The following is a 57671-nucleotide window of genomic DNA, read 5'->3' as shown; positions in this document are numbered from 1 at the left end:
TTCGCGGGCGGCGGCGTCCCACGGCTCCATCTCCCGCGCGGACACCTGCCGCTCGACCGTCGCCCGGGGGCCGTCGGTCGCCTGCGACGACTGCCGCTGCGGCAGGGTGATCTGCGGGAGACCGTCGAGTTCCCGGTTCCAGTACTCGATCTGCGCGTCCAGGTCGGCCGCCGCGCGCCGACGGCGGTAGGTGTCGGCGATCTCGGCGAGCGTCTCGGCCGGCTCGGCGAACACGGGAGCCTCACCGAGCAGCCTGGCCTGGTAGGCGATGGCCAGGTCGGTGGCCATGGGCTCCTGGGACGCGCCGTCGAACGCCACGTGGTGCGCGGTGAGCCCGAACGCCAGGCGCCCGGTGTCGGCGCTCCGGACCATGGCGCAGCGCCAGATCCTGCCCTCCGCGATGCACAGCGGTCGGTACAGCTCGGCGTGGAGCGCGGCCAGCGCGGCGTCCTCCGTCGGCTGGTCCGGCAGCAGCGCCAGCTCCGGGCCGGGCACGTCGTCGGACGGCATCGCGATCGGGCCGGGGTCCATCACGTACCGCGAGTGCAGGGCCTCGTGCCGGTGGTGCACGTCGAGGATCGCCTGGGAGAGCGCGTCGACATCCGGTGCGCCGTCGATCCACCAGGCCATCGTGCAGAGGTAGGCGAGGTCCGAAGCCTCGGACATGCCCTCCCACAGGGCCAGCGCGTAGTGCACCGGCAAGTCGACCGCGCCGGCAACGGCTTCCGCGGACGCGTCGGGCGCATCGACCGGAACGGCGCCGACCTCGTCCAGCCGCGGCTTCAGCGACGCCGCGAGTTCACGCACGCTCGGGGTCGCGAACACCTGCGAGACCGGCACGGCGACGCCGAACTCCGCCTCGACCTTCGCGCACAGGCGGGCCGCGTCGAGCGAGTTGGCGCCCAGTTCGAAGAAGGAGCCGTCCGCCGGGACGAAGCCGCGCCGGAGCACCTGCCCGAACACGGCCGCCAAGCGGGCCTCCACGGGGTCCAGCAAGGGCTGCGCTTCCGGCCGGTGGTCGTCCGCGTGGTCCTCTTCGGTGGCGATCTGCTCGAGGGCGCGCTGGTCGACCTTGCCGTTGGAGAACAACGGCATCTCGGCCAACCGGCGAATCCGGTCCGGCACGAGGTAGGCGGGCAGCAGGGTCGCCAGCTCGGCGCGCACGGCGCGTTCGTCCGGCACGTCGTCACCGCTGCCGGAGTAGCACAGGCACAGGCTGCGGCCTCGGCCCTCCGGGTCCGCGATCGGCACCACCACGGCCGCCGTGACACCGGCGAGGCGCTCGGCGACGAACTCGATCTCGGCCGGCTCGATCCGGTGGCCGCGGATCTTGACCTGACGGTCGAGGCGGCCGTCGAAGTACAGGACGTCGTCGTCCGAGTAGTGCCCGAGGTCGCCGGTCCGGTACACCCGGTGGGTCTGCCCGTCGACCACGACCTCGGGGAACTTCTTCGCGGTCAGCTCCGGGTCGCCGATGTACCCCGACGCGAGCCCGGACCCCGCGATGCACAGCTCACCGGTCTCACCCGGGCCGCAGGGGCGGTCACCGTCCAGCACGAAGATCCGCGTCCCGTTGAGCACCCGGCCCAGCGGAACGCCGCCGGGGTCGACGCAGTCCTCGGCGGTGACCCGGCGCGCGGTCACCACGGACGTCGACTCGACCGGCCCGTACATGTTGTTCAGCTCGATGTCCGGGAAGTGGCGCACCAGCCGGCCCATGTGGGCGGCCGACGCGCGCTCACCGCCGGTGAGCAGCCAGCGGACACCGGCGAACGCGTCGACGTCCTCGTCGATGATCATGTTGAGCAGCGTGGTCGTCAGGAAAACGCCGTTGACACCGTGCTCGGCCACCAGCCGGCGGAGCGTGCTCGGCACCAGCACCGGGTCGTCGAGGAACACCGACGTGCCGCCGTTGAGCAGGACGCCCCAGCCGTCGAGGCAGAACCCGTCCCAGGACACCGGCGCGAGCTGCGGCACGACCATGCCGGGACCGAACTCGGCGAAGTCGCAGTCGGCGAAGAGGCGGACCATGCCGCTGTGCGGGGTGACGGTCGCCTTCGGCGTGCCCGTCGAGCCCGACGTGAAGAACACGGCGCACGGCTCGTCACCGCGGACCTCGATCCGCTGCGGCTGACGTCCCGCGGCGTTCGCGGTGCTGGGTGGCGCCGCGACCGGCACCGGCCACGGGCCCTCGACGGCGGTCACGAGCACCTTCGCGTCCAACGCGCTGACCAGCGAGTTCAGCCGTTCGCGCGGCCAGCGGACGTCGAGGGCGGCGTAAGCGGCACCGCACTCCAGCACCGCGAGTAACGCCGCTATGAACTCGGGTGTCCGGGGCATGAGCACCGGTACCAGGTCACCCCTGCCGATACCCCTGTTCGCCAGTTCCACGGCGTAGTCGTCGGCGAGCAGCCGCAGTTCGCGGTAGGTCACCCGCCTCGGACCGGCCACGATCGCGACGTCGGACGGCCAGCGCTGCGCGCACCACCGGAACAACCCGTGCACCGTCTCGATGTCGAGACGCCCCAAGGTGCTGTCCTGGAGGAGGTTCTGGTTCTCGGTCACCATTGTCATCGGGACACACTGCGCTTTCTGATCATGAACGGACCATGCTTGCCACCCCATCGCACGGCTGTCCCAGCCCTCGCGTACCGGAGGGCTCCCCGCGCCGCTCCATCGCGTGTCGCGCGGGGTCCAGGACGGTTCGGGAAACCCCCGTGTGCGCCCGTCGTCCTGCCTTGCACCGATCTGCTGATTTCCTGCAACGCGCATGCCGGTGGGTCACACCGGCCGCGCCAACGCCCCCGAAGCTTACGCCGTAAGTCTCGGCGGTAAGTTACACTTACGCAGTAAGTGCTGTCAACAGGGAGGTGCGGTTAATTTTGAAGCGTATGCGGTTGACCCGGGACCGGGTGCTGACGACCGCGATTCAGCTCGCCGACGAATCAGGCTTGACGGCCCTGTCGATGCGCAAGCTCGCTGGTGAACTCGGTGTCGAGGCGATGTCACTGTACAACCACGTCAAGAGCAAGGAAGACCTTTTCGACGGAGTTGCGGATCTGGTTATCAGCGAGATAGATACACCCTCGGTAGGCGAACCGTGGCGTAACGCAATGCACCGCCGCGCGGTCTCCGCGCACCAGGTGTTCCGGCGGCACCGGTGGGCGGTCGGGCTGATCGCCTCACGGCAGACGGTGGGGCCGTTTCAGCTGGCGCACTACGACGCCACCCTCGGCTGCCTGCACGTAGCCGGGTTCCCCTACCTCCTCGCAGGTCACGCGTGCTCTTTGATCGACAGCCACATCTTCGGGTTCATCGTCCGGAGACTGGACCTTCCGTTCGATCCGGACAATTTGGCCGCGTGGGCGGAGCACAACATCCCGCAGATCTCCGTCGAACAGCACCCGCACGTCTACGCCATCACCCAGGGCATCCTGGCGGAGGAATACCGCGACGCCGACTTCGAGTTCGGCCTGGAACTGATCCTCGACGGACTGGAGAAGCTGCTGGCGACCACTGTCGAGAATGGAGCGGACACTGAGTGACACGAGATAGCGCGCAACCTTCACCGTGCGTGAGGCAGAGTGTGCGCTCCGCGAAGCGGAACGTCACCGACCATGAATGGGAACGGACCGCCGCGACATGTTCCAGCCAATCCGAAAGGCAAACCCATAGCGATCCCGAATGACATATCCGCATTTCCGGGTTCGAGTGGGCGGCCCGGACCGGGCCGCCTCGACGTTCACGACCGGACCGGTGGCGGGTGGGCGCCGTGCCGACGTGGGCACCGTCGGCCGGGCGGCCGGCACCGCGACGTCCACCAGGGCGACCACCGCGGGACCGGTCTGCCGACCACCGCCGCCTGTCACAGCGCCGGGATCGGCAGCCGGTCCGCCCGGTTCACCAGGTGATCGGGAGGGTGGCGACGTAGTCGGTGAGCAGCCCGGAGATGAGCCGGTGGTCGTTGAGGGAGAAGTGCCAGTCGCAGCCGAGGCGGTCCAGTCGCGGGTCGTCGTTGTTCCAGAACCGGACCCGATCGTCGCCGCGCGCGTTGCGGTCCCGGACGACCTGCTCGGCCGTCTGGGCGAACAGGTTCGTGGCGCTGACGACGATGACCGCGTCGGAGCCGTACCGGGTCCGGAGCTTGTCGATGAAGCCCTGGTAGGCGCTCTTGTAGGCGGTGACGAGGCTGTCGGACGTCCAGGGCTCGCCGGGGTTGATCGCGGTGGAGAAGTCGTTGGTGCCCAGGCCGACCACGACGAGCTGCGGTCGCCAGGTGCCGGGGTTGCGCCAGACGTCGCCGGGGACGTGCTGGAGGGCGCGGTCGTAGCCGGTGCGGAAGTCGATGCCCGGTTCGCCGCCGTTGTAGTTGCGGACCATGCCGCGGCCCGAGTGGGCGTTCACCTGGTAGTCGGCGTTCAGCCAGCGGGCGGTGAGGGCGCCGAAGCTCAGGTCGGTGTTGGTGTTGCGGTTGACCCCGCCGTTGGCCGAGCAGTCCCGGGTGGTGGACGTGTTGCCGTAGCCGGCGGTCAGTGAGTCGCCGATGAACTCGATCTGCCGGGTGCGCGCGGTCGGTTTGGCGAGGATCGCACCACCGGGAGCGGCGACGAAACCGCCGAACTGGCCCGCGGCCCAAGGGCTTTCGGTGCGCTTGACCAGCCGCACGGTGTGCTCGGCGTCGGTCAGGCCCTGGACCTGGTGGGTGATGCGGCCGGGGGTCACCAGGGTGGCGACCGTGGCGCCGTCGACCTGGACGTCGTAGTCGTTGTGGGCGTCGTCGAGCACGATCCCGACGCCGGTGCCGCGGAAACGCCCCTCGAAGTAGACGCCCGGCCACGTGTACTGCGCGGCAGTGCCGTCGACCTTCACCCGGCCCACGGTGTGCGCTTGCGCCAGGACGTCCGTGGGTGGGGTGGACGTGGTCGTTGTCGTTGTCGTTGTTGTCGTGGTCGTCGTCGTTGTTGTCGTGGTGGTGGTGCCGTTGCACGGGGTGCCGTTGAGCGCGAAGTCGGTGGGCACGGGGTTCGAGGAGTTCCACGAGCCGTTGAACCCGATCCCGGCGCTCGCCCCGGTCGCCAGGGAACCGTTCCAGCTCGCGTTGTCGACCGTGACCCGGGCGCCGGACTGCGCCGCCGTGCCGCCCCAGAGCTGGGTGACGGCCTGACCGGCGGCGAAGGACCACGTCAGCCGCCAGCTCGGGACCGGGTCGCCGAGGTTGGTGACGTTCACGTTCGCGCTGAAGCCGCCCGGCCACTGGCTGCCGACCTGGTAGCTCACCCGGCAGCCCGCCGCGGCCTGGGCGGGGATCGTGGCGAGCGTGACGGCGGCGGTTACCGCGGTGACGATGCCGATGGCGGCAGCCAACCGGCTTCCATGACGGGTGACGTGCATTCTGCGTCCTTCCGAGGTCAGAAGAGGATCACCGGGCTACGACCGGCCTGATCCGCGACAGCGGCTGATCAGTCAGGGGCTGGTGCACGAGAACACCGCCGCACCCGGTGTGCCGCCGGCGATGTAGCCGAACGTCGTCGAGGCGGAGGCTGCCAGCGCACCGTTCCAGTCGGCGTTGCGCACCGCCACCGACGACCCGCTGCCGGTGGACACACCACCCCACACCTGGTTGACCGCCTGCCCGGGAGGCGCGGTCCACCGCACCGTCCAACCGCTGATCGCGGACGTCCCCGCCGTCACCTTGACCTCGGCCTGGAAACCGCCTTGCCACGTGCCGACGATGCGGTGGGTGGCCACGCACGCCCCCGGCACGACCGTCGTGGTCGTCGTGGTGGTGGTTGTGGTTGTGGTGGTTGTGGTCGGGCCGCCGCCGATGCTGTCCGGCACCGACAGCAGGGCGTTGTGCCAGGCGGTCGCCATCTTGCTGTAGCCGCCGGTGTTGGGGTGGATCCCGTCGGCGAGGTCGGCGCCGGTCAACGCCCGGTACATGTCGACCAGGTGGACCTTCCTGCCCGCGTCGACCTTGCTCTGCACGATGCCGGGGACGGCCGCGTTGAACGTTCGCACCGCCTGGTCGGCGGAGGGCAGCGGGACGATGGTGGCCACGAACAGGTGGGCGCCGGGCGCCTGGGTGGTGATCTTGTCGATCAGCGCCGACAGCCGGGCCGGCGCGCCGGCGGGGTCGGTGTGCAGGATGTCGTTGGTGCCGATGTGCAGCAGGATCGTCTGCGGGGTGTAGGTGCGCAGCCAGTTGACGACGTTGCCGTCGACCTGGGCGATCGTCCACCCGGAGTGGCCTTCGTGGTCGCGGTCGCCCAGGCTGCTCGGGCCGTTGGCCATCGAGCCGACGAAGTCGACGGCGTGACCACCGGCGGTGAGCTTCTGCCACAGGTCGACGCGGTACCCGCCGGGCACGTTGAAGCCGTCGGTGATGGAGTCGCCCAGGGGCATCACCTTCACCACCGCCGGCGCGGCGTCGGGGGCGGCCTGTGCCGCGGTGATCGCTGATCCGACCAGCGCGCCGAGCGCCACGACGGCCGCGAAGGCGGGGAGCAGGTGCGGTTTTCCGGCCATGGTGCTTCCTCTCCGCTGGCGAACCCGTGCTGTCGCGACGCTACGGAAAGCACCAGGGGAATCAACGGCCATTCCGACGCAGAACCCCAAACAAGACATCGAATTGTCCGGTCGAATTCACTCGACGCATTCGACGCGGCACACGTGCGTGCGAGTGGCCGACACCCGCCACGCTCGCGCGGCCTGGTTCCACCCGGACGAAGACCCGGCCCGGCGACAGGGACTGCCTGCGCCGGACCGGGTCGTCGAACCGTTCGATCGGCCGGACTCCTAGCCGAAGTTCACGTCACTGCACCACATGTACGCCTGGTCGAGGTGCGAAGCCTGCCAGATCGTGAAGACGACGTGGTGTCCCCTGTACGTGCCGTTGGTCTGGACGTTGAAGGAGATGTTCTGGGCCGGCGCGAACCTGCCGGTCGTCGTGACGTGGTCGAGGTTGCCCCAACCGAGGCGCTGGGTGGTCGGGTCGAACCCGTTCTTGCTGACGTAGACCCGGAAGAAGTCGGCACCGTGACTCGCCTGGTCGTACAGGCGCATCGTGAAGCTGCTGCCGACGCTGGTGGTCCGCCACCGGCCCGGGTTGTTCAGGGCGTTGTTGCGCGAGAGGGCGTTGCTGCACAGCTGACCGTCGGGGGTCGCTCCTTGGAAGTTGCCCCCCAGCCCGTCCCGCAGCGCGCTCATCCAGTTCCACATGGTGTCGGCGTTGGCCTGGAAAGCCTGCCAGCACATGGGGTCCTGCTGCTGCATGGCGGGGTTCGTGTGCTGGCTGCCCCAACTCTGCCAGCACTGGTAGGCGCGGGTGGCGGGTCCGACGATGGTGCCGTGCGCCGATGCCGTCGGTGTCGCGACGAACGTGCACGCCAGCACGCCGATGACCAGGGCGATGATGCCACGCCGTCGGGCAACAGACCCGGAGGTACTGCGCATACGCATGGATGTGCCTCCATTCAATCCGGATGATTGAGCGGCGGTGTGATCAATATGGGAGCGCTCCCAGAGCACCCCTGAGCCTATACGTCACTCAGCGAAACTTCAACGAAACATTGAGTAGTTTTCGTAGCGCCGCCGCGCCTCCGGGGAGATCTCCCCGCGCCTCCCCGCGCTGACCTGCCGTTACGCGCCGAGCACCCGCACGGTCGACCACGGTGGTCCGGACATCTCCCCCGTGCCGCCCGGGTCCGTGTCGGCGGAGTGACCCACCGAACGGCCTACCCGGTGAATCCTTTCGCGGCGCCGGAGGCTCTTATAGGCGATGTTTCGTCACGAGGGACACGTGCGACGGGTTCGCCACGTGCCGTGGAGGTGGACGTGGTCGACCGTGGATGGGCGAGTGAGCAGCTCGTCAAGGCCGCGCAGGACGGCGACCCGGAGTCGCTCGCCGCGGTGGTGCACGGGGCGCACCCGCACGTGCGGCGCTTCGCCGAGCACCTGTGCGCGTCACCGCAGGACGCCGAGGACGCCGCGCAGGAGGCGTTGATCGTCCTCTACCGCAAGATCGGTTCCCTGCGGGCCACGGCGGCGCTCGCGTCCTGGATGTTCCGGATCGTGCGGCACGAGTGCCTGCGCAGGGCCCGGCGCCTGTTCGACCACGACGACGAAGTCGGCACCGGCAGTGCGGCGTCGGCCGAGGACGAAGTCCTCAAACGCCTGGAGGCCGAACGGGTCGCGGAGGCGATCCGGGCGCTGCCCGACGTCCAGCGCCGCGTGCTGATCATGCGGGACGTGCTGGGCCGGCCGGGATCGACGGTCGCCGACGCGCTCGGGCTGAGCACCCCGGCGATGAAGTCCCACCTGCACCGGGCCAGGACCGCGCTGCGCCTCAGCCTGCGCACCGGGGTCTAGGACGCACGAGGTCCCTCGACCTCACCGCCATCCGACCCGACCAGACCCGACCGACCCGATCGGACCCGACCGACCAGACCCGATCGACCTCGACCGACCAGACCCGATCGACCTCGACCGAACTTCTTGGGCAACCCGACCCGAAAGGGAGTACCACCATGCTCGAATCCGGTTCACCCGCACCGCAGATGGTGCTGGAAGACACCACGGGGCAGACCGTCCGCCTGTCCGACTACCAGGGTGGGCACGCGGTGCTGCTCTTCTTCGTGCGGTCGACGTCGTGCCCGGTCTGCAACAGGCACGTCCGGGACCTCGTCGAGCGCGCCGACGAGCTGGCGGCCGACGGTGTCCGCGTCCTCCTGGCGGTGCCGGAAGACCGCGAGAAAGCGGCCGGGTGGAAGGCGAAGCACCGGATTCCGTTCCCCGTGCTCACCGGCCGCCGCGAGAGCCCGCACGAGATGATCGGCCTGAGCCGGAAGGTCTTCGGTTCGATGCAGCAGTCCGGCAGCATCCTCGTCGACCGCCAGGGCGTCATCCGCCACGCCCACGGCGCCACCATGCCGACCGGCAGCTACGACAAGAAGGGGATCACCGCGGCCATCGCGTCCCTGCGCACCCCGGCCTGACCGCCCGGTTGTCGGCCGGCGCCCCGCAACGTGGGCGGTTCGCCGTGCTCTAGCCCGACAATCCGCCCACGAGGTCCGCACCGCGTTCAGCGCCCCCGCCGGCGTGGACGGCCGCACGCATCCGGTCGAGGTTGCGCCGGACGGCGCTGTCGGAGGTGACCCGCTCGACCACCGCCCGCAGGTCTCCGACGTCCTCCAGGCGCTCGCCGAGGCCGAGCTCCTGGATGCGGTCGGCGTTGGCCTCCTGTTCGGGCGTCCGCGGTGACGCGATGAGCGGGACGCCGTGGTACAGCGCCTCCATCGTGGAGTTCATCCCGGCGTGCGTCACGAACGCCTTGGCACGGCGCAGGACCGCGGGCTGCGGGAACCAGCTCCGGACGTCGACGGTGGCCGGCACCGGCCCCGTGTCGGGCGCGTTCACGGCCACCTGCCACGCCCCGTCGCCGAACGCCCCGACGCAGGCCCGGTAGAACTCCGGGTCGGTCATGATCGAGCCGAGCGACACGTAGAGCAGTGGCAGGTCGGGGTACTTGGGCGACCAGGGTTCGGCCGCACGACGTCCGAGCAGCGGGCCGATGAACTCAAACGTCTCGTCGAAGGTCTCACCGGCGGGCTGGAACTCCCTCGGCAGGAACACCAGGTTCAGCTCCTCCGGCGCGTCCAGCGTGCTCCGCACGTCGAGCTCGACCCCGCACTGGTCCGCGAACCTCGCGCAGTCGTCGGCGATCACGTGCGCCGCGTCGGGCACAGGCAGCGCATAGGACTCGTTGGTCGCCAGGTGCGGGATGCACCGCACGGCCGGGACGTCCAGCTCCCGGGCGACGATCCGGGCGGGCCAGTTGGTCGCGTCGTAGCAGATCACGTCGGGCCGGTGGGTCCGGCAGCGGTCGAGCAGGACCGGGTGGACCGCCCGCATCGCCGCGAAGTAGTGCCGGAACCAGCCCGCCATGACATCCCCACCGACCGGCGCGTACGGCCGGAGCGCCGGCAGCTCGACCCAGTCCGCCCCCGCCGCGGTGACCGCCTGGGCGTTCTCCGCTCCGGTCGCGTAGTCCACCCGGTGACCGCGCTTCGTCAGCTCCTCGACCAGGGCCAGCGTCGGCGTGATGTGGCCGTGCCCGGCCAGCGTGACGAACAGCAGCGCCACAAGACCCTCCTCAACCGGTCGAGACCTCGGGGCAGCCTTTCGGGCGGAGAGCCGAGCACGCAACCGAATTGCGACCGGCCTACGAAGCCCGCTCCGGCACGTCCTCCGCGATCCGGCGCGGCAAGCGGACGGTGGTGAGCAGCGGCAGGACCATGAGGGCGGCGGACGTCCACGCCAACGCGGCCGGCGCGTGGTCCAGGACCACACCGCCGAGTGCCGCGCCGCCCGCCACGGCCCCGTTCCACGACGCGATGGTGAGGGACTGCGCGGCGTCCGCGGTACGACCGGCGACCATCGCCGTCACGGCCTGGAACGCGGTCGGCGCGCCGCCGAAAGCCAGGCCCCACAACGCCATCGCGGGCAGCAGGCGGGACGGTTCGCCGTCCGCCACCACCAGCAGCAGCACCGCCGCCACGACCGACGCCGGGCACACCGCGAGCACACCGCGGGGGAACCGGTCCAGCGCGCCACCGACCACGAGTATGCCCACGACGGCCGCACCGCCGAACACCAGCAGCGCCGTGCTGAGCAACGACTCCCGACCGAAACGCGCCAGCTCCGGACCCAGGTACGTGTAGAGGACGTTGTGCGCCAACGAGAACGTCAGCACCATCACCAGCACCGAGCCCATGCCCGGCACGGCCAGGGCGGCCCGCACCCCGATCCGCACCGGCTCGGCGGCGACCGGCGGGACCACCGCCGCCACCCACGCCAGCAGCGGCAGGGCGATCGCACCCATGAGGGCGAAAGTCCAACGCCAGCCGAGCAGTTCGCCCAGCGCCGTGCCCGCGGGCACCCCCACGGCGAACCCTAGGGGCGTGCCCGCCATGGCCACGGCCAGGGCCCGGCCGGAGAGCCCCGGTGGCGCGATCCGCATGGCGTACACGGCGACCAGCGACCACATCACGCCGGTGATCGCGCCGGACACGATCCGCGTGGCCAGCACCACCGGGTACCACGGTGACACCGCGATCACGAGGTTGGTCACGACGAACCCCAGCACGAGCACGAGCAGCACCGGTTTGCGCGGCAGTCGGGAAACCAGTGCCGTGAACGGGATCGCGGTGACGGCGGTGGTGATCGCGTACCCGGTGACCAGGTGCCCGGCGGTGGACGGCGACACCCCGAAGTCCGCGGAGATGCCCAGCAGCAGCCCGGCCGGCAGCACCTCGGTGAGGCAGCCGAGCAGGACGATGACGGAGAGAGCGAGCAGCGCCCGCAACGGCAGCACGACGGGATTCCCTTCCCTCGCGGCGAACGGCCGGCGCCCCACGGGAGACGCCGGCCGGACGCATCAGGATCAGCCCTTGGCGAGCTGGGCGTCGATCCACGACCGCAGGGCGGCCTCACCGCGGTAGCCGACGGTGCGGCCACTGATCTCCACGCCGTTGCGGACCGGGACCAGGGTCGGGAGGTAGCGGATGCGGTACTGGGACGACAGGTCGCGGCTGACGTCCACGTCCACCTCGCCGAGCAGGAAGCGGCCGTTGTACTCGACCGCCAGCCGCTCGATGACCGGCTTCATCTGGCGGCACGGGCTGCACCACTCGGCGCCGAAGTCCAGGATCACGAGCTTGGTCTGCGAAACCTGCATGACCTGCGCGTGGTTGGCCGACGTGACCTGGACGATGTGCTCGCTGATGATGGTGGTGTCCGCCGGCGCGGCACTGGCCGGCGCGACCGCGGCGAGCGCGGCGGCGACGACCGCGACGGCGGTGACGCCGATCCGCGCAAGTCGTGTGAACAGGGACATGTGATCTCCTCGATGGCAGGGGAATTGGGGTGGCGGCGGAAGATCAGTGCAGCGCGGAGGTCGGCAGGCCGGCGGCGGCCCAGTCCTCGATGCCCTCGCGGTACTTGCGCACGTTCTCGTAACCGAGGTGGACGAGACAGGTGCCGACGAAATCGCTGTTGCGGCAAGGCGTGTTGGCGCAGTAGACGACGATGTCGGCCGATTTGTCGGGCAGCACGGTCGGCGCGTGCCGGGCGGTGGATTCCGCCGCTTCCTCGTAGGGGAAGCCCGGGATGTTCACGGCTCCGGGCAGGTGCTCCTTCTCGTAGTAGGCCACGGGCATGGTGTCGACCACGACAAGCGTTCCCGCGTCGATGCCTTTCCTGAGTTCGTCCCGCGTGATCAGCGGCAGCATGGCGGTTTCCCTTTCCAGCGGATCGCTTCCCGCGGCGGTACACCGAGTGTGTCCACGTCCGGGGCGTCCCGCCCACTGCCGACCGCTTATGCCGTGCTGTTATCCGCGGCCAGCCAGCGCCGGTAGATCTCGTTGCCACCGGCCAGTTCCCGGTACTCGCCCACCGCGGCGGCGTGCACCTCGCCGAAGCGCGCGGCCAGCGGGTGGTCGGTGCGCCACAACAGGATGTGCTGCACCGACATCGGCGTTCCGGTCAGCGGGCGGACCGCCATGCCGGGCGTGTCCGACGTCGTCGGCTGGACCAGGCAGACGCCGTGCCCGCCGGCGACGAGGCGGAACCGCAGGGTGTCGACGTCGTGCGCGATGTGCGGGGTGAAACCGTGCGCCAGGCACATCTCCCGGAACACGATCCGGCACCCGTCGCCGCAGCTGGACACGATCCACCTCTCCTCGGCCAGGTCGGCGAGGTTCACGGCGGTCTCGCCGGCGAGCCGGTGCCACGAGGGCAGCGCCACGAAGGCCGGCTCGGTGACCACGCGGGCGACGCGCACCTCACCGGGCACCGCGAGCGTCCGGGGACCGCAGATCAGGACCAGAGCCAGGTCCACGCAGCGGTTCACGACCTGCTGCACCAGCCGCGTGTGCGACATGTCCGCCCTGGTCGTGAGTTCGTGGTCCGGCAGGAGGTCCGACACGCACCGGAACACCTCCGGCGCCAGCGCGCTGTCGTTCCAGCCGACGCGGACGCCGCTGTCGGCCCGCTGGTGCCGGCGGAAGTCGCGGTCCAGCTCGTCGAACGCGGGGATGATCGCCTCCGCGCGGGCGAGCACGAGCGCGCCGATGCGCGTCGGCCGGACGCCGCGCGGGTCGCGGTCGAACAGCCGGTCGCCGACCACCTGCTCGATGCGCCGCAATTGGTGGCTGAGCGCGGGTTGTGGAATGCGCAGTGCACCCGCCGCTCGGTTGAGGCTGCCCGCCCGCGCGATCGCGAGCAGCACACGCAGGTGACGGACCTGGAGCTCCATCAGTCCATTTACGCGGGTTCGGCCGCGTGCTGTCACGCGGTTGCGCCGATCCCGCAGGGCGAAGTCACCCGGACGGCCTCGCCGAGCGGGCCGCGCAGCGGGCGGTGCAGGGACTATAAGGCCGCGGCATGGCGTTTCGGCACTACCACCGCCCCACAGGGGTCCGCATAGTGGTCGAACAAATCCCTGTTTTTCCGGGATATCCCTGCATCCCTGCACAATATAAATCTCGGAGTCGACGGTGTTGCTGACAACCCCGCTGACCGAGCACTGCGCCGGACCGCTGGAAAGCGGCCGGCACGTGTGCATCGGCGTGAGCCCTTTCAACAGCTACTTCTCGGTCGAACGCATCACCGCGCTGGCCCTCTGGGCCAGGAGCGGATTCGAGCGCTTCCACTTCTTCATCCCCGACCGCGCCGCCGTCTACACGTTGGAGGCGGTGGGTTACGACCCCGATCGCGCCCGCGCGAAAGCCCGTCGCCAAGGCCAGTACGTGGTCAACAAGGTGTGCCGGGCGTTGGGGGACCTCGGTGTGGCCGATCCCGAGCGGCACGTGCTCGACGGTGCGGCACTGGCCGAGAACGCGGCCTACCAACGGCTGCTGGCGCACGCGCACGACCTGTTCGCCACCGACGAGGCCTTCGCCGACCGGTGCCTGGACGCGACCCGGTGGGTGCTGGACCGCAGGCTGCCCGAAGGCGAAGTGCCGAGCGAGGACCAGCTGCGGTGCGCCGTCCGGTACTTCCTCGCCGAGCTGCCGCTGTTCGTGGACACGCCGGCCATCGCGGGGGTGGAGAGCTCGGTGTTCGCCTACCACCAGCGCGTGAAGTTCCTGGAGTCCCTGTACGCCCGCGAGCTGACCTGGTGCCCCCGCCCCGACCAGGGGTTCGTGCTGCTGTCCGACGACGACGGGAAGTGCTGACCGTGCACGACGACTACTCGCTGCGCCGCCTGCCCGACTCGGCCCGCTGCTCCTGGGTCTCGGTCGCGGTGCAGCGGTTCGGGCAGGTGTCCTCGTTCCACCAGTTCCTGCTCGGGGCGGTCCTCGGGTTCGGCATGACCTTCTGGGACGCCGTGCTGGCGATCACGCTCGGCTCGGTCATGCTGGAGATCGTCACCGTGCTGATGGGTGTGGCCGGGATGAGGGAGGGCGTCTCGACGTCCGTGCTCGCCCGGTGGGCCGGGTTCGGCGGACGCGGGTCGGCCCTGGTGGGCCTGCTGGTGACGCTGAGCCTGGCGGGGTGGTTCGGCGTCCAGAACGACGTGTTCGCGCACGGCCTGCACGCGTTGATGGGTGGTCCGCCGGTGTGGTTGTGGGCGGTGATCGGCGGGATCGTGGTGACGTCGATCGTCGTCGCGGGCTTCCACCTCATGGCGTGGACGGCCTACCTCACCGTGCCCGCCTTCCTGCTGCTCGCCGGGTACGCGATCAGCCAGGAACTGCGCCGGCACGACCTCGGCGAACTGGTGTCCATGGCGCCGCCGGGTCCCGCGCTGTCCCTCGCGCAGGGCACGACGCTGGTCGCGGGCGCGTTCATCATGGGCGCGGTGATGACGCCCGACATGACCCGGTTCAACCGCCGGGTGGGTGACGTCGTCAAGCAGACGCTGATCAGCGTCACCCTCGGCGAGTACCTGATCGGCCTGACCGGCGTGGTGCTCGCGCACGCCGCGCGCAGCGCGGACATCGTCGCGGTGATCACCTCCACGTCCGGCGTGCTGGGCACCCTGGTGCTGATCACGGCGATCATGAAGATCAACGACTGGAACCTGTACTCGGCGTCGCTCGGCCTGGTCAACACCGTGGACGTGCTCGCCGGCCGCAAGCTGTCCCGGCCCGCCGCCACGCTCGCCCTCGGCGCGCTGGGCACGCTGCTGTCCGCGCTGGGCATCCTCGACCACTTCACGACGTTCCTGACCTGGATCGGCGTCATCACCCCGCCCGTCGCGGGCATCATGATCGCCGAGTACTTCGTGGTCCGCACGTGGCGCACCGCGCTGGACGAGTCGCGCGCCACCGGCGAACTGCCGCCGGACCCGCCGAACTGGGTGCCCGCGTCGCTGCTGTGCTGGGCGGTGGGCGCGGCCGTCGGCGTGCTGGTGCCCTTCGGCATCCCGACGATCAACTCCGTCGTCACCGCCTTCGCGCTGTACGCTGTGATCGGCAGGACAGTCGGGATCATGCGACCGCCGCCCAGGTCCCGCGTCGACACTCACCGCTAGACGGGGTGTGACGGCATGGAACTCGACGTCCACCACCTCCGCCTCGTGCAGGCCATCGGCGAGACCGACAGCCTGTCGGAGGCGGCGGTGGTGCTCGGCATCAGCCAGCCCGCCGTGAGCGGGAAGCTGAAACGGCTGGAGAACGCGCTCGGCCAGCGCCTGTTCGACCGCGGCCACTCCGCGGCGGTGACACCGACACCCACCGGCGAACTGCTGTTGAGCCGGATCAACGCGGTGCTGCCGCTGATGGAAGGTCTGGTGCGCGACATCGAGTCGCGCGCCGACCGGACCGCGGCGCGCATCCGGGTCGGTGGCGTGTGCTCGCCGATCCTGAGCCACCTGCCCGCGATCGTGGCCGAGCACGTCCCGTCCGGTGAGGGCGCGTCGCTGGTCGACAGCGACCGCCGTGACCTGGTGGTGGACCTGGTGGCCCAGCGCCGGCTGGAAGTGGGGCTGCTCAAGGACTACCCGGGGTTCGGTGTCAGCGTGCCCGCGTCGGTGGAGACGGCCGTGGTCGCGTTGGACCCGACGATGGTGGTGCTGCCGGAGGACCACCCGTTGGCACGGCACGACGTGGTGCGGCTCGAAGACCTCGCCGACGTGGAGTGGGTGCTGCCGAGCCCGGACTCCTCGCGGTTCCACGAGTACTTCCACAACACGTGCCGCTCCGCGGGGTTCCAGCCGCGCGTGCGGCACATCTCGGACGACAACTCCACGACGATCGCCGCCGTGCGCAGCGGCGCGGTCGCGCTGTCCCAGGGCGTGTGCGAGGGGCACCACCAGGTCGTGATGCGGCTGCTCGCCGACGGCGCGCTGGAACGCCGGTTCGTGCTGCTGTGGCACCGGGAAGGGGTGGTGGCCGAGCACGCGCGGGCCGTGCTCACCGATGCCGCCGCCGCCTACCGCGCGGAGTGCGACGCGTCGTCGGTGCTCCCCCGCTACCTGGAGTGAGCCGGCCGGGCTGCCCCGGCCGGCTCGGCGCGTCACTCAGTGGGCGCCGTCGTGCCGTACACCCAGGTCTCGAAGAAGGCCGTGAGATCCATGTCGGCCACGGCCGCCGTGTACAGCTCCCAGTCGTACCAGCCCTGGTTCCAGTTGTCGTTGATCTCCGGGAACTCGCGCATGACGGTGAAGAACTTCTCGTCGCCGATGCGCTTGCGCAGGGCGTGCACCATCAGCACACCCTTGTCGGACACCGAGAACTCCCTGCCCCGGCCGGGGTCGGCGAGCTTGCGCGCCCAGAACGCCTCGTCGGCGGCGCCGACGGCCGCCAGGTAGCGCTGCTCGACCGCGACACCGTGGCGCTCCTCGTCCCACAGCCACTGCAGGTAGCGGGCGAACGACTCGACCAGCGGCTGGTCCTTCCACATCTTGATGGCGAGCTTGTTGCCCCACCACTGCGCCGCCACCGCCTGCACCAGCGCGGCCTCACCGGCGCCCGCGCCGAACACCGGGCGCCCCTGCGAGGGGTGCGCGTAGCCCAACCTGTCCGGCACGTACAGCCCGCCGGCGGAGGAGTAGGGGAACGGGCCGAGCTTGCCGGTGAGGAAGTCCGCCACGGCGGGCAGCTTGGCGGCGAGCGCGCCGGCGTCGCTGTACGGCGCGAAGGCGTCGAAGACCGGTGTGCCGGCGGAGAGGGCCGACTCGCGCACGGTGAACCGGTCCAGGCCGATCATGGTCGCCGAAGGCGCGATCGGCGTGTCCTCCGACCAGGCCACCGTCGTCCGCTGATCGACGTGGACCGACTTCCGCACGCCGTTGGACACCGCCGTCCAGCCGTTGGGCACGGTCGCGGTGACGCCGAACGTCGCCTTGTCCGCCGTGGTGTCGTTGACCGGGAACCAGGTCGTCGCCGAGTGCGGTGCGCCGGCGGCGAGCGCTCCCCCGGTCCACGAGGTCCGCCAGCCGGTCCAGCCGCGGCCGGTGTACTCGGCCTGCGGCCGACCGCAGTACGCGATCGTCACGGTGAACGACGCGCCCTCGGGCAGGGTGACCGCGGGCGTGATGACGAGTTCGTGCTCCTTCGCCCGGGTGAAGGTGGCCGGGACGCCGTCGACCCGCACGCTGGTCACCGTGAGCCCGCGCAGGTCGAGGTTGAACCGGCTCAGCCGCTGGGTCGTGGTGGCGGTGACGACCGTTCTGGCGTTGAGGTACCGGTTCGCCGGGTCGTAGGACAGGGAGACGTCGTAGCGGTCCACGTCGTACCCGCCGTTGCCGTCGGTCGGGTAGTACGGGTCGACGCCCAGCACGGTGCCGTTCGGCGCGACGTGGACGTAGCCATCCCCGCCGATCGTGTCCTCCTGCGCGGCGGCGGTCGCCGGGAGCAGGGACAGGCCGCACAACAGCAAGGTGACCGACGACGTGAGTCGCCGGACGCGCACAGTCATGGGGAGCCTTTCGGTTCGGTCGGTTTCGGGCCAGTCTCAGCGCCCACCCGTGCCCCGGCCCACTGCCACTTCCCCATGTCGACGCGTTATCCCGGCGGCCGGTTGCTAGCGTTGCGCGGTGTCTGAGAGAGAGCACACCGGCCGGATCCTCGACGGCCGGTTCGAGCTGCTGGAGAGGTTGGGCAGCGGCGGGATGGGGACGGTCTGGCGCGCCCTCGACCTGGGGCTGCACCGCGAGGTGGCCATCAAGGAGGTCCGCCCGGCCGACGCCGACCAGATCGAGGGCAACCCGGCGATGGCCGCCCAGCTGCGGGAGCGCGTGCTGCGCGAGTCCCGCGCGCTCGCCAGGTTGCAGCACCCGAACGTCGTGTCGATCTACCAGATCATCGACTCGGCCGACTCGCCGTACCCGTGGATCGTCATGGAACTGGTCCGCGGCACGTCGCTGGACGCGCGGCTGGACGCCGGTGTGCTCACCCCGGTCGAGGCCGCGAGGCTCGGGCGGGACGTGCTCGCGGCGCTGCGCTCGGCCCACTCCGCGGGCGTGATGCACCGCGACGTCAAGCCGGGCAACGTGCTGCTGCGGACGGACGGCAGCGCCGTGCTCACCGACTTCGGCATCGCCGCCCTCCAGGGCTCGACCCAGCTCACCGCGACCGGCGACGTCATCGGTTCACCGGAGTACATCGCCCCGGAGCGGCTGCGCGGCGACGAGACGCACACCGGGTCGGACTTCTGGTCGCTCGCGATGCTGCTGTACGTGGCCGTCGAGGGTCACCACCCGATGCGCCGCGCGACGACGATGGCGACCCTCGCCGCCGTGATGACCGAGCCGGTACCGCCGCCGCGCCGCGCGGGTGCCCTCGCGCCCGCGCTCAACGCGGCCCTCCGCAACGACCCGGCGGAACGGCCGACCGGCGAGGTGCTGGACCAGATGTTCGCGGCGGCCGAGCGCGACTCGGCTCCGTTCACGGGGCCTCCCACCCCGGCGGGGTTCCCGGTCCCGGGGCCGCCGAGCGGTCCTCAGCCGCAGCTGCAGTACCCCCAGTGGCCGTCCGGACCGACGCCGACACCGGTCGGCGGTCCGCTTCCCCCCGTTTACCAGCAGTCCTACCCGACCCCGCTTCCGAAGACGCGCAGGCGGGCGGGCGCCGTGGTGTCCTCGCTGGTCGGGGTGGCGGTGGTCGTCGCCTCCACGCTGCTCGTGGTCCACCTGGCGAAGAAGGACGACTCGGCGAACTCCCCCACGGGTTCGTCGACCGCGACGACGACCACGCGGTCCGACGTCGTCCCGACCGCCGGCCCGACGACCACCACGGTCGCCTACGCGGTGAAGGACGACCTGCTCACGCCCGCCGGTGCGCGCAAGGCGGCCGGCGCGCTCGGCGAGGCGATGGGCGGCACCAAGGTGTCCGAGCTGACGCTGTGGCCGGACCGCGCGTCGGCGGTCGCCCCGACCGCCGCGGTCGCGCACGGCTTCGACGATTTCGAGTACAAGGGCGGCAAGGCGACCAGGCAGGGTCCGGACGGGGTGGACGCCGACCGCGCCGTGCTCGACCTGAACGAGGTGAACTGGGACGCCCTGCCCGCGCTGTTCGACCGGGCGACGGCCGAGCTGGGCGTACCGCAACCGACCATGCGGTACCTGATCGTGGACATCGACATCATCGACGACACCCCTTCGATGCGGGTGTACCTGATCGACGACTACGGCGGCGCGTACCTGGAGGCGAACCTCAAGGGCGAGGTGCAGAAGGCCTACCCGCGCGACAAGTGACCCCTCGGCGTGACTTCGGGAGCCCACCGCCCGCGCCCGAAGTCACGCCGAATCACCATCCCTGAAAAACGTCACACCTCCAGGTGAATGCGTCCCCCTGTCGAGATGTGCGGCGTCACGCAACTGGATGTCCCGTGCCCGTGTGGCTGAACGCGGAATTCGCCCTTTCCAGCTACGCCGGGAATCGCACCACACCCCCTATGGTCGAGTCAGGACCGCCCGCCACCACGGCACGCGCCATGCGCCTCTCGCGCGACACGAGATCAACGAACGATCCGTGCGGGAATCGCGGGAATCGCGGGAAACCGACGACCGCTCCGACCGGCACCGACCGCGCCACCCGGGACGCCACCGACAGGGAAGGTGAACATGGACCACGCCGTCACCACCGACACCGTCGCCAAGCCGCGGCCGGCCGGCTCCCGGAAAGCGGACATCTCGGCGTTGAGGGCGATCGCCCAGGCGGCCGTGAACGTGGAGCTGTTCACGATCCCGCTCTACATGTGCGCGATGACCTCGATCCAGGGCATGCACCAGATCACCGGCAAAGGCCAGGACTTCTACCGGGGCCGGCTGTGGCCCGGTTCCGCCACCACCGCGAAGCCGACCACCCCGAACGAGAAGGCCTTCAACATCGTCTTCTCGGTGTTCATCGAGGAGATGCTGCACGTCCAGCTGGCCGCGAACCTGGCAAGCCGGCTCGGCGTCACCCCGCTGTTCACCAGTCCCCTGCTGCAGAACCCCGCCCACGGCTGGACGTGCTACGGGCCGGACAAGACCGTGATCCCGCACATCGTCGACCTGACCGACACCACGGACTCGTCGGACGTCAAGGTGAACATCGGCGCGGTGGACCTGGAGCAGACCCGCCTGTTCCGGGTGATCGAGCAACCCGAGCAGGACGCCCGCGCGAAGATCAAACCCGAAGCACGGCACAAGTACTTCCCGCCCGTCCCGTTCCCGCGGTGGGAGCAGGGCATGACGGAGAAGGACCTGCCGATGTTCGGCACGATCGGGCACATGTACCTGTGCTATTACGACTACCTGAACCTGACCTACGAGGACGCACCGACGAAGAAGCTGTGGGAGTACGTCTACGACAGTGCCGCCTTGCAGCGGGACCTGTTCAACGTCGAGAAGCCACCCGGTCACCCCAAGCGCGAGTACCCGGGCTTCGACACGACCATCACCCGGCCCTCGCTCCAGCTGGTGTGGGACATGATCAGCGCCATCACCGACCAGGGGGAAGGCGGTGAACTGCCGAGGGCACGCCCGGAAATGGTCGAGGACAAGTACCAGGCTTCGCTGGACGCGTTGAAGGCGGATTACCCCGACTACACCGACACCGGCGGCCCGGCCGAGTCGAGGGACGCCACGGCGCGGTACGACAACGGCAGCAAGGACCACTACGAGCGCTTCGCGGAGATCGAAGCCCTGCTCAAGCAGCACGACTTCCTGACGTGGCCGCAGTGGCGCAAGAGCGAGCAACGGCCGTGGAAGGCCGCGGACCTGACCACCGCGTCGTGGCAGAAGGCCGACAAGTACGGCCTGCCGGACCCGGCCACGATCGCCGAGGCGATGAACGACCTCGGCCGCGACGACGCGATGTACCGGACGATCAGCCAGGCCGCGGTCGGCTCGATCGCCGGCATCACCACCGTCCTGAACACCTACTGGACCGACGAGAAGGTGATGTTCCCCTACCCGTCCATGGCCGGCTCGGGCGACCGGATGGCGATCTGCTGGGCGTTGTTCCGCAAGGCGCCCGACCTGGGCGGCGCGGTGGGCGTCGACCACGGCACCAAGCTCCTGCACGCCTGCCAGGGCCTCGACCTGACCAACAAGACGGGCCACGCGAACGACTGCGCGGCGGTCGACGTCTTCCACTCCTGCCGCGGGTCCAACGCGTGCAAGGCCCAGGGTGGCTGCGGGTTCGTGCAGAAGACCGGTGGCGGTGGGAACTGCGGTTTCGCGCTGGTGAAGGCCAAGACCGACGGCGACGCGACCCAGGACGGCGAGCGGACCCTGTACTCCCCTCCGGGCGACAACAAGTGCGGCGCCTTCGGCGGCTGCGCGGTACCCATCTCGGCCTCGCAGGTGCTGCCGCAGGGCGGCACCATGCAGTTGTACGACTTCGTCGGCGAGGGGAACGCCTCCACGCCCATCAGCGAGATGGCGTTCGAGCGCGGCGAGAAGGTCTACGACGTCGCCTACCGCGCCTACCAAGTCGTGATGGAGCACCGCAAGCTGCCCGTGGCGCCCAAACCGCAGCCGAACAAGGTGCGGCTGGCGTTCCCCCCGTCGACGTGAGCAGCACGACGGCCCGCCTGGGGCTGCCGAACCTCGGTGACGGCGTGGGGCTGCGCGATGTCCACTTCCGCTACCTGGTGGACACCCCTCCGGAAGCGTGGGGCGTCGACTGGTTCGAGATCATCAGCGAGAACTTCTTCGACGACCACGGTTTCGCCGCCCACGTGCTGGACCACGTGTCGGCGCACCGCCCGGTGGTGATGCACGGGGTGTCCCTGTCCATCGGCAGCACGGACCCGCTGGACACCGGCTACCTGGACAAGTTGGGTGAACTGGCCGAGCGGGTGCGCCCGGCCTGGATCTCCGACCACCTGTGCTGGACCGGGGTCAACGGCGTCACGAGCCACGACCTGCTGCCGATGCCGCTGACCCGGCGCAGCCTCGCCCACGTGGCCGACCGGGTGCGGGCGGTGCAGGACCACCTCGGCCGGCCGCTGGTCCTGGAGAACCCCAGCAGCTACCTGGAGTTCCACGCGTCCGACATCCCCGAGTGGGAGTTCCTGGCCCAGCTGGCACAGGACACCGGGTGCGGTGTGCTGCTGGACGTCAACAACGTCCACGTCAGCGCTACCAATCACGGTTTCGACGCCGTGACGTACATCCGGGGCCTGCCGGCCGAGCACGTCGTCCAGGTCCACCTCGCCGGCCCCGCCGATCGCGGTCACTACCTGCTCGACACCCACGACGGTCCCGTGCCCGACGAGGTGTGGCCGCTCTACGCGCTGGTGCAGCAGCGGACCGGCGGGGTGTCGACCCTGCTGGAGTGGGACGCCGACATCCCGCCGTTCCCCGACCTGGTCGCCGAACTCGCCAAGGCGGCGGAAGTCCGCGCCGGGCGCGTGCCGCCGGGCAAGGCGGGCAAGGCGGGCACCACCGGCGTCGTGGCGTCCCCCCGGCCGCACGCGGACGGCCGGGCTCATGCCTGAGCCGGACCTCGCCGTCCTCCAGCAGTGGCTGCTGACCACCTGCACGGGCACCGGGGAAGCGCACGGCGGCGATCGGATGCCGAGGCCGTCCGACGTCGTCCGGGGTTCCGACCGGCTGAGAGCGGAAGAACGCGTCGACATCTACGCCCGTGGCTACCGCGCGCGCTTGCGCGAATGCCTCAAAGCCGAGTTCCCCGTCCTCCACGCCCTCGTCGGCGACCAGGTGTTCGGCTTGTTCGCGGACGGTTACGTCGCGGCACGTCCCCCGACCTCCTACTCGATGTTCGACCTCGGCGCGGGTTTCGCCGACTTCCTCCAGGAGACCCGGCCCCAGCCGCTCGGACCTCCCGGCTCACCGGACGCGCTGCCCACCGCGCTGGCCCGGTTGGAACGCGCACGCGCTGAATCACGCCGGGCCCGAGGGGTGGAAACCGAGCCCGACCACCAGCCCGTCGCACCGTTCGCGGTGATGACCTCGCCGGACCTGACCGTCCGCACCCCGCCGACCTTGCGGTTGCTGCGGCTGGACTTCGCCCTGCTCGACACCGTCACCGCCGCCGACCACGGCGTCCGGCCACCCGTCCCGGAGCCCGGCGACACCTGCTACGCCGTGGCCCGCACCCACTACCGCGTCCGGGTCCACGTCCTCGCGCCCTGGCAGCACGCCTTCCTGCACGCGTGCGCCGCCGGTGGCACCCCCCTGCACACCGCAGCCGCGACCACCGCCCGCACCTGCGGGCGCGACCCCTCCCGCATCCTCGCCGCGTTGTGCACTTGGCTACCCCTGGCGGTGGACGCGGGACTGGCCACGTGCACGCCCGACGACCGTTCCTGACATCGCGGCGGGTCGTTCAGGGCCTGCCGTCGTGGAAGGTGCGGCGCAAATCGTTCACCCAGGCGTCGGGGTTCTCCCAGGGGATGAAGTGGCCGCCGTGGTCGTGCGCGGTGACGTTGACGTGGTTGAAGTAGGCGGCCTGCGGGCCGGTCTTGAACGCCCGGACGCGCTCGTCGGCGGTGTGGATGCCGGGCGGGTTCTCGTACGTGACGAAGGTGAGGCCGACCGGGGCCTGCACGACCGGGGTGAGGTCGTGGGCGGGTGCCCAGGGGTAGCGGTTGGCGTTGGCGTAGTAGCGCATGGAGGTGGCGATGGAGTTGTTCACCCAGTAGATCGTGGCGTGGGTGAGCAGGTCGTCCTTGGTGAAGACGGACTCGACGTCGCCGCCGTTGTCGCTCCAGGCGTTCCAGCGCTCCAGCAGCCAGGCGAGCAGTCCGGCGGGTGAATCGCTCAGACCGTGGGCCAGGGTCGCGCCGTCGAGCGTGTGCACGGCGAGGTGGGCGGCCCAGCGGTGGTCCAGCTCGACGATGCGGGCGCGGACGTCGGCGGGCTGGTCGTCGGTGAGGGGCCGGTTCCGGGCGAAGTCCCAGGCTCGGGGCCCGTTGAAGAAGTCGAGCGGCAGCCCGGAGCCGATGTGGATGCCGTACAGCTGGTCGGCGTACTTGTGGCCGAGCTGGCTGGAGACGATCCCGCCGATGTCGCAGCCACCGGCGGCGTACTTCCCGTAGCCCAGGGTCTCGGTCATCAGGGTGTGCCAGAGGTCGGCGACCTTCCAGAAGTTGACGTCCGGGAAGCCGGTGAGCGGTCCGGGGAAACCGAAGCCGGGCAGGGACGGCACGATGACATCGAACGCGTCGGCGGGGTCACCGCCGGACGCGGCAGGGTCGGCGAGCGGGTCGATCACCTTCGACCAGTGCCAGAAAGTCCACGGCCAGCCGTGGGTGAGGATCAGCGGGATCGGGCGGGGACCGCGGCCGGGTTTGCGCATGAAGTGCACCGGGACACCCGCGACGTCCACCTGGTAGTGCTCGTGGGCGTTCATGGCGGCCTCGGCCTTGCGCCAGTCGTAGCCGTCCCGCCAGTAGGCGACCAGTTCGCCGAGGTAGCCGGCCGGGACGCCGTAGGACCAGTCCCCACCGCCCTCGTCCACCGGTGGGCGGGTCAGTGCGAGACGGGCGCGCAGGTCGGCGATGACCTCGTCGGGCACGTGGATCGGGGTCGGCTCCAACGGGAAGGCGTGCGGGGTGGTCACCGGCGTGGTTCCTCACCAGGTAGGGGAAAGCGGTGTCGGCGAGCTCAACGGCTCCGACGATAGGACATCCCCTCATCCGCCCCGACGCGACCGCCGGCAGTCGTCAGGCTCCGGGGCGACGCGGTGGCGTGGTGTCGTGGTGGTGTCGGGCGGACTGCGGGCGGTGGCGTCGGGCGGACGCCCGGCGGCGTCGTCAAGCGGACTGCCCCGCAGCGTCCTCACGCGGACTCCCGGCGGCGTCTTCGAGCGGACCGCCAGCGGTGTCGTCAGGCGGACTGCCCCGCAGCGTCTTCGGGCGGACTCCCAGTGGCATCGTCGGGCAGACCGCCGGCGGCATCGTCAAGCGGACTGCCCCGCAGCGTCCTCACGCGAACTCCCGGTGGCATCGTCGGGCAGACCGCCGGCGGCGTTGTCAAGCGGACTGCCCCGCAGCGTCTTCGGGCGGACTCCCGGCGGTGTCGGCGAGCGGATTCCCGGCCCTGTCGTCAAGCGGACTGCCGGCGGTGTCGTCGTCCGAGGGCGTGCCCTCGTCTCGTGCGGCGGCGATGGCGGTGACGATGGAGTGGTAGCCGGTGCAGCGGCAGAGGTTGCCGGCGATTGCCGTGCGGATCTCGGCCTCTGTGGGCGCGGGGTTGTCGCGCAGCAGTTCCGTCGCCACCGCGAGCATCCCCGGCGTGCAGAAGCCGCACTGCAGGGCGTGGTGGCGACGGAACGACTCCTGGAGGGGGTTCAGGGACGTGGTCGCCAGGCCCTCGACCGTGGTGACGTCCGAACCCTCCGCCTGTGCCGCCAGGACGCAGCAGGACCGGGCCGTCGCGCCGTCCAGCAGGACCGTGCACGAGCCGCACGCGCCATGCTCGCAGCCGACGTGCACGCCGGTGAGCCCGAGGTCGTGGCGCAGGAAGTCGGCGAGCGTGCGGCGCGGTTCGCAGTCGGCCGAGCGGGTGTGGCCGTTGACGGTGACGGTGATCTTCACGCGGGCACCGCCTGTCGCAGTGCCCGGCGGGTGAGCACGGCCGTCATGTCGCGGCGGTACGCGGCCGGTGCGTGCACGTCGTCGATCGGGTCGGTCGCGTCCGCCGCCGCTTCGGCCGCCGCCGCCAGCACGTCGGGCCCGAAGACTTCGCCTCGCAGGACGTGTTCCGCCGCATGGGCCCGGAGCGGGACGGGTGCCGCGCCGGCCACGGCGATGCGGACGTCGGTGACGACGCGGCCGGTGAGCACGACCGAGGTGAAGACCGCCGTGATCGCCAGGTCGTGGGGACGGCGGCTCAGCTCGGCGATGCCGCAGCGGGCCGTCGCCGGCGGCAGCGGGACGCGGATGCCGGTGAGGAGTTCGTCGGCGGCGAGCGCGGTGCGGTGCGGGCCGCGGAAGAAGTCGCGGGCGTCGACCTCCCTCGTGCCACCTCGCCCTCTGACCGAGAAGACCGCGTCCAGGGCCAGCAGGACCGCCGGCAGTTCCGCCGCCGGGTCGGCGTGCGCGACGCTGCCGCCGACCGTGCCGCGGTTGCGCACGGACACGTGACCGACGTGCGTCAGGGCTTCGGCCAGCAGCGGCACGGCCCGCCGCACGACCGGTGACGTCTCGGCGGCGCGCAGCCTGGTCATCGCCCCGAGCACCAGCGTCGAGCCGACCTGCTCGACGCCGGCCAGCGGCAGCCGGGACACGTCGACCACGACCGCCGGCCGCCGCGCCCGCGCGTTCAGCAGCGGGATCAGGCTCTGGCCGCCCGCCAGCGCGACGGCGCCGTCCCGCAGCGCGTCCACCGCCATCTCCACGGACGACGCCCGGACGTAGTCGAACGGCGCGGCCTTCACCGGTCGCTCCCGGCGCGGATCGCGGCCAGCAGGTCCGGCGGTGTGATCGGCAGCGACGTGATCCGCACGCCGAACTCCGCCAGCGCGTCCTCCACCGCGTGCGCTATCGCCGCCCCGCCGCCGATCACCCCGGCCTCCCCCGCTCCCTTGAAACCGCCCGGGATGTGGTCGGCGGGAGTCTCCATGTGGTCGACGCCGAACGGCGGCACCACGGTGGCCGTCGGCAGCAGGTACTCGGCGAACGACAGGGTCAGCGCCTCCCCCGCCGCGCCGTAGGCCAGCCGCTCGTACAGCGCGCCGCCGATGGCCTGCGCCGCGCCGCCCTGGAGCTGGCCGTCCACGATCATCGGGTTGATGACCGTGCCGCAGTCGTGCGCGATGAGGTAGCCGAGGAGGTCGACGACGCCGGTCTCCACGTCGACCGAGGCGAGCACGGCCGTGCAGCCGAACGCCGTGGCCACGTTGACCGGGTCGTACACCTCGCGCTCGTGCAGCGTCGGCGCCTCGTCCTCGGGCAGCACGCCGTGGGGCCGCCGGTAGGCCGCGTCGCCGATGTCGGCGAAGGTCACGCTCCGCCCCGGCACGCCCTTCACCGACACCACGCCTTCGTCGATCACCAGGTCGTCCGGTGCGGCTTCGAAGACGTGCGCGGCGATGCGCAGCACCTTGGCCCGCAGGCGGGTGGCGGCGTTGAGCACGGCCGCGCCGCCGACCGCCGCCGCACGGCTGGCCGCCGTGCCGTACCCGGTGTACGGGGCGGAGTCGGTGTCGCCGGAGATGACCGTGACGTGGTCCAGCGGCACGTCGAGGACGTGCGCCGCGACCTGCGCCAACGCCGTGTGGATGCCCTGGCCCATCGACGTCTGTCCGGTGTGGACGCTCACGTGCCCGGTGGAGTCGATGCGCACCGCGGCCTCGTCGAACCCGGAGTGGTCCAAGCCCGACATGTTGACGATCCGGGACGGCGCGAACGCGGACACCTCGTTGTGGAACGCGTAGCCGATGCCGACGTGCGCGCCGCCGGCCCGCGCACCGGCAACGCGGTCCGCCCACCCGGCGCGGCGCACTGCGTCGCGGCACAGGTCCAGGCACTCGGCGTACCGACCGCTGTCGTAGACGAACACCGGGCTCTGGTGGGGGAAGTCGGTCACGAAGTTGCGCCGCCGCACGTCGTGCGGGTCGACGCCCAGGTGGCGCGCGAGGGCTTCCACCATGTGCTCGTGCACGAAGTTCGCCTTGGGCAGCCCGTACCCCCGGTACGAGCCGTAGGGCGGCTTGTTGGTGACGACACCGACGACGTTCACCTCGACCGCCGGGATGGCGTACGGCCCCGCCATGACGGCGGCCGTCGTCCAGCACGGGCTGAGGCCCACGGTGCTGAAGTTGGCGCCGAGCACGCCGTGCACGGTGCCGCGCAGGCCGGTGATGGTGCCGTCGGCGCGGGCCGCCACCTCGACGTCGATGCGCTGCTCCCGCGCGTGCACGGTGGCGACGAAGCTCTCCCGCCGGTCCTCCACGTACTTCACCGGCCGCCCGGACGCGCGGGACAGGACGGCGGCCACCACCTGGTCGCCGTAGAACCCGGCCTTGCTGCCGAAACCGCCGCCGATGTCGGGCACGCGCACCCGCACCTTGTCCACCGCCAGGCCCAGGACCTCGGCGAACAGCTCGCGGGCGAGGTGCGGCCCCTGGGTGTTGAGCCACACGTCCAGGTGCGAGGTGAACGGGTCCCACGTCGCGACGACGCCCCGCGTCTCCAGCGGCGCGCCCAGCTGCCGGGCGAAGCGGAACGTCTCGCGCAGCACCACGTCGGCCTGTGCGAAGGCCTCTTCCACGTCGCCCTTCGCCACCACGGTGCGGCCCGCGACGTTGTCCGGCCAGTCCTCGTGCAGCCGGGGCGCGTCCGGCGCGAGCGCCTGCTCCACCGTGGTGACGGCGGGCAGCGGCGCGTACTCGACGTCGATCAGCTCCAGCGCGTCCTCGGCCGTGGCGCGGTCGACCGCGGCGACGGCCGCCACACCGTGCCCGGTGTAGAGCACCTTGTCGACGGCGAGCGGGTACGCGACCGTTTCCCGTCCGGCGGGCGAGATCCGCCAGATCAGCGGCTGCGGCCGGTGGACCAGTGCCCGCACGTCCGCGCCCGTGACGACGGCGAGCACGCCGGGGTGCGCGACCGCCGCCGCCGTGTCGATGCGCACGATCCGGGCGTGCGGGTGCGGGCTGCGCAGGATCGCCGCCTCCAGCAGGCCGGGCGGCCGGACGTCGTCGATGAACACGGCCCGCCCGGTGAGCAGCCGGACGTCCTCCGCACGGCTCACGCGTGCGCCGATCAGCCCACCGCCCACGGTCACCCCCGGTCGTCTTCTCCACCTTGGCACCGCCCGCCGCGGCGGGGGAAGCACGCGGTCGGTTACACCCGGGTGATTCACCCGCCCGGATTCCGTTCGGTGCCGTCGTGGTCGAGGGTGACGTCCACACCGGACTCGTCCTGCTCGATCCCGGTGGGCCGGGTGGCGTAGCGGATCTCGACATCGCCGGGTAGCGCGCCGAACGCGGCGCGCTCGACGTCGCCGCGCAGCATCATCCGCTGCTCTCCGGGGAGGTCCGCGAACCCCAGGCCGGGCCGGCGGCCACCGTCCCGGGTGACGATGTGGGTGCTGCCGTCGCGCACGGCCCGGTCGGGGATGGCGTGGTCGAAGCCGAGTCGTCGCGCGGCGGCCTGTCCGGCGCCGAAGAGGGCGACGGAATAGCCGTCCGATCGGCGGTCCGGTGCGCGTTCCACGATCACCGGCTCCCAATCTGGCGCAGGCGGATCGCGGTGGCGAGACCGCTGATGCCGAAGCCGACGACGAGGCAGCGCTTGCGGCTGTGGGTGGGCATGGCTCCCCTTCGCGATGGGTCCTGCCGGAGACGGCGCGTCACGGGACGTAGACGATGCGGTCGTCCGTCTCCGCGTCCCACGTCTCGGCGACCCGGGCGAGGGGGACGGGACGTGCCCGCACCTCGATCCCGCCGGTGTGCACCGCAGCGACGAGTTCCGGCAGCTCCGCGAGGAAGTCGCGGCCCGAGAGCGAGCCGAAACCGCTGCCGCAGAGCTGCAGGCGGGCCGCGCGCAGCAGCGCGGCGGGGACGGGAGTGGTTTCGCCGGCGACGGACCCGACCTGGATCCAGTCCAGCGGCGCGCGGCGGTCGCGGCGCGCGGTGATCATCGCGGTCATCGCGCGGGCGGACGGCTCACCCCACACGTAGTCGATGACGACGTCGACGTCGGCGGCGCGGTCGGCCTGGTCGAACGTCACCGCCTCGTCCGCGCCCAGCTCGTGCAGCGGGGCGAGCCGGGTGGCGTGGCGCCCGGCGGCGATCACGTGCGCGGCGCCGAACCGCTTGGCGATCTGCACCGCCATGCGTCCGGCGCTCCCGGTGGCGCCGAGGACGAGCACGCGCAGTCCTGCCTGGAACGCGATGCGGCGGCGCAGGGCGACCCAGGACGACATGGCGGGGTTCATCGCGGCGGCGATGCGCACCGGGTCGGCGTCATCGGGCAGCACCACGCTACGACGGGGGTCGATCACCGCCCGCTCGGCGAACGTGCCCGGGGTGCCGTCCATCAGGACCGCGTACCGGAGCTTCCCGTGCTGGTCGCGCACGACGCCGTCGACGCCCGGGACGAGCGGGAGCGTGCCGGCGCCGCTGTAGTGCCTGCCGCTCGCCCGGCCCTTCACCAGTCGGTGCAGTCCGGCCGCGAGGACTTCCACCACCAGCTCGTCCTCGCCGGCGGCGACGGGGGTGGCGTACTCGCCGTACTGGGGCGGGGCGTCGAAGCTGGTGACCACGGCGGCGTGCATGGCGACTCCTCACACTTGATTTGCATTACCAACTACCTCCAGATTGATTGGTATTACAAACCATGTCAAGTAGGATCCCGACATGAACCCTGACGACGCGCTCGGCGACGCCCTTGTCCGGACGTCCTTCCGGGTGATGGCCGTGCTCACCCGGATCGCCGCCGAGCACGACCTGTCCCTCACCCAGCTGCGGGTGCTCGGCATCCTGCGCGACCGCCGGCCGCGGATGACCGACCTGGCCGCGTTCCTGGGGCTGGACAAGTCGACGATGTCCGGTCTCGTCGAACGGGCCGAGCGCCGGGGTCTCGTGGCACGGGACAAGTCGCCGCAGGACCGCCGGGCGGTCGACGTGTTCATCACCCCGGCGGGCAGCGAACTCGCGGAACGGTTGCAGGAAGAAGTCCGCGCGGCCCTCAAGCCCTTCATGGACCGCCTGGAGCCCGACGAACACCGTCAGCTCGCGCAGCTGCTCGACACCCTGTCGGGTTCGTCCACAACGGACGCCACGAGCACGGGGCCGACGAACGCGCCGGCACCGCCATCGCCCCTCACGACTTAGGCGAGGACCTTCGTGATCACGAAAGGCGCGGTATTCACCGAGTCGACCACCGCCGGTCGCGCACCCACCGCACGCCGGATCACCAGTGCCGGGACTGGGCGAGCACGTGGGTCCGCACGGCGTCCAGCGTGTGGTCGGCGGTGGCCCTGGTGGCCAGGTACAGGGTGTTCAGGGGCGCGATCTCCGGGTGGTAGAGGACCTCGACCTCCCCGGCGTCCACCTCCTTCGCGCACAGGTACGTCGGCAGCACCGAGATGCCCGCCCCGGTGCGGACGGCGGCCAGGACCGCCCGCAGGTCCGGCACGGTCACCTGCGGCACGACGGTCGGCTTGTAGCCGAACACCGTCTGCCAGTAGCGGCGGATGATCGGGAGGTTGTCGGCGTACGAGATCAGCGGTACGGCTTCCAGCGCCGCCGCGCCGCCCCTGCCGATCGCGTCGGCCGGGATCTTCGCCGCCCACTCCGCCGAGCCCACCAGGGCGAAGCACTCGTCCATCAGCGGGGTGGTGACGATGCCGGGCGTGCGGTCCAGCCGGGTCGAGACCACCATGTCGTACCGGCCCTCGGTGAGGCCGCTCACCAGGTCGTCGGTCAGGCCGAACGTCAGCCGCAACCGCAGCCCGCCCGTGACGAGGTCCGACAGCGCGGGCAGCACCCGGCACGACATCACCTCGGACGGGCCCGCCAGGTGCACCGTGCGGTCGGTCAGCTCCTCGGGCCGCACCCGCCGGGACACCGCCACCTCCAGCGCGTCGAGCGCGTCGGCCGTGTCGCGGACCAGCTCGTGCGCCGCGTCGGTGGGCACGGCGCCCTTGGCGGTCCGGGTGAACAGCGGCTGCCTCAGCACTCCCTCCAGCGCTCGGATCTGCCCGGTCACGGCGGGCTGCGAGATCCCCAGGAGCCGGGCCGCCTTCGTGAGCGAGCCACAGCGGTACACGGCCAGGCACGTAGCCAACAACGAGTAGTCCATCTGCCCCCCAGATGTGGACCTCGGCGTTCACATGAAAAGTCTGCCGCAATTCGAAAACGTTACGCCGGCGGGCGCAGCGGCCGGCTGATCATTGCCAGAGCCTGCTCTGCATCAACAGGTGTGCGCGCACCGCGGCGATCGCGGGCGTCAGTTCGCTCCCCGCGCGGGTCGCCAGGTACAGCGTGTTGATCGGCGGGATCTCCGGTTCCAGCAGCGGGACCAGCGCACCGGACGCGAACTCGCCCGCGCACAGGTACCGGGGCAGCACGGTGATCCCGGCGCCCGCCACCACCGCGGCCAGCACCCCGCGCAGGTCCGGCACCACCACGGCGGCCGACGCGGCGGCCGGGCGGTGCCCGAACACGCTGCGCCAGTACCGCCGGACGATCGGCAACTCCTCGGCGTAGGCGATCAGCGGCACGTCCCGCAGCGCCGCGGCGCCCTCGGCCGCCACCCGCCCGGCGCCGATCCGGCGCGCCCACTCCGGGCTCGCGACCAGCACGAACTCCTCGTCGGTGAGCGGCACGGCGGTGGTCGCCCTGGTCCGTGGCCGCACGGTGGACAGCACCAGGTCGAACCGCCCGGTCGGCAGCCCGGCCAGCAGGTCGTCCGCCAGACCGGTGCTCACCCGCAGCCGCAGCCCCTGCTCGACCAGCGGCGCGAGCGACGGCAGCACCTTCACCGTGGTCAGCTCGACCGGGCCCGCCAGGTGCACCGGCCGGGCGAACAGGCCCCGGTCCGGCCGCGACCGGCCGACGGCGACCAGCGCGTCGATGTGCGTGCCGACCCGCGCGGCCAGCTCGTCGGCGACCGCCGTCGGCGCCACGCCGCGCGGCAGCCGCTCGAACAGCTGCTGGTCCAGCTCGCGCTCCAACGCCCGCAGGTGCGCGGTCACGGTCGACTGGGACAGGCCGAGCGACCGCGCCGCAGCCGTGAGCGTGCCCGCCCGGTAGACCTCCAGGAACGTCCTCATCAGGTCCAGTTCCACCCTCGACTCCCCACCCCTGCACCACCTGAACCATCGGAAAAGCGATGGCATCGTGCCGTCTGACGCATTGGATTCCGATAGGTCGCCGAGCCTACGCTCGACCCTGCGCAGAGGTGACCGCTTCACCGCGCGACCGGGGAGCAACAACCCAAGGGGGAACAGGATGTCCGAGCAGAAGAAGATCCTCATCGCCTTGACCAGCCACGAGCGGTTGGGCGACACAGGCCGCACCACCGGGTTCTACCTGCCCGAGGCGGCCCACCCGTGGCGGGTGTTCACCGAGGCGGGCTACGAGGTGGACCTGGTGTCGGTGCGCGGCGGCAACCCGCCGCGCGACGGGGTCGACCCGTCCGACGCGGTGCAGACGAGGTTCCTGGCGGACGAGGTGGTCGCGGGCAAGCTCGCGGCCACGCCGACCCCGGCCGAGGTCGACCCGGGGCAGTACGCGGCCATCCTCTTCGCGGGCGGCCACGGCACCATGTGGGACTTCCCCGACGACTCGGCGTTGGCGGGGGTGGCGAGGGACATCTACGAGGCGGGAGGGGTCGTCTCGGCGGTGTGCCACGGTCCGGCGGGCCTGGTCAACGTCACCCTCTCCGACGGCACCCCGCTGGTGGCGGGCAAGCGGGTCGCGGCGTTCACCAACGCCGAGGAGCAGGCGGTCGGCCTCGACAAGGTGGTGCCGTTCCTGTTGCAGAGCCGCTTGGAGGAACGGGGCGCGGTGCACGTGCCGGCCGACAACTTCGCGGCCAACGTGGTCGTCGACGACCGCCTGGTCACCGGCCAGAACCCGGCGTCGGCGACCGGTGTCGCCGAAGCGGTCGTGCGCGAATTGGCGTCGACCACCGTCGGCTGACGGCTCCGGTGGTGATCCACCGGAGCCGGCGTGGCACGACATTTCGGGAAACGGACGCTTATGGCCGGCATTCGAATTCTTATTTGATACCCCTTTCGCCGCGTGTTTGACTTTTCCCATCAGTTTTCGGGGGAAAAGTGGGGGGATCATGGAAGAAATGGCCGAGCTGGCGCCACCGGCGCCGGCCGAGGTCGACACCGGATTTCGAGTGGTCCGGTTCGACGCGGGCGACGCCGACGTCAAGGCGCTCACCCGGCTCGTGCGCGGGGGAGCGCGCACGGCCAACGAGCAGTTCGACGTCGACGCGCACCTCGACGAGGTGGTGCCCAAGCCGTGGGGGTACGAGTACCGGGCCTACGTCGACGAGTTCTTCGACTTCTGGGCCCTGCACATCAGCCCGCCGCACAGCACCTCGGTGCACGTGCACCCGCGCAAGCTGACGTACCTGATCTGCCTGGGCGGCAGGGGTGTCACGACCGGCCTGGACCGCACCGAGGTGCCGGTGCGGGCGGGGACGGTGCTGCGCATCGCGCCGGGCGCGTTCCACGGCACCCGCAACACCGGCGACGAACCGCTGGAGCTGATCGAGGTCGAGGTGCCGCGCAACAAGTTCGACCTGATCAGGCTCGCCGACGACTACAGCCGCACCGGTCAGGGCTACGAGACCGAGTCGCGGCAGGCCGACCGGCACCCGATGCGCCGCATCCCGTCCTTCCCGAACGCCCGGATGCGCGACCGCGCGCCGGACGGCCGGTTCCGGTTCGAACTGCGCACCGGGATGGACCTGTTCTACCGCAGGCGGCCCGAGGACCTGTTCCACGTGCCGCTGTGCATGGCCGGCGTCGTGCGCTCCGACGTCACGATCCTGACCGGCCACCCGGACGACCGCAGGCGTCCGGAGACCGACCTGCACTACCTGTCGGTCAGCCGCGCCGCCTAGCGGATCGCCCGACGACCGATGCACGTCACCACAGGGGGGAACTTCAACCATGAGCCGCAGCGCGGTCATCATCACCGGTCCCGGTTTCCAGGACCACGACGTCGTCTTCACCTACTACCGGCTCCGCGAAGAGGGCTGGCACGTCGACGTCGCCACCAAGAACGCCGACGAGGTCACCGGCAAGTACGGCGTGCCGCTGCCGATGGACAAGACGGCCCGGCCGCTGATCTCGTTCGACGACCTCGCGGTCGACGCCTACGACGTGGTCCTGCTCACCGGCGGGCACGAGGCGCCGGACCGGGTGCGCCAGGACCGCCGGGTGCTCGACTTCGTCGCCGGCATGGCCGAGGCGGGCAAGGTCGTCGCGGGCCTGTGCCACGGACCGTGGATCATGATCAGCGCCGGTGTCCTGCGCGGACGGCGGGCGTGCGCCTACATCGGGTTGCGCGACGACGTGGTCAACGCGGGCGCCGACGTGGTCGACAGCGACGTCATCGTGGACGGCAACATCATCACCTGCTCGTACTACGGGTACATGGGCGCTTTCATGCGCGCGGTGTTCGAGACGACCGAGAAGCTGAGCGCCGCGTGACGGGCACGGTGCTGGCGCTCGACTTCGACGGCGTGGTGTGCGACGCGCTCGCCGAGTGCGCGTTGATCACCTGGTTCGGTGTGCACCGGCACGATCGCGGCACGCCGGGCATCAAGCACCTGGAGGCGATGCAGGTCGAGTTCGTGGCGCGGTTCCGCAAGGTCCGCGACTACGCCCGGCTGCTCGACCACTTCGTCGTCGCCCACCACCCGGAGGTCGACGCCGTGGTGACGCAGGACGAGTTCGACGCGCTGTTCGCCTCGCTCGACCCCGCCGAAGTGGCGGCGTTCACCGAGGCGGCCGGTGCGGCGCGGTCGTGGCTGCGCGAGCGCGAACCGGAGTTCTGGCTGGACCTGCACACCCTCTACCCCGGGCTGCCCGAGGCACTGCGGCGGCACGCGGGTTCGGTGGCGATCATCACCGCCAAGGACGACGCGTCGGTGCGGGCGATCCTCGACCGGCACGCGCTCGGCTCCACCGTCGCCGAGGTGTACGGGGAGTGCGGGGCCAAGGCGGACGCGGTGCGCGACCTCGCGGCACGCCGCGGCGTCGCCCCGTCGTCGGTGATCTTCGTGGACGACAACCTGGCCAACGTGCGACGGGTCGCCGAGACCGGCGCCCGCGCGCTGTGGGCGCAGTGGGGCTACCAGATCCCGGAACACCGGGACGAGGCTGCCCGCCACGAGGTCGAGCCGTTGGAGCTTTCCGCCCTCGCGGGGATCTGACCCCGCTCACCCGGGTGCCGTGCGGGCGCACGAGAGCCCGCACGGCACCGCCTTCCGATCGTGAGGAGCAACCATGACGACCAGCAGCGCCAGGGTGGCGCCGGTCGACGGGCTCACCGGCGTGCAGGTGGTGCTGCTGGTCGCCCTGGCCCTGTTCGTGCCCGCGCAGCTGTACCTCGCCATCCCGCTGAGCGCGACGTTCGGGGAGGCGTTCGGGGTGGGTGGCGCCGCGGTGTGGGCGGGCAGCGCGTTCGCCATCGCCTACGCGGTGGGGTTCCTGGTCTTCGGTCCGCTGTCGGACCAGGTCGGTCGCCGCGCGGTGCTGGTCGTCGGCACGGTCGCCACCGCTGCGGCCACGGCGGCGGCGGGCGTGGCGACGGCGTGGGAGGTGTTCCTCGCCTGCCGGGCGCTCCAGGGGTTCGCCGCCGCGTCTTTCGCGCCGGTGGCCCTCGTCCTGGTGGCCGAGCGGATCAAGCCGGAGCGCCGGGCGGCGGCGATGACGGCGGTGACCGGAGGGCTGCTCGGTGCGGGCGTCGTGGGCCAGGCGGTGGGAGCCCTCGCGGTGGACGCGTGGCGGCTGCCGTTCTGGGTGGGCGCGGTCGGTTACGCGGTCACCGCGCTCGTCCTCGCCCGCCTGCTGCCGCCGGACCGCCCGGTCGCGCCGACGTCGTGGCGAGGTGCGCCGCGGACGATGGCCCGGCTGGCGACGACCTGGCCGACCGTCGCCGTTTTCGCGTCCGCGCCCACGGTGTTCGGCGGGTTCGTGGCCGTGTACGCGGTGCTGGGCCCGCACCTGGCCGCGACGACCGGGATCACGGCGTCCGGGCAGGTCGGCGTCCGGGCCGTCGGTGCGGTCGCGCTCGTCGTCGCGCCGGTGGTGTCGGGGTTGCTGTCCCGGCGCGGACCGCGGCACCTGCCGGTGGCCGGGTTCCTCACCGCCGCGGTGGGCATGCTGGTCGCGCTCGCGGGTGCGGACCGGCCCGGGGTCGCGGTGGCGGGCAGCGTGGTCGTCGTCGCGGGGATGGGACTGGCGGTGCCGGGGCTCGTGGGGCTGCTGCACACCCTGGTGCCGGCCGCGGCGGGCACCGCGATCGCGGTCAACACGTGCTTGCTGTTCGCGGGAGCGGCGCTCGCCCAACCACTCGCCGCGTCGCTGGGCTACCGGCCCACCCTGATCGCCTACACCGTCGGGCTGGTGGCCGCGGCCGTGCTCGTCGGAACGTCCAACCGCACTCCAGGAGGCAATTCGTGAGTCCTCGCGCCCTGTTCGTCCTGACCGGCCACGGCGTCCTCGGTGACACCAGGACGCCCACCGGCTACCACCTCGGCGAGACGGTCGAGCCGTGGCGGGCGTTGCGCGCGGCCGGCGTGGCCGTCGACTTCGCGTCGCCGCGCGGCGGACCGCCGCCCATGATCGGCGCCGAGCCGGAGCACGCCGACTTCCTCGCCGACGCCGACGGCGGCGCCAAGGTCCGCACAGCCATCCCGGTCGCCGAGGCGGAGCCGACCCGCTACGCCGCCGTCTACTACGTCGGCGGCCACGGTGCCATGTGGGACTTCCCGGACGACCCGGCCATCCAGCACCTGACCCGCTCGGTGCACGAGCGGGGCGGGGTCGTCGCCGCCATCTGCCACGGCCAGGCCGCCCTGGTGAACACCACGCTCGCCGACGGCACCCACTTCGTGTACGGCAAGCGCCTGACCGCGTTCTCGCACGAGGCCGAACACACCCGCGGCCTGACCAACGTCGTCCCGTTCCCGCTCCAGCACACCTTGGAGGCGAGGGGCGCGGTGTACAGCCGAGCGGCCGACAAGGCACCGCACACGGTGGTCGACGGTCGCCTGATCACCGGCCAGAACCCAGCCTCCGCACCCACCCTCGCCCGCCTGCTCGCCGCCGCGATCACCGGGTGATCCCCGGTTCCACGCCTTCGCCCGGATGGCCCGGCCCGGTCGCCGGCGGGCGGGCCACCACCTCGATCGCCACCGTCCTCGCCGCCACCGTCCTCGCCGCCACCGTTCTCACCAGCCACCGTTCTCACCGGCACCTGTGAGGATCCCGCTACGCGAATCGGCGCGTCAGGGCATTCGTGCCGCCACGGCGGCGGCAAGGGGTTCCAAGCGGGCGCGCATGTCGGCGGGCGTCCAGGCCGCGGTGCCGTTGGAGAGCCCGCAGTCGATGCGGACCTGGTGGAAACCCCGCGTGAACTCCAGGACGAAGGCGGAGCGGCCGGTGCCGAACACCGCCCCGTCACCGATGCCCGGGATGTCCACCGTGCCCGCGATGTTCCGGCGATCCTTCGCCACCGCCGCCCGCGCCGCCGCGGCATCGGGGTGCTGGGTGACCGTGACCTTGGGCGACATCGCCCCGTTCAGGTAAGTGGTGCCCTCGGGAGCCGGCCGCTCGCGGTCGAGCGGGGCGGTGGTGCGCCTGCACGTCCCCGTGATCGAACCCGTCAACGTCGTGTTGTAGCTGCGGTCGACGTTGGTCGGGTCCACCGCGTAGTCCACCGCGTCCTGGAAGTCCGCACCGGTGAACACAGTGCAGACGTCGGTCACGACCCGCCGCCCGCCCTCGCTCAGCTCACCGAGGTCCGCTGCCGCACTGGGGCCAGTGGCCACACCCTTGACGACGCTGTCCACCAGCGCGGTGAGCGTGGACTCGGGGATGGGCGGCTTCTTGTTGCTCCACACGAGGTTCAGCCTGAAGCGGGTGTTCCGGACCCGGCCGAACACCTCGACGCCACCGTCCCCGTCCTGCACGGCGACGTTCTCCAGGCCCGGCAACGACCGGCCCCGCTCGGCGGGCTTCTCCTCCGCCACGCCGTCCTTGGCGTACTGCTCCAACTCCAACGACAGGGAGCGGAACACCGCCTTCTCGTGGTCGACCGTCCTGATGTCGCAGAGCGACCGCACCACGAAGGGCCACGTGGGCGGCGATGCCGGGTCGGCGGCGGGCAGCGGGTCGATGAACGACTCCTGCACCAGCAGGCCCTCGTCACCGATCGGGCCGATCCGGGCGGTCGCGCTCGACGGGTCGAGGAGGCCGCAAGCGTTGACGTACTGGTACTGGCCGATGCAGTAGGTGCCCGAGCACCCTGCCTCGTCGGCCACGTCACCGCCGGACCGTCCGCCCGACCGCTCCTCACCACCGCCGCTCAAGGTCAACCAGGCCGTGACCCCGGTGGCCGCCAGCACCACCACCACTGCCAGGACCACCCACACCGCCCTGCTCTTGCGCTGCGGAGGCACAGGCGGTGGCAACGCCGGTCCAGCCGGGTAGGCGGGCCAGGGTTGCGCTCCGCGACCCGGCTCCGGGACTTCCGGGCCACCCTGCGGCGGTGACGACATGTGCGGCACTAGATCCACATCCGATCCCGGTGAGAAGCGACTCGCAGTCCACCCGCACTCCACCCGTTCCACCGACGGCGGCCGTTCCACGAGCTCCGGCGTTTTCGACGGTCCGAGCCGGTCACGGGTTCCCGCACCGCCACAGCTCGGCAACGAGGCGGCAGTCGGCGAGGCCCACCGCTGCGTTGCGTGCTGATCGCGCTGTTCGCGGTGCCGAGGAAGTCCGGTCGCGGGCCGGCAGACCTGGACGACGCCGGTCGGCCGCTGATACCCCACGAGTCGGTGCGTTCGCGTAGCGGAGTAGCTACGCGGAGTGTTCGCGAGTGCGGTATGACGAAGGTAATTTTGATTTATTCCAGACAAGGTGGCTAGGGTCGTCGCGTGACACCCGACTTCGAGGCGCAGCTGCGAGCGGTCTCGCTGCGTGTGACCCGGCCCCGGTTGGCCGTGCTCGCCGCACTGCGCGACCACCCGCACGTCGACACCGAGACGGTGATCACGCTGGTCCGGGCTGACCAACCGACGGTGTCCCACCAAGCCGTCTACGACGTGCTGCGGGCACTGACCGACGCCGGCCTGGTTCGCCGCATCCAGCCGGCCGGCGCAACGGCCCGCTACGAGTCCCGGGTGGGCGACAACCACCACCACGTCGTGTGCCGTTCCTGCGGCGCGATCACGGATGTCGACTGCGCCGTCGGCCACAGCCCTTGCCTCACCGCCTCGGACGACGGCGGCTACGTCGTCGACGAGGCCGAGGTCGTCTTCTGGGGCACCTGCCCCGACTGCTCGACCCAGAACACCGCCAATGATCCGCCCGCTGGAAGGAAGTAAATTGAGCGACTTCGGGAAGACGCCCCCCTCAAGCGCACCGGGCGTGGACCAGAAGGCCGCGGTCGGCTGCCCGGTCGCGCACGACTCCGTGACCGCGCACGGCAGCGAGAGCGAGAACCCGGCGATCGACTCGCCGACCCCGAGGACGGGCGGCCGTCCGCGCACGAACCGGGATTGGTGGCCCAACCAGCTCGACCTCTCCGGGTTGAGCTCCCACTCGACGAAGAGCAACCCGCTGGGCGCGAACTTCAGCTACGCCGCCGAGTTCGCCAAGCTCGACGTCGACGCCGTCAAGCGCGACATCACCGAGGTGCTCACCACCTCGCAGGACTGGTGGCCCGCCGACTTCGGCCACTACGGCGGCCTGATGATCCGGATGAGCTGGCACGCCGCGGGCACCTACCGCATCCACGACGGCCGCGGTGGCGCGGGCGACGGCGGTCAGCGCTTCGCACCGCTCAACAGCTGGCCCGACAACGCCAACCTGGACAAGGCACGCCGACTGCTGTGGCCGGTCAAGCAGAAGTACGGCCAGAAGATCTCGTGGGCCGACCTGCTCGTGCTCGCCGGCAACGTCGCCCTCGAGTCGATGGGCTTCAAGACCTTCGGCTTCGGCTTCGGCCGCGAGGACGTCTGGGAGCCGGAGGAGATCTTCTGGGGCCCGGAGGACTCCTGGCTGGGTGACTCGCGCTACGTCGGCGAGTCGGAGATGGCGCCCGAGGTCGGCGCGGCCGAGATGGGCCTGATCTACGTCAACCCCGAGGGCCCCCGCGGCAACGCGGACCCGCTCTCGGCGGCGCACTTCATCCGGGAGACCTTCGGCCGGATGGCGATGAACGACGAGGAGACCGTGGCCCTCATCGCGGGCGGCCACACCTTCGGCAAGACCCACGGCGCCGGCGTCTCCGACGGCCACGTCGGTGCCGAGCCCGAGGGCGCGCCGCTGGAGGCGCAGGGCCTGGGCTGGCTGAGCACCTACGGCAGCGGCAAGGGCGGTGACACGATCACCAGCGGTCTCGAGGTGACGTGGACCGACAAGCCGACGCAGTGGAGCAACCGGTTCTTCGAGATCCTCTTCGGCTACGAGTGGGAGCTCACCACGAGCCCCGGTGGCGCCAAGCAGTGGGTCGCCAAGGACGCCGAGGCGATCATCCCGGACGCGCACGACCCGGCCGTGAAGCACAAGCCGACGATGCTGACGACGGACCTGTCGCTGCGCGTCGACCCGGCGTACGAGAAGATCTCGCGCCGCTTCCTGGAGCACCCCGACGAGTTCGCGCTGGCGTTCGCCAAGGCCTGGTACAAGCTGCTGCACCGCGACATGGGCCCGGTCAGCCGCTACCTCGGTCCGTGGGTGCCCGAGGCCCAGCTGTGGCAGGACCCGGTGCCGGCCGTCGACCACGACCTCGTGGGCGAGGCCGACATCGCCGCGCTCAAGGCGAAGGTCCTCGACTCCGGGCTCACCACCGCCCAGCTGGTCAGCACCGCGTGGGCGTCGGCCGCGAGCTTCCGCTCCACCGACAAGCGCGGCGGGGCGAACGGCGCCCGCATCCGCCTCGAGCCCCAGCGCAACTGGGAGGTCAACCAGCCGGAGCAGCTCGCGAAGGTGCTGGAGGTCCTGGAGGGCGTGCAGCGCGAGTTCAACGAGGCGGGCGGCGCGAAGATCTCGCTCGCCGACCTGATCGTGCTGGCCGGCTCGGCCGCGGTCGAGAAGGCGGCGCGCGACGCCGGCGTCGAGGTGACCGTGCCGTTCCGCGCGGGCCGCACCGACGCCGACCAGGAGCAGACCGACGTCGAGTCGTTCAAGGTCCTGGAGCCGCGCGCCGACGGGTTCCGCAACTACCTGCGTGCCGGTGAGAAGCTCCAGCCCGAGGTTCTGCTGGTCGAGCGCGCGTACATGCTCGACCTGACGGCGCCGGAGATGACCGTCCTCGTCGGCGGTCTGCGGTCCCTGGAGGCCAACCACGGCGGCAGCCGGCACGGTGTCCTCACCGACCGGCCCGGCGTGCTCACCAACGACTTCTTCGCCAACCTCCTCTCGCCGGGCACCCGGTGGACGGCGTCGGAGTCCGACGAGAACGTGTACGAGATCCGGGACGGGGCCACCGACGCCCTGAAGTGGACCGCCACCGCGGTCGACCTGGTGTTCGGCTCCAACTCACAGCTGCGCGCCCTCGCCGAGGTCTACGCCGGCGAAGACGCCCGCGAGAAGTTCGTGGCCGACTTCGTGGCGGCGTGGACCAAGGTCATGGAACTGGACCGGTTCGACCTCTCCTGATCCGGCTGCACCCAACGAGCCCGGCCGATCCACCAGTGATCGGCCGGGCTCGCGCGCGTGAACGTCACGGTTCGCGCCGTCCACCGTTCGGCGTCTGTCGTCCGCCGTCTGTCGTCCCGCCGTCCGCCGTCCGCCGTCAGAGGAGCGACGACAGCACGTGCTCCTCGGTGACCACCAGGCCCGTGGTGGCCATGGTCCGGGCCAGGTCGGGATCCCACGAGGCCTCTTCGGGCCGGCTGTTCAACGTCGGCAGGTCGACACTGCGGGCGATCAGCGTGGTGACAGCCTCGCGGTAGTCGTTCGCCGACATGCGCCACGCCGTGCCGCCGGTCCACGCGAGGATCTCGTTGGTCGCGCGGATGCCGTCCGGCGTGAAGTCGTTGTGGCAGCGGACTTCTTTGCCCTTGAGGTGGTGCTTGGCCTGTGCGGTGAGCCCGGTCGGGAGCACCATCAACGGGCCGGGCACGCCTGATTCGAGCAGGCGTGGGCTGCGGACGACGGTGATCTCCGGGGTTTCGAGGGTGTCGTTCAGCGTCAGGTAGCCCTGGGAGGTCAGCACCGGGTCGCTGTAGGCGTCGCTGAGGATTCCCGCCTGTTCCCAGGTCGTGCCCATGAGTTCGAGCGCCTTGCCCACGATGCGGGTGAGCGGCCGTCCGTCGTCGAGGTCGTTGCCGGCCAAGGCGAACCGGGTCGTCGTCGGCCCGAGCTTGCCGAGCACCCCGGCGGCCTGGTTGGCGAGCATCGGCAACGCGGGCTGCGGGATCTTGCCGTACCGGCGGACGTGCGCGATCCACGGCGCGGCCCACGGTTCGTGCAGCAGGTTGTGCTCGCGCAGTGCGAACTTCAGCACGGCGTCGGCGGTCGACGCTTCCTCGGTCGTGGACATGCCGATCGGCTTGCCGTGCAACGCTTCCAGGACCTCGGTCAGCGTGCTGCCGTGCGCGCGGACGTGTTCGTCCAGGCGTGCCAGGGAGATCTGCCGGCGGGCCGGGTGCGCGACCGGCTTGCGCAGCAGTTCGCTGAGCGCCGCGGCGGTCTTCTCGTCCTCGACGCGGATGCTGAACGCGGACCGACCGCCGCCTTCCAGGGTCTCGCGGGCCAGCCGCCACAACTCGGCGAGTTCAGGTTGGTCCAGGTGCACCGCCCAAGCCTAGTTTCGCGATTCGGACCACGCACAGGTCGACCCCGCGGTCCGGACGCGCCGCCCCCTGGAGGTGGCGCGGCAGCCGTCGTTCCCGGACGCCGCCCTCAGCGTCGTCACGGAGAGTTGACGAAATGACGTTCCGGGCGGGTCAGGTCACTCGATAGTGATGCGGTGAAGGGCTTGTAAGGCTCCTCGGATGCGCCGTAACTTGCCGGTACGAGACCCACCCCAGATGGCCGATCTTGATACACCTGAAAGGGCTAAGAGGTCAGTCTGCTGACGGTCCCCTCCCCCGCGGACCCGAAGGAGCGAACACATGCTGGACGAGATCACCGGTGCCGAGACCGCGCACGACCGCCTCGCCGAGGAGGACGTGGAGTTCTGCTCCATCGCAGGGCCGATCGACATCGGCACGGTGTCGGCGTTCCGGACCCGCATGGCGGCCCGACTCGACAGCGCCCCGCCGGCGCTCGTGATGGACCTGACCGGGGTGACGTTCGTCGGCGCCACCGGCGTCGCCGCGCTGATCGCCGCGAACGCACGGGCCGAGCAGCTGGGCACGTTCTTCGCCATCGTGGCCGACAGCCGCCGGGTGCTGCGACCGCTGCAGGTCACCGGGGTGGACCGCCGGCTGTCGGTCTACCCGACGTTGACCGAGGCGGCCTGCGCGGTCGAGCGCGGTGTGTCGCGGATTCCGGCGCAGCGGACCGCCGGCTGACCAGGCCCGCCCGAAGTCAGAGAGCTTTGGCGGAGCGGCCGAGCAGGACCGCCGAGACCAGGAAGAACAAGCCACCGAGGACGGCGTAGCCGGCCAGGTTGACCAGTGACGCGTCGGGCTGCGCGGCTTGCAGCACGAAGGACGTCCCGGCGACCGCGGAGATCGCCCCGCTGATGATCATCGGCGATTGGCCGCCCAGCGCGCGGCGGCTGACGCCGACGAAGAGCTGGACGAGGCCCGCTACGACCGCCCAAGCTCCCCACACGCGCAAGACCTCCGGGATACCGGACGTGGCAGCGACGGCGAGGCCGATGCCGGCGAGCCCACTGATCGCGATGTTCACGTACAGGCCCGACGCGGGCTTGGCGCCCGGCGACGAGCGCACGTCGACGAGCGCGGCGACGACGTCGAACAAGGGGTACAGCACGAGCAGCGTGACGCTGATCGGCCCGAGTTCGGACGCGGTCGTGAACAGCAGGCCGGCCCAGACGAGGGCGAAGCCGAAACGGGCGAAGTACAGGCGTCGTAGCGCGGGTGCGTTGGTGCTGGAAGCGGCGACGGTGCTGGTACCCACGGGAGCTCCTTCGGGTGCAGGTGAGGAGAACGTTCGTTCTTGTCTCAGCCGAGACTGTCAGCACCTCGCCGTCACGTCAAGACTGAACGTTCTATCTGTTAGCATGCCGATGATGACGAACGTCCACGGTCAGGTCTCCGAAGCGCGGTCGCGGCTGCTCGCCACGGCGACCCGGATCTTCTACGCGGAGGGGATCCACTCCGTCGGCGTGGACCGGATCGTGGCCGAGGCGAAGGTCACCCGGGCCACGCTGTACCGGCACTTCCCCGGCAAGGACGACCTGATCGTCTGCTACCTGAGGGAAGCCGACCAGGCCATCCGGAACCAGGTGGACGCCATCATGGCCCGAGGGCTGCCGGACGCCGACGTCCTCCGGGCCATCGCCGGTTCCATCGCGGACGGCATCCGGTCACCCGGCTTCCGCGGCTGCGCCTTCCTCAACGCCGCGGCCGAGTACCCCGACCCGGCCCACCCCGTTCACCAAGCCGTCCTCGCGCACCGCGAGTGGTTCTCGCACACGATCACCGCGCTGCTGGCCCGCATCGGGGACGCACCGGCCGAACCCGCCGCCCGGCACGTCGTCATGTTGCGAGACGGAGCGATGGCTTCCGGCTGCCTGTCCGACCCCGAACCGATCTGCGAGACGTTCCTCCACGGAGTCGAAAGCCTGCTCCAGGTCCACGCTGCGGCCAAGTCCTCACCGGACACGGACACGGCACAGGCCTGACCCTGCCGGGATCACGCGCCGAGATCACGTGCCATGCGTGCACTCGACCTCGAAGTCGATCGAGCGCCAGGTGAACGGGGCGTCCCAGCCATCATCACCTCGCCGCCAGGCATCGAACGCCGTGTAGACCTTCTCCGGCGACACCGTCAGGGTCCGGTAGTGCTCAGACGGCGAACCCGCACGGTGTTCGAGCTGATAGATCCCATCCGGGCGTTGCCACACCTGAATGTAGGTGTGGTCCTGCTCCGCCGAGAGGACCAGGACGCCGTCCCTCGCCATGGCGAGCACGGCCGCCTCGATCCGGCTGCGGCCCGGGTTCTTCACACGCTTGAACCGACTGCCATCAAGGAACGTCGTGTCGTGCTTGGGCACCACACCTCCAAGGCATCCCACCCGACCGGACGGGTTCGACCGGCGGGCCGACTCGTGCAGTCAGGACCGGAGGGACTGAACCGCGACGAAGCGGTGCTCGACTCCAGACGAACTCCTCGACGGACAGCCCGTGGTCGTCACCGTCTGCCCATTCCAGCACATCCGACCTGAAACCGAGCAGCAGTCGCACGCCATGAATGGTCGCCCCGGTCGAACTCGCACGACAGTGGCGAAAGCCCCGGCAGAGTCAGTCGCGCAACGACTCGCACCCTGCAATACAGGTGCAGCACGCAACCGGCCGGATGTAACGTCGCAGCAATGGATCTGACCACAGTTGCTGTGCCTCATACGCTCACTCACCTGAAGCCACTGCTGCCCGCGCCCCCGGCTCGCATCCTCGAGGTGGGCTGCGGTCGTGGTGCCTTAGCTTCCGCTCTGGCGGACCTGGGCTACGAGGTTACCGGCGTGGACCGCAACGCAGAGGTGGCCGCTGCAGCGAGGACGCGCGGAGTGCCCGTCATCGAAGCCGACGTCTTGGACGTCTCCGGCGAGTACGACGTCGTACTGTTCACGCGCTCCCTGCACCACGCCGAGAACCTCGACGCCATCCTCACCCACGCCGCCACATTGCTCGCGCCGGGCGGCCAACTCATCATCGAGGAGTTCGCCTGGGAACGCGTGGACCACGCCGCCGCACATTTCGTCTACGACAACCGCGCGCTGCTGGTCGCAGCAGGTCTGCTGGATGCCGACCACCCCTCCGGTGACCTCCTCGACGCATGGATCGGTGGCCACGATTCGCTCCACCCGGGTTCCGCCATGCTCACCGCCCTGAGCCGCGTTGGTTCCGACCTGACCACGGTGGACACCAGCATCCTGTGGCGCCTGGTCGACGGACGCGGCGGTTCCTGGACCGAGCCCGCCACCCACGCCGCCGACGCCCTCAACACCATTCGCGAAGCCGAGGAACGCCGCATCGCGTGCGGAATGCTCCCCTCGGTAGGCCTGCTCGCCTCCGTCCGCCGATAACGCTCCCGAATCATCGGCTGTGAACCGCAATCTGCGGTGAAGTGGCCGGCGGCCGTACCGGAAAAGTCAAGGTCGATCGACAACAGTGATGTCGACGCCGACCGGACAATCCGTTGCAGCACAACAGACCGTTCCCCAGCGTGAATCGCCCGGTTCGACAGAACTCTGGCAGCGGCGGGTCAGGCCGTGGCGATACCGGCCGGTTTCCCTGGTGACGCGACTACTCGGCCGCCGCACACCGAGTCGGCGGTACCCTCCCACCCGTACCCTGCCGCATCGGAACGCGCGACGGGACCGGCGTGTTCGGGTTCGCCGCCGGCAACGGGTGGATGGAATGCCGCTGGAGCGAGCACGACCGCTGGCCCTTCGTCGAGTTCATTGAGAGGGCAACGACGAGATCACCCCCTGCCAGCGGGTGTGGTCGGGTCGTCCTCACCGAGACCACAACGCGAGGCGGACGTTGAGCGAGTACCAGTACTACGAGTTCGTCGCGGTCGACCAGCCGCTCGACGCGCAGGCCCAAACCGAGGTGCGCGAGCTGTCCACCCGCGCGGAGATCACCGCCACCAGCTTCGTCAACGAGTACCAGTGGGGCGACTTCAGTGGCGACCCGTGCCGGCTGGTGGAACGCCATTACGACGCGCACCTCTACCTCGCCGACTGGGGAACCCGGCGCCTCATGCTGCGCCTGCCGCGCACTCTGCTCGACCTGGACGCAGTCGAGCCCTACCTCGTCGACGAGCAGGTCGAGGCCTGGACGACGGACACCCACCTCATCCTCGACCTGCACAACCACGACGAGACCGCCGACTGGGACTACGAGCCGCAGGGAGCACTGTCCGCCATCACCGACGTCCGGAACGAACTCGCCGCCGGCGACCACCGCGCGCTGTACCTGGCATGGCTCGCCGCGTACGGCACCTGGGAACGCGACGAGGAAGCGTTCGACCGCGACGCCGACGACGACCGGGAACCGCCCGTGCCCACCGGACTGCGCACACTCACCGCCGCGCAGCGCGCGCTGGCCGACCTCCTCCGCCTCGACGACGACCTGCTCGCAGTCGCCGCCGAAGCGAGCCCACCGCACGACAAGACCACCGACGACCTCGAACAGCTCGCGACCTGGGTGACGGCACTGCCCGAAGTCGAAAAGGACCACCTGCTGCTGCGCGTCATCCAGAACCAGACCGCGACCGTCCGGACGGAACTGCTGCGCCGGTTCCGCAACAGCACCACCCCACCCACCCCCACGCTGCCGCAGCGCACCGTGGGCGAACTCCTGGACGAGACAGCGCGGAGGCGCGCCGAACGGCAGCAGCGGGAAGAGTCCGAGCGCACCGACAAGAACGCCCGCCGCTAGCAAGATCGAGCCCTCGCCCGCCTCGTTGCCCGTCTGACACACGTGAACCCATGACCAAGGCGACCCTCCCGTCCCGACGGCGGGACACCAACCACCCGCTGACCGCTGCGCAGAACCGTCACCAAGGCACTCCACCCCGACCTCGGAATCAGCTACGACGCCCGCTCCAGCTCATCCAGCCGGTTCACGAGCACCGTCTCACCGAACCGCACGGCCAGGGCGCGCAGCGTCCCGACATCGACGCCGCCCACGTCGAGCTGGCGGGCGACCTGCTCGATCCGCGGCCACACCCGCCCGACATCGAACCGCGAGCGCGAGCGCAGTAGCGAACGTGCCCGACCAAGCAGCGCCCGTTGCCGCAGCCACTGGGTCCTCCTGCGTAACGGGCCGCACCCTAGCTTCAGCTGCACGTGCACCGAGCCGGGTGCGTTGCTCCGATCATCTCGCCGATCGCGTTGTCGGACACGCCGGAGAACCCGGACACGACGACGTCGACCTCGTTCATCAACGCCTGGTCGATCCGGCCGGACTGCACCAGTTCCTTGTGCTCGACCGACACGGTTACGGTCGAAAGGTGTTGCAGCGGTGCAGCGCTACTCGTTGATGAGCTGCTCGCGCAGGATGTCCGCGTGTCCGCAGTGCTGAGCGAGCTCACGCAGCACGTGGAGGTACACCCAGCGCAGCGGGAGTGGGCCGCGTCGGTTGCCACGAACCGTGTCGTCCAGCCCCAACGACGACGTCGCCTGACGGGATGCCTCGCATGCGGCGTGGTGTGCTTGCCTGACGGTGACGATGGTGTCGTCGTCATCGAGGATGAACGACTCGTCCGGAGTCGCGGGGATGCCGATCTCGGCGCGTGAGCGGCAGGTGATGGCTTCGTCGAACCAGACCTTCTCCACGAAGGTCGCATGCTTCACCAAGCCCAGCAACGTGGTCCGGGAGGGCACCAGCGATCGGCGCACCTGCTCCTCGGTGAGCCCGTCCAAGCATCGGTTGAGCGCACCGCGGTGCTCGTCGAGGAACGCCTCGAACTGGGCCCGAACCGGCTGATCGATGACGTCCGCGGTGGACGCCGCAGGGTGTGCAGACATGTGCCCAGCATCCCAGACCGTCTCCCAGGGCACGACCGGATGACAGGATTCGAGTCTGCGCCCCTTGACCTTCAACGGTGGAGACGCCGAATCAGCAGGCCGTGACGGTGCAGTTGGAGGCACATCGGCGCACCTCGACCCTGTTGTCACACCTTGACTTTTCCCATTCCCCTCGCGGCGCGTTCTCGGCTCGCAGCAATCGCCATGCCGAGGTATTTCCGGCGCAGGGCCTCAAGCTCGTCGAGTCTCATGCGAACGACTCCTGTCGCCTGCCGACATCAAGCGACGGCCAGTCGATGCGTGGCGGAGATCAAGATGGCGCACCGTCACCATGACCGGTCGGGAACGAGCCTGGCCATGCGGTCCACGTGCTCGTCGTCAAGTGGCCTCAGGTGCGCAAGTGCGTTTCGCGCATCCCGCAGGCAGAACAGCAGCTCCCTGTCCGACCGCGACAACCTGACCCGGGAGGTCGATACCGCCCACGCCATCATCCCGAGTTCCAGGGTGATACGACCGTTCGCCTCCACCCCCTCGGGCGCGCCGCCGCGGACATCACGGCCCAGTTCGGCGAGTACGGCTGTGCTCGCCCTTGAGCGGACCGTCTCCTCAAGCCGTGCGCGCCAACCGTCGATGAGCGGCATCAATGCCCGGTTGTGCCCCCGCCACACGAGGTTGTCCAGGTCCACCAACGAATCGATCGCCCCGCGGACTGCGGGACTGATCCGGAGCTGCCCATCCCAGAGTTCCAGGGAGCCGGCGCTCCACGCGGATCTCAGCTCTTCGGTCGGTCGCTCTCCACTGCCGCGGAGCCGCCGGGGAACACCCGCTGCGAGGTCGTCCTCCGCGTGCGCGAAGGCGGCTATCTGCTCGCGGAGCGTCCCCCGACGACCATCCCATGATGACGCCAGCCCTTCTGCAAGCGCCAGATCGGGGCCGGATACCTCGACGATCACCTCCGCCGTCACCAGTTCCCGCACGTCGATCCGGTGCGGGTGGCCCCGCCCGGTCCTCCGGCCTCGGGCAGCTGTGGTGACGACCGCCGTGTCGAGACGGCCGCACACGCTCCACCACCAGTGCGCCCTGGTAGTCACCGGATCAACCTTGTCCAACAGCCGGGCCGGCAGATCTCCGAGCCTGGCCGCGACGAGCACGCGTGTGCGGTCGTCGGGCGGAACACCATGCTCCTTCGAGAAGGCGGTCAACCTGGTGAACACCGAGGCAACGTCGTCCGGATCGTTTTCCGCCCAGGCACGCACGACGACGACTTTCCGCCGCAGCCAGTCCGACGAAGTGAGCACGGCGAGCGGGTCGTCAACTTCACCGGATGGGTCCTCGAACACGAGCAGCAGGCGCTCCGACACGGAGGACGTGCTCTCCAACGTCGTGACCGAAGCGGTGTGGAACGACTCGTCCCAGTCGAACACCCCGAACCTGCTTCGCGCCCAGGCGGGCAGCTGTTCCTCGGCCGGCCCCGTGGCCTGGACCTCTGCCCGCTGCCCACTCGTCCTGCGCACCTCCGGTTGGGGCACCCGCACGCTGTCGACCCGACGCTCGATGAGATCGACGAGCTCGTCGGCGACGCCGCGGTCCACCAGGTCGTCCGGCAGGAGCCAGATGCAGCTCCACCCGCTGTTCAAGTCCTCCGACAGCACGTCCAAGTGCCGGCGAGGTCCTGGCAGCAAGCCGAAGTCCGAGCGGCCGCTCTTCACGACTTCTCGCGGACCGTGGTGATGCAGCGGTGCACGACCCGGTCGAGCATGATGCCGTCCGCGCTTTCGTCGAGCACTCCCCAGTCGACCAGGTCGTCCAGCAGCTCGATTGCTCTTCCCAGGTCGAGTTCGAGCATCACGGCCACGTCGGCCGTCGAGATCACCTCGCCCGGGTCGAGGTAGTCGACCCACGGCCCGATGCGCGTGATGAGCGCCTGGTCGACCCCGGCCCGGTCGAGGAAGTTCCGCGCCCAAACCAGGTCCGTGGACCACTGCACGACCCGCCCCAACGCCTGCGCCTGAGTAGCACCCCGCACCACCACCCAGGCGATGACGTCCTCCACCAGCTCCGTCCAGCCGCCGGTCGCCTCGATCAGCCGGACCCGTGAGCCCAACACGTCGAACGGGCACTCCGGCCAGCTGCGCAGGCTGCCCGCCGTCCACCGTGACGGTCGCACGAGCTCCACGCCCTCCGCCACGCCGACCTCCCGCGCAACCGAGGGGTCGATCACCAGCACGGAAGCCAGTCGGTCCTTGGCCAGCCGCTCCTTGACCTTGAAGATCTCGGCCACCGTCCGATCACGCAGGTCCGCCACCATGACGGTGGGCCTCTTGCGACGCGCGGCCGTCGTCACCGCCTTCGCGATGTCGGCCACCGACGTGTGCACCTCGACCCGGCTACCACGCATCTCCGCGTAGTCCTTCAACGCTGCAGGCACACGGTCCACGCCGAGGGCATCGGTGCCGGTGACGACCGAGGCAGCGCCGACCGCCGCGAGCTCGAACAGTTGGCCGTCGGTGAGCGGACTGCGCCTCTGGACGCCCTGCGCGCTGAGCAGCAGCCTGCGCGCGTCACGCGGGTTGTATTCGTAGGGCAGGTCGAACGCCGTTTCCCGGAGTTCCAGCTCGAGGCTCGCCTTGGTGCCCAGCATGTTCACCACGTTGGGACTCCGCACGGCGTACCTGCTCTGGCCGGACAGCCGGATGAGCAAGCCAAGGCCGACCATCTCGTCCAGGTAGATGCTGACCTGCGAGGCGGTGAGGTCCTCGAACCCGGCCGGCCAGTGCTCGCGGGCCTCCTGCAGGAGCTTCTCCGGACCGTAATCGGTGCTGAACCTGTCCTTCAGGCTCAGCAGCGCGATGACGAGGGTGAGAACGCGGTACCGGTCTTCGAGGTTGATCGTGATGCGGAGACGTTCGGCGATGCGGGCGCGTACCCGGTCGCTGCCGACCACCGCCTCGACATCGCTCTCCCTGATCGGCACCGGCAACGCCTGGGCGTGCGACACGCGGTTGTGCAGCGTCCGCACGAGCTCTTCACAGAAGATCTGGATGAGGCTGGCTTGATAGTTGGTAGCCGAGAGCAAGCGCCACACGAGTTCGGGTCGCTCGAAGCTGTAGCCCAGCGCGGCGAGGGGCGCCACGACGAGCCTGCGCGCATCGACCTGGTCCAACGGACCGACCAGGATGTCGGGGCCTCCGTGGACCAGCGGCACGTTGGACAGGTGCCCGAATCGCTGCACCTGGTGCAGGCCGGCGAACACGACCTTGAACCGCCGGTCCGTCGATTCCATCAGTTCCTTCAGGCGCAGCACGTTGGGGAAGTGCGCTACGCCGCCTGCGGTGGGCGTCCCGCGTGAATCCGCGGTGAGGAACGCATCGGCCTCGTCGGCCAGCAGGAGCAACCGGCGGCCGGAGTGTTGGTCGAGCCACGTCCGCACCTGGTTCACCACGACGTCGGCGGGGGCATCCTGGGAAACCCGGTCGGAGAGCACGCTCGCCTTCTTCAGTTCCAACACGAGTTCGCGCCAGATCCGGCTGGCGGGCTCCGCCTCCCCGATGCCGCGGCCCTTCAGATCGAGGTAGACGGCGAACCGGTACTCACCATCGTTGAACGTCGCCTCGACCCGGCGCAGCAGTGCCGACTTGCCGAGTTGGCGACCGCCGTAGATGAACAGCCCGCCGTTCGGGTCGATGACCTCCGCCATCTCCCGAACCCGGCCGACGAACACCTCCGGAGGCACCAGTCCCGCGACGAACGGCGTGTACGGGTTCAGCGCCGTCCACGGCAGGGTGATGCGCTGGGTGGCACGCCAGGAACCTGGTGCGTTCGCCGCGACCCATCCGATCACCGCGGGGTCGATGACCAGTGCCTGGACCGGGCTCCGAGTGGCTTCGGCTGCCAACCCCCGCCTGGACTGCAGGTCCATCGTGTGCAGGTAGAGGACGACGTTCGCGCGTCCGGCGTCCTCGGGACCGAGCACGTCGAGAACCGATCGGCGTCCCCTGTGCTCCTCGACCACCACGGTCACGGTGTAGTTGCTCGCGGCCGATCCCAAAGTCGAGATGTACGAGCCGTCGGACGGCGTGCCCTGCACCCTGAACTTGCGGAATCCGCGCCGGGCGCCGCGGTTGATCTCCTGTGGACGGGTGGCGGGCTGGAGGCCGAGCGTCCGCAGGATGTCGCGGACGGCGTTCGCCCATCGGTCCCCGCTCAGGCCGTCGTGGTTCTTCAGCGATTCCCACGCTTGCACACCTGTGTTCGCCAGCGGGGTGAGCGCCGCTCCGCTCGCCGCCAGCTCGGACCAGGCGAACGCTCCGGCGCGCGTTCCCTCGTGCTGGCGGGCAACCATCTCGGCGAAGCTCTTGACGTCCTCGGCCGCCTCCTGCACATGCTCCGGCAGCGGCTTGCCCGCCCGGATGAACGCGATGAACTCCGCCGCGGTGACGGTGTCCCCGTCATCGAGCAGGGAAACGATCCGATCATGGTCGTCGGCCTGGACGTGCAGTGTCGCGATCTCGCTGCGAAGGTCCTCGACCCGGGAGCGGTGCTTCGCGTCCAGTTCCTCCGCGAGCTGCGCCAGGCTCGCCGCCGCATCGTCGAACGCGCCGTCGTCCACCGTGGCCAGTGCTTCCAGCTTTCCCGCGACGGCAGTCTCGTCCTCGAGGTCGAGGAGGTTCTGGGTGCGGATGCGTGCGAAGAGGTCACGCGCCCTGTTGAGGGCCGCGTGATGGAGCTTCGTGCACGACCGGGTGCCGTCTTCCAGGATCTCGCGGAGCGGACCCACCGGCTGATCGACGGCCCAGAACCCCTCCCCCGCCAGCTCGACCAGCCGACGCGCGCTGCGGAGGTCCCCGCGCTGGCAGTAGGCGGAGACCGCCCGTTCGAGGTCCGGCTCGCGGGTCAGCTCCGCCAACACCACGGGCGTCCGCAGGTCCTCCGGGTTGGGGCGCCCCCAGGTGTCCCTGGGAAGGTCCGGCAGCACCAGCAGGACATCGGGGCTCGGTTCGGACAGGCTGAACGAGGTTTCCCCACCGCCCACAGCGGCGTATCCGGCGCGGATCGTCTCGTTGGGCCGTTGCAACCACCGGCGGAACAGTGCCATGGCCACACCGGACATGCCCGACGGCGGCTCGGCGGATTCGACATCCGCCAGCGCCCGCGACAGCCGTGTCGCAACGGCCTGGTCTTCCGATTGGGTGGCGGTCAAGCGCCTGCACACCGCGTCGGCCTCGATCAGGATCGTCCGCACTTCCTCGATCGCACGGACCAAGGTCCGGAGCGCAACGGCCACGATGGGCTCTCGTGCCTGTTTCGGTGTGCGCATGGCGGCATCGGCGGACTCGATCATCGCGTCAATCGCTCCCGGCGCGTTCATCGCCGCGAGCGCGGAGCCGACTTCTTGGCCGTCCCCTGTACCTTCGGACCACTCCGCCACCACTGCCAGCGCGGTGGCCAAAGGCTGGCCTGTGATCATCAACCGCTGCAACACCCGGGTCGCACGCTGGTAGCTGTTCTTGCGACGGGGCAGTTCCTCGGCCATGTCACGGGCCCGACGGCCCAGCTCCGTACGTGCCTCGTGCGCGTCGTTCTCCTGGAGGAGCCCACCCAAGCCGTCGTCGATGCGGAAGCCACGGCGAACGGCGTCGATCGTCGTGTCGATCAGCGCAGCCCAACGAGCCGGGAGCACCAGTTCCGGCCGCAGCTGGGTCAGCGTGGGGAGGCCCCATCCCGCGATCAGGCCGGCGCGCAGGGCGGCCGTGGTGGCAAGCGCTGCAGCGTCGGCATCACCGGCCAGCTCCTGTGCGTCAAGCTCAAGACCTGCCAACACCGCAGTGGCGTCCGCGTTGTTGTTGATCCCGTACGCGGCTGCGGCGAACCGCAGCACGGCGCTGCGTCGATTGGGCTCGCCGGACATCGCGGTCACCCAGTACGCCTCGACAAGCCTGCCGCTGCCGGCCAGCTCCACCGCGAGCGGCGGTTTCCCCTCCTCCCATGGGAATCCGATCGCCAGGTCGTCGCTGTCCGGCGAGGTCACCGTTTCCGTGGTGTCCACTGCCTCTATCGGCGGCGGGGCCACGGCTTCCGCAGACCGCGGCTCTTGCTCTGACGCCGGCTCGCCGAAGTGCCCGGCAGTTGTCGCGACCGGTTCCGGGAGTCGCTCGGTTTCGACCAACGGCAACTCGGCGGTGGCCCGCAGCCGCTCGATGTCAGCCTCCACCGCACGCGCCGCGTCCTGCAAAGACTCTCGGGCGTTGCCGGGTACCGATTTGACGAGCTCTTCGAGTTCGCCGAGTTGCTTACGCAGTTCGGCGATGCGTGCGACGGCGGCAGCCTGTTCGGTGGTCTGCCTGGAGGTCTCTTCTTCCTCCTTCCGCGCCAGCTCCTCAGCGCGAAACTGCACCAGCAATGCGCCGGCACTGTCGAAGTCCGCGCTCTCGGCCTTTCCGGTCACGTCGGCGAGGGCTTGGAAGAAGGCCGAGCGCTGCTGACGGTACTCGGCCAACGATCTGTCGATCTCACCATCCATTTCGCCGCCGATGACAATGTCATCCGCTACAGCGCGAAGAAGGACGGCCAATCGAGAGGCAGAGTCGCGAATGACTACGAGGTCGTTCTCAATGGCGTCCACCGCAGCCGAACAGAGTTCCGGATCCACCTTCGGAACGATCGATGCCACGCCCGCAGTCATGTCGCTCCCAAGTGCCAGTGCCGGATTCCCTCGGCGCTCCAACGCCTCAACCAACGCTGGTACAGGTGAACGTCCGGCGTCTTGGAGAGCCGCCTCGAGATCGCTCCGGTGCCGCAACGCCAGGGCTGTCGCCGGCACGTCGCCCAACAGCAGACCGAACAGCACCAACCGGCCGAATGGACTGCCGAGAGCGATCAGCATCCGGCGCAGTTGGTCGAGGTCGGGGTCGCCGACTGTCTCCGGCTCGAACTTGCAGTGGGCGCTCAACACGCGGGCTCCGACCGACAACCCGCCGACCGCAAGGCGCGTCAACTGGTGCGACGACATCTTGGCCGCGTGGGCACGCGCGGCCCGCAACTCGCGCCGGACCGGTGGCCGAGGGTCCTTGGTCGGCGGGGGCATCTGCGCGGCGTGCCTGAGCTGATCACACACAGCGAGCAGGGCGCCAAAGTCAGAGTCGCTAAGCGCCGTCAGCCACTTGCGCAGCTCGGTAGGAACATCGACTGTCACGGAGCGATGTCTTACCCCATCGCGAACGACCCACGAACGAGTGAACATGCCGCCACTCTGGAGTGAACCGATATCTCACTCGAATGGCTTAGCGCACATGACTGAACGCGCAATTTTGCGGTCTCCATCCGCATCGACGCAGGTACGATCGGTGATCACGACGGCATCCGACGAGTAGACGCAGAATCTTCTGTTCATCCAGGACGCCCCGACCCACCGGGATGGCGAGCACGCAAACCGGTCGGACTCGCACGGTTTTTGCGGTATTCCGCCTCGCATACAACTGCCCGCAGCCGGCTACAGGCCTCGACGACCAAGTCCGGCGACAATCCGCGTCCTGACCCGCGATAAACGGGGACAATCCACTTGGAAGTCAGCTCGCACGGGACGATGACCAAGCGCCGATGAGGAGATCCGACTTGAACGTTCGCCCCCTGGCCGCGGCGGCGGTGCTCGCACTGACCGCCGGCCTACTGGTCGCCACGCCCGCACAGGCGGAGGCATCCGTTACCTTCACCCCGCAAACGATCCTGGCCCCTGGCCTCCCATCGGGTGGCGGGGTCGACCAGAACGTCACTCCCGTGGGCACGATCTCGCTGGACATGACCGCCACGCAGACCGCGTACGTGGTCTCGAAGATGCGGGTCAACAACGCCACCATCCGCAGCCTCTTCGACAACGAGGTCGTC

The 57671-nt window shown here is 70.4% G+C and carries 51 protein-coding genes (1 of these 51 running past the window's edge); 24 read left to right on the top strand and 27 right to left on the bottom strand.

Features of this window, described 5'->3' with window-relative positions; all coding sequences use genetic code 11:
• A protein-coding gene (locus OQ02_RS31040) for a non-ribosomal peptide synthetase (RefSeq protein ID WP_197043575.1) crosses the window boundary here: on the bottom strand, positions 1-2574 show its 5' portion. It extends 567 nt beyond the left edge of the window; only the first 2574 of its 3141 coding nucleotides appear in the window; it begins with the start codon at positions 2572-2574; the stop codon falls past the left edge of the window.
• Positions 2575-2912: 338 nt separating this feature from the next.
• On the opposite strand from OQ02_RS31040, the gene OQ02_RS31035 reads away from it, so the two are divergent.
• The gene (locus tag OQ02_RS31035) at positions 2913-3545 is read left to right on the top strand and encodes a TetR/AcrR family transcriptional regulator (protein WP_197043574.1); all 633 of its coding nucleotides are present in this window, start codon (positions 2913-2915) and stop codon (positions 3543-3545) included.
• Between the two features lie 355 nt (positions 3546-3900).
• On the opposite strand, the gene OQ02_RS31030 is transcribed toward OQ02_RS31035, so the two are convergent.
• The 3 genes from OQ02_RS31030 to OQ02_RS31020 all read right to left on the bottom strand — a co-directional run bounded on the left by OQ02_RS31030 (position 3901) and on the right by OQ02_RS31020 (position 7458).
• Positions 3901-5364: a cellulose binding domain-containing protein gene (locus OQ02_RS31030; RefSeq protein ID WP_231500308.1), complete on the bottom strand. Its 1464-nt coding sequence runs from the start codon at positions 5362-5364 to the stop codon at positions 3901-3903.
• 99 nt (positions 5365-5463) lie between these two features.
• On the bottom strand, positions 5464-6525 hold the full coding sequence (locus OQ02_RS31025) for a GDSL-type esterase/lipase family protein (RefSeq protein ID WP_051773002.1): 1062 nt from the start codon (positions 6523-6525) through the stop codon (positions 5464-5466).
• 270 nt (positions 6526-6795) lie between these two features.
• On the bottom strand, positions 6796-7458 hold the full coding sequence (locus OQ02_RS31020; protein ID WP_033442186.1) for a lytic polysaccharide monooxygenase auxiliary activity family 9 protein: 663 nt from the start codon (positions 7456-7458) through the stop codon (positions 6796-6798).
• Between the two features lie 375 nt (positions 7459-7833).
• Here OQ02_RS31020 and OQ02_RS31015 point away from each other — a divergent pair, with 375 nt between their 5' ends.
• Complete coding sequence (locus tag OQ02_RS31015) at positions 7834-8367, top strand: RNA polymerase sigma factor (RefSeq protein ID WP_033442222.1); 534 nt, start codon at positions 7834-7836, stop codon at positions 8365-8367.
• A gap of 158 nt (positions 8368-8525) precedes the next feature.
• Entirely contained in the window at positions 8526-8993 is a 468-nt protein-coding gene (locus OQ02_RS31010; protein ID WP_033442185.1) for a peroxiredoxin family protein, read from the top strand.
• Positions 8994-9042: 49 nt separating this feature from the next.
• Here OQ02_RS31010 and OQ02_RS31005 read toward each other — a convergent pair whose 3' ends face one another.
• The 5 genes from OQ02_RS31005 to OQ02_RS30985 form a co-directional block, all read right to left on the bottom strand.
• Positions 9043-10140 carry a macrolide family glycosyltransferase gene (locus OQ02_RS31005; protein WP_033442184.1) on the bottom strand — a complete coding sequence of 366 codons (1098 nt, stop codon included), beginning with the start codon at positions 10138-10140 and terminating at the stop codon, positions 9043-9045.
• Positions 10141-10219: 79 nt separating this feature from the next.
• A complete protein-coding gene (locus OQ02_RS31000) occupies positions 10220-11371 on the bottom strand; it encodes an MFS transporter (RefSeq protein WP_033442183.1) in 1152 nt (383 codons plus the stop codon).
• Between the two features lie 69 nt (positions 11372-11440).
• The gene (locus OQ02_RS30995) at positions 11441-11893 is read right to left on the bottom strand and encodes a thioredoxin family protein (protein ID WP_033442182.1); all 453 of its coding nucleotides are present in this window, start codon (positions 11891-11893) and stop codon (positions 11441-11443) included.
• A gap of 43 nt (positions 11894-11936) precedes the next feature.
• Positions 11937-12287 carry a rhodanese-like domain-containing protein gene (locus OQ02_RS30990; protein WP_033442181.1) on the bottom strand — a complete coding sequence of 117 codons (351 nt, stop codon included), beginning with the start codon at positions 12285-12287 and terminating at the stop codon, positions 11937-11939.
• Positions 12288-12373: 86 nt separating this feature from the next.
• The gene (locus OQ02_RS30985; RefSeq protein ID WP_033442180.1) at positions 12374-13312 is read right to left on the bottom strand and encodes a LysR family transcriptional regulator; all 939 of its coding nucleotides are present in this window, start codon (positions 13310-13312) and stop codon (positions 12374-12376) included.
• Positions 13313-13553: 241 nt separating this feature from the next.
• Here OQ02_RS30985 and OQ02_RS30980 point away from each other — a divergent pair, with 241 nt between their 5' ends.
• Genes OQ02_RS30980 through OQ02_RS30970 form a run of 3 tightly spaced genes read left to right on the top strand, consistent with a single transcriptional unit; the run spans position 13554 to position 16486 of the window.
• Complete coding sequence (locus OQ02_RS30980) at positions 13554-14234, top strand: tRNA-dependent cyclodipeptide synthase (RefSeq protein ID WP_033442179.1); 681 nt, start codon at positions 13554-13556, stop codon at positions 14232-14234.
• On the top strand, positions 14228-15535 hold the full coding sequence (locus OQ02_RS30975) for a purine-cytosine permease family protein (RefSeq protein WP_033442178.1): 1308 nt from the start codon (positions 14228-14230) through the stop codon (positions 15533-15535). The genes OQ02_RS30980 and OQ02_RS30975 overlap by 7 nt, the downstream gene beginning before the upstream one ends.
• A 15-nt stretch (positions 15536-15550) precedes the next feature.
• Positions 15551-16486: a LysR family transcriptional regulator gene (locus OQ02_RS30970; protein WP_033442177.1), complete on the top strand. Its 936-nt coding sequence runs from the start codon at positions 15551-15553 to the stop codon at positions 16484-16486.
• A 32-nt stretch (positions 16487-16518) separates the two neighbouring features.
• On the opposite strand, the gene OQ02_RS30965 is transcribed toward OQ02_RS30970, so the two are convergent.
• Positions 16519-17922: a M1 family metallopeptidase gene (locus tag OQ02_RS30965; protein ID WP_033442176.1), complete on the bottom strand. Its 1404-nt coding sequence runs from the start codon at positions 17920-17922 to the stop codon at positions 16519-16521.
• A gap of 118 nt (positions 17923-18040) precedes the next feature.
• Between OQ02_RS30965 and OQ02_RS30960 the strand changes: the two genes are divergently transcribed.
• From OQ02_RS30960 to OQ02_RS41475, 4 genes are all read left to right on the top strand, one after another.
• Positions 18041-19699, top strand: coding sequence for a serine/threonine-protein kinase (locus OQ02_RS30960; protein WP_051773001.1), 1659 nt, complete (start codon positions 18041-18043; stop codon positions 19697-19699).
• A gap of 369 nt (positions 19700-20068) precedes the next feature.
• Entirely contained in the window at positions 20069-22009 is a 1941-nt protein-coding gene (locus tag OQ02_RS30955; protein WP_051773000.1) for a ferritin-like domain-containing protein, read from the top strand.
• Positions 22006-22935, top strand: a complete 930-nt coding sequence (gene bufB, locus OQ02_RS30950) for an MNIO family bufferin maturase (RefSeq protein WP_081916059.1) — start codon at positions 22006-22008, stop codon at positions 22933-22935. The genes OQ02_RS30955 and bufB overlap by 4 nt, the downstream gene beginning before the upstream one ends.
• The gene (locus OQ02_RS41475; protein WP_051772999.1) at positions 22928-23770 is read left to right on the top strand and encodes an HvfC/BufC N-terminal domain-containing protein; all 843 of its coding nucleotides are present in this window, start codon (positions 22928-22930) and stop codon (positions 23768-23770) included. The genes bufB and OQ02_RS41475 overlap by 8 nt, the downstream gene beginning before the upstream one ends.
• Positions 23771-23786: 16 nt before the next feature.
• On the opposite strand, the gene OQ02_RS30935 is transcribed toward OQ02_RS41475, so the two are convergent.
• The 6 genes from OQ02_RS30935 to OQ02_RS30910 form a co-directional block, all read right to left on the bottom strand.
• Entirely contained in the window at positions 23787-25022 is a 1236-nt protein-coding gene (locus OQ02_RS30935) for an epoxide hydrolase family protein (RefSeq protein ID WP_033442175.1), read from the bottom strand.
• 412 nt (positions 25023-25434) lie between these two features.
• Entirely contained in the window at positions 25435-25998 is a 564-nt protein-coding gene (locus tag OQ02_RS30930) for a (2Fe-2S)-binding protein (RefSeq protein WP_231500307.1), read from the bottom strand.
• The gene (locus OQ02_RS30925; protein ID WP_033442174.1) at positions 25995-26840 is read right to left on the bottom strand and encodes an FAD binding domain-containing protein; all 846 of its coding nucleotides are present in this window, start codon (positions 26838-26840) and stop codon (positions 25995-25997) included. Before OQ02_RS30925 ends, OQ02_RS30930 begins: the two co-directional genes overlap by 4 nt.
• Positions 26837-29191, bottom strand: a complete 2355-nt coding sequence (locus OQ02_RS30920) for a xanthine dehydrogenase family protein molybdopterin-binding subunit (RefSeq protein ID WP_231500306.1) — start codon at positions 29189-29191, stop codon at positions 26837-26839. The genes OQ02_RS30925 and OQ02_RS30920 overlap by 4 nt, the downstream gene beginning before the upstream one ends.
• A gap of 74 nt (positions 29192-29265) precedes the next feature.
• A complete protein-coding gene (locus tag OQ02_RS40335) occupies positions 29266-29628 on the bottom strand; it encodes an FAD-dependent oxidoreductase (protein WP_033442173.1) in 363 nt (120 codons plus the stop codon).
• A gap of 130 nt (positions 29629-29758) precedes the next feature.
• Complete coding sequence (locus OQ02_RS30910; protein ID WP_033442172.1) at positions 29759-30685, bottom strand: quinone oxidoreductase family protein; 927 nt, start codon at positions 30683-30685, stop codon at positions 29759-29761.
• Between the two features lie 82 nt (positions 30686-30767).
• On the opposite strand from OQ02_RS30910, the gene OQ02_RS40330 reads away from it, so the two are divergent.
• Positions 30768-31244, top strand: a complete 477-nt coding sequence (locus tag OQ02_RS40330; protein WP_156077416.1) for a MarR family winged helix-turn-helix transcriptional regulator — start codon at positions 30768-30770, stop codon at positions 31242-31244.
• 79 nt (positions 31245-31323) lie between these two features.
• On the opposite strand, the gene OQ02_RS30900 is transcribed toward OQ02_RS40330, so the two are convergent.
• Together OQ02_RS30900 and OQ02_RS30895 are read right to left on the bottom strand one after the other, a co-directional pair.
• Positions 31324-32214 carry a LysR family transcriptional regulator gene (locus OQ02_RS30900; RefSeq protein WP_033442171.1) on the bottom strand — a complete coding sequence of 297 codons (891 nt, stop codon included), beginning with the start codon at positions 32212-32214 and terminating at the stop codon, positions 31324-31326.
• A gap of 88 nt (positions 32215-32302) precedes the next feature.
• The gene (locus tag OQ02_RS30895) at positions 32303-33202 is read right to left on the bottom strand and encodes a LysR family transcriptional regulator (RefSeq protein WP_033442170.1); all 900 of its coding nucleotides are present in this window, start codon (positions 33200-33202) and stop codon (positions 32303-32305) included.
• Between the two features lie 163 nt (positions 33203-33365).
• On the opposite strand from OQ02_RS30895, the gene OQ02_RS30890 reads away from it, so the two are divergent.
• The 6 genes from OQ02_RS30890 to OQ02_RS30865 all read left to right on the top strand — a co-directional run bounded on the left by OQ02_RS30890 (position 33366) and on the right by OQ02_RS30865 (position 38229).
• Positions 33366-34058, top strand: a complete 693-nt coding sequence (locus OQ02_RS30890; protein WP_033442169.1) for a type 1 glutamine amidotransferase domain-containing protein — start codon at positions 33366-33368, stop codon at positions 34056-34058.
• A gap of 157 nt (positions 34059-34215) precedes the next feature.
• Positions 34216-34998, top strand: a complete 783-nt coding sequence (locus OQ02_RS30885; protein WP_081916058.1) for a cupin domain-containing protein — start codon at positions 34216-34218, stop codon at positions 34996-34998.
• 49 nt (positions 34999-35047) lie between these two features.
• The gene (locus OQ02_RS30880; protein WP_033442168.1) at positions 35048-35590 is read left to right on the top strand and encodes a DJ-1/PfpI family protein; all 543 of its coding nucleotides are present in this window, start codon (positions 35048-35050) and stop codon (positions 35588-35590) included.
• Complete coding sequence (locus OQ02_RS30875) at positions 35587-36315, top strand: HAD family hydrolase (RefSeq protein WP_033442167.1); 729 nt, start codon at positions 35587-35589, stop codon at positions 36313-36315. The genes OQ02_RS30880 and OQ02_RS30875 overlap by 4 nt, the downstream gene beginning before the upstream one ends.
• A gap of 73 nt (positions 36316-36388) precedes the next feature.
• Positions 36389-37567, top strand: coding sequence for an MFS transporter (locus tag OQ02_RS30870; protein WP_033442166.1), 1179 nt, complete (start codon positions 36389-36391; stop codon positions 37565-37567).
• Positions 37564-38229 (top strand): type 1 glutamine amidotransferase domain-containing protein, encoded by a 666-nt coding sequence (locus OQ02_RS30865; RefSeq protein ID WP_033442165.1) that lies wholly within the window; start codon positions 37564-37566, stop codon positions 38227-38229. The genes OQ02_RS30870 and OQ02_RS30865 overlap by 4 nt, the downstream gene beginning before the upstream one ends.
• Before the next feature lie 165 nt (positions 38230-38394).
• On the opposite strand, the gene OQ02_RS30860 is transcribed toward OQ02_RS30865, so the two are convergent.
• Positions 38395-39534 carry a hypothetical protein gene (locus tag OQ02_RS30860; RefSeq protein ID WP_156077415.1) on the bottom strand — a complete coding sequence of 380 codons (1140 nt, stop codon included), beginning with the start codon at positions 39532-39534 and terminating at the stop codon, positions 38395-38397.
• 513 nt (positions 39535-40047) lie between these two features.
• Here OQ02_RS30860 and OQ02_RS30855 point away from each other — a divergent pair.
• A complete protein-coding gene (locus tag OQ02_RS30855) occupies positions 40048-40497 on the top strand; it encodes a Fur family transcriptional regulator (protein WP_033442163.1) in 450 nt (149 codons plus the stop codon).
• A gap of 1 nt (position 40498) precedes the next feature.
• Positions 40499-42775, top strand: a complete 2277-nt coding sequence (gene katG, locus OQ02_RS30850; protein ID WP_033442162.1) for a catalase/peroxidase HPI — start codon at positions 40499-40501, stop codon at positions 42773-42775.
• A 136-nt stretch (positions 42776-42911) separates the two neighbouring features.
• On the opposite strand, the gene OQ02_RS30845 is transcribed toward katG, so the two are convergent.
• Complete coding sequence (locus OQ02_RS30845) at positions 42912-43916, bottom strand: DUF2399 domain-containing protein (RefSeq protein ID WP_033442161.1); 1005 nt, start codon at positions 43914-43916, stop codon at positions 42912-42914.
• Positions 43917-44235: 319 nt separating this feature from the next.
• Between OQ02_RS30845 and OQ02_RS30840 the strand changes: the two genes are divergently transcribed.
• The gene (locus OQ02_RS30840; protein WP_051772996.1) at positions 44236-44637 is read left to right on the top strand and encodes an STAS domain-containing protein; all 402 of its coding nucleotides are present in this window, start codon (positions 44236-44238) and stop codon (positions 44635-44637) included.
• Between the two features lie 16 nt (positions 44638-44653).
• Here the strand turns inward: OQ02_RS30840 and OQ02_RS30835 are convergent, their stop codons facing one another.
• Complete coding sequence (locus OQ02_RS30835; protein ID WP_033442160.1) at positions 44654-45211, bottom strand: hypothetical protein; 558 nt, start codon at positions 45209-45211, stop codon at positions 44654-44656.
• Between the two features lie 112 nt (positions 45212-45323).
• Here OQ02_RS30835 and OQ02_RS30830 point away from each other — a divergent pair, with 112 nt between their 5' ends.
• Complete coding sequence (locus OQ02_RS30830; protein WP_156077414.1) at positions 45324-45938, top strand: TetR/AcrR family transcriptional regulator; 615 nt, start codon at positions 45324-45326, stop codon at positions 45936-45938.
• 24 nt (positions 45939-45962) lie between these two features.
• Here OQ02_RS30830 and OQ02_RS30825 read toward each other — a convergent pair whose 3' ends face one another.
• Positions 45963-46310: a hypothetical protein gene (locus tag OQ02_RS30825; protein ID WP_156077413.1), complete on the bottom strand. Its 348-nt coding sequence runs from the start codon at positions 46308-46310 to the stop codon at positions 45963-45965.
• Between the two features lie 318 nt (positions 46311-46628).
• Here OQ02_RS30825 and OQ02_RS30820 point away from each other — a divergent pair, with 318 nt between their 5' ends.
• Positions 46629-47339 carry a class I SAM-dependent methyltransferase gene (locus OQ02_RS30820; protein ID WP_081916057.1) on the top strand — a complete coding sequence of 237 codons (711 nt, stop codon included), beginning with the start codon at positions 46629-46631 and terminating at the stop codon, positions 47337-47339.
• A gap of 460 nt (positions 47340-47799) precedes the next feature.
• Positions 47800-48699: a hypothetical protein gene (locus OQ02_RS30815; RefSeq protein WP_033442212.1), complete on the top strand. Its 900-nt coding sequence runs from the start codon at positions 47800-47802 to the stop codon at positions 48697-48699.
• A 152-nt stretch (positions 48700-48851) separates the two neighbouring features.
• On the opposite strand, the gene OQ02_RS44290 is transcribed toward OQ02_RS30815, so the two are convergent.
• From OQ02_RS44290 to OQ02_RS30800, 5 genes are all read right to left on the bottom strand, one after another.
• Entirely contained in the window at positions 48852-48989 is a 138-nt protein-coding gene (locus tag OQ02_RS44290) for a hypothetical protein (RefSeq protein ID WP_156077412.1), read from the bottom strand.
• 110 nt (positions 48990-49099) lie between these two features.
• The gene (locus OQ02_RS44285) at positions 49100-49258 is read right to left on the bottom strand and encodes a hypothetical protein (protein WP_156077411.1); all 159 of its coding nucleotides are present in this window, start codon (positions 49256-49258) and stop codon (positions 49100-49102) included.
• 34 nt (positions 49259-49292) lie between these two features.
• Entirely contained in the window at positions 49293-49790 is a 498-nt protein-coding gene (locus OQ02_RS30810; protein ID WP_033442156.1) for a DinB family protein, read from the bottom strand.
• Between the two features lie 326 nt (positions 49791-50116).
• On the bottom strand, positions 50117-51448 hold the full coding sequence (locus OQ02_RS30805; protein ID WP_156077410.1) for a hypothetical protein: 1332 nt from the start codon (positions 51446-51448) through the stop codon (positions 50117-50119).
• A gap of 47 nt (positions 51449-51495) precedes the next feature.
• Positions 51496-56982 carry a hypothetical protein gene (locus OQ02_RS30800; protein ID WP_156077409.1) on the bottom strand — a complete coding sequence of 1829 codons (5487 nt, stop codon included), beginning with the start codon at positions 56980-56982 and terminating at the stop codon, positions 51496-51498.
• 419 nt (positions 56983-57401) lie between these two features.
• Here OQ02_RS30800 and OQ02_RS44280 point away from each other — a divergent pair.
• A partial coding sequence (locus OQ02_RS44280) for a hypothetical protein (protein WP_197043573.1) occupies positions 57402-57671 on the top strand: 270 nt, incomplete at its 3' end.

The sequence above is a fragment of the Saccharothrix sp. NRRL B-16314 genome, from assembly GCF_000716595.1.
Classification (GTDB): domain Bacteria; phylum Actinomycetota; class Actinomycetes; order Mycobacteriales; family Pseudonocardiaceae; genus Actinosynnema.
Note: the sequence above shows the minus strand (reverse complement) of the source record. Positions and strands in the feature narration are given on the sequence as shown.

Coding starts and splice junctions, on each gene's coding strand:
- OQ02_RS31025 (WP_051773002.1), bottom strand. CDS start 6,525: ATGGCCGGAAAACCGCACCTGCTCCCCGCCTTCGCGGCCGTCGTGGCG.
- OQ02_RS31020 (WP_033442186.1), bottom strand. CDS start 7,458: ATGCGTATGCGCAGTACCTCCGGGTCTGTTGCCCGACGGCGTGGCATC.
- OQ02_RS31010 (WP_033442185.1), top strand. CDS start 8,526: ATGCTCGAATCCGGTTCACCCGCACCGCAGATGGTGCTGGAAGACACC.
- OQ02_RS30995 (WP_033442182.1), bottom strand. CDS start 11,893: ATGTCCCTGTTCACACGACTTGCGCGGATCGGCGTCACCGCCGTCGCG.
- OQ02_RS30990 (WP_033442181.1), bottom strand. CDS start 12,287: ATGCTGCCGCTGATCACGCGGGACGAACTCAGGAAAGGCATCGACGCG.
- OQ02_RS30985 (WP_033442180.1), bottom strand. CDS start 13,312: ATGGAGCTCCAGGTCCGTCACCTGCGTGTGCTGCTCGCGATCGCGCGG.
- OQ02_RS30970 (WP_033442177.1), top strand. CDS start 15,551: ATGGAACTCGACGTCCACCACCTCCGCCTCGTGCAGGCCATCGGCGAG.
- OQ02_RS30965 (WP_033442176.1), bottom strand. CDS start 17,922: ATGACTGTGCGCGTCCGGCGACTCACGTCGTCGGTCACCTTGCTGTTG.
- OQ02_RS30955 (WP_051773000.1), top strand. CDS start 20,069: ATGGACCACGCCGTCACCACCGACACCGTCGCCAAGCCGCGGCCGGCC.
- OQ02_RS41475 (WP_051772999.1), top strand. CDS start 22,928: ATGCCTGAGCCGGACCTCGCCGTCCTCCAGCAGTGGCTGCTGACCACC.
- OQ02_RS30910 (WP_033442172.1), bottom strand. CDS start 30,685: ATGCACGCCGCCGTGGTCACCAGCTTCGACGCCCCGCCCCAGTACGGC.
- OQ02_RS40330 (WP_156077416.1), top strand. CDS start 30,768: ATGAACCCTGACGACGCGCTCGGCGACGCCCTTGTCCGGACGTCCTTC.
- OQ02_RS30900 (WP_033442171.1), bottom strand. CDS start 32,214: ATGGACTACTCGTTGTTGGCTACGTGCCTGGCCGTGTACCGCTGTGGC.
- OQ02_RS30890 (WP_033442169.1), top strand. CDS start 33,366: ATGTCCGAGCAGAAGAAGATCCTCATCGCCTTGACCAGCCACGAGCGG.
- OQ02_RS30885 (WP_081916058.1), top strand. CDS start 34,216: ATGGCCGAGCTGGCGCCACCGGCGCCGGCCGAGGTCGACACCGGATTT.
- OQ02_RS30880 (WP_033442168.1), top strand. CDS start 35,048: ATGAGCCGCAGCGCGGTCATCATCACCGGTCCCGGTTTCCAGGACCAC.
- OQ02_RS30870 (WP_033442166.1), top strand. CDS start 36,389: ATGACGACCAGCAGCGCCAGGGTGGCGCCGGTCGACGGGCTCACCGGC.
- OQ02_RS30840 (WP_051772996.1), top strand. CDS start 44,236: ATGCTGGACGAGATCACCGGTGCCGAGACCGCGCACGACCGCCTCGCC.
- OQ02_RS30830 (WP_156077414.1), top strand. CDS start 45,324: ATGACGAACGTCCACGGTCAGGTCTCCGAAGCGCGGTCGCGGCTGCTC.
- OQ02_RS30820 (WP_081916057.1), top strand. CDS start 46,629: ATGGATCTGACCACAGTTGCTGTGCCTCATACGCTCACTCACCTGAAG.
- OQ02_RS30810 (WP_033442156.1), bottom strand. CDS start 49,790: ATGTCTGCACACCCTGCGGCGTCCACCGCGGACGTCATCGATCAGCCG.